This is a genomic window from Tenacibaculum sp. (assembly GCF_048269885.1).
GTDB lineage: Bacteria > Bacteroidota > Bacteroidia > Flavobacteriales > Flavobacteriaceae > Polaribacter.
This window is the reverse complement of sequence record NZ_JBLWTZ010000015.1, coordinates 34,317-91,987: the sequence shown is the minus strand read 5'-3', so window position 1 is coordinate 91,987 and position 57,671 is coordinate 34,317. Positions and strand designations below refer to the sequence as shown.

General features: G+C 31.9%; 54 protein-coding genes and 3 tRNA genes (1 of these 57 only partly in view). 39 read left to right on the top strand and 18 right to left on the bottom strand.

The features are described 5' to 3' along the window. Positions 1-761, top strand: the 3' portion of a protein-coding gene (locus ACN0WY_RS12350) for a hypothetical protein (RefSeq protein ID WP_417800542.1). 160 nt of this gene lie to the left of the window's left edge; only the last 761 of its 921 coding nucleotides appear in the window; its start codon lies beyond the left edge, outside the window; the stop codon is at positions 759-761. Between the two features lie 116 nt (positions 762-877). Next, complete coding sequence (locus ACN0WY_RS12345) at positions 878-1,489, top strand: aspartyl/asparaginyl beta-hydroxylase domain-containing protein (protein WP_417800541.1); 612 nt, start codon at positions 878-880, stop codon at positions 1,487-1,489. Between the two features lie 51 nt (positions 1,490-1,540). On the opposite strand, the gene trxB is transcribed toward ACN0WY_RS12345, so the two are convergent. Continuing rightward, complete coding sequence (gene trxB, locus ACN0WY_RS12340; protein ID WP_330488717.1) at positions 1,541-2,479, bottom strand: thioredoxin-disulfide reductase; 939 nt, start codon at positions 2,477-2,479, stop codon at positions 1,541-1,543. A 280-nt stretch (positions 2,480-2,759) separates the two neighbouring features. Between trxB and ACN0WY_RS12335 the strand changes: the two genes are divergently transcribed. The 4 genes from ACN0WY_RS12335 to ACN0WY_RS12320 all read left to right on the top strand — a co-directional run bounded on the left by ACN0WY_RS12335 (position 2,760) and on the right by ACN0WY_RS12320 (position 5,244). After that, positions 2,760-2,834: transfer RNA gene (locus ACN0WY_RS12335), tRNA-Pro, on the top strand. Between the two features lie 115 nt (positions 2,835-2,949). Next, a complete protein-coding gene (locus tag ACN0WY_RS12330) occupies positions 2,950-3,813 on the top strand; it encodes an AraC family transcriptional regulator (protein ID WP_417800540.1) in 864 nt (287 codons plus the stop codon). Between the two features lie 84 nt (positions 3,814-3,897). Then, positions 3,898-4,530: a class I SAM-dependent methyltransferase gene (locus tag ACN0WY_RS12325; protein ID WP_417800539.1), complete on the top strand. Its 633-nt coding sequence runs from the start codon at positions 3,898-3,900 to the stop codon at positions 4,528-4,530. 3 nt (positions 4,531-4,533) lie between these two features. Continuing rightward, positions 4,534-5,244 (top strand): DUF2490 domain-containing protein, encoded by a 711-nt coding sequence (locus ACN0WY_RS12320; protein ID WP_330488720.1) that lies wholly within the window; start codon positions 4,534-4,536, stop codon positions 5,242-5,244. Positions 5,245-5,332: 88 nt separating this feature from the next. On the opposite strand, the gene ACN0WY_RS12315 is transcribed toward ACN0WY_RS12320, so the two are convergent. From ACN0WY_RS12315 to ACN0WY_RS12290, 6 genes are all read right to left on the bottom strand, one after another. After that, the gene (locus ACN0WY_RS12315; protein WP_330488721.1) at positions 5,333-5,719 is read right to left on the bottom strand and encodes a hypothetical protein; all 387 of its coding nucleotides are present in this window, start codon (positions 5,717-5,719) and stop codon (positions 5,333-5,335) included. Between the two features lie 10 nt (positions 5,720-5,729). Further along, entirely contained in the window at positions 5,730-6,149 is a 420-nt protein-coding gene (locus ACN0WY_RS12310; RefSeq protein ID WP_417800538.1) for a GreA/GreB family elongation factor, read from the bottom strand. A gap of 12 nt (positions 6,150-6,161) precedes the next feature. Next, the gene (locus tag ACN0WY_RS12305) at positions 6,162-7,463 is read right to left on the bottom strand and encodes a Glu/Leu/Phe/Val family dehydrogenase (RefSeq protein WP_417800537.1); all 1,302 of its coding nucleotides are present in this window, start codon (positions 7,461-7,463) and stop codon (positions 6,162-6,164) included. 63 nt (positions 7,464-7,526) lie between these two features. Then, positions 7,527-7,694 carry a hypothetical protein gene (locus ACN0WY_RS12300; RefSeq protein WP_330488724.1) on the bottom strand — a complete coding sequence of 56 codons (168 nt, stop codon included), beginning with the start codon at positions 7,692-7,694 and terminating at the stop codon, positions 7,527-7,529. Positions 7,695-7,877: 183 nt separating this feature from the next. Then, positions 7,878-9,203, bottom strand: coding sequence for a sigma-54 dependent transcriptional regulator (locus ACN0WY_RS12295; protein ID WP_330488725.1), 1,326 nt, complete (start codon positions 9,201-9,203; stop codon positions 7,878-7,880). 5 nt (positions 9,204-9,208) lie between these two features. After that, on the bottom strand, positions 9,209-10,306 hold the full coding sequence (locus tag ACN0WY_RS12290; RefSeq protein ID WP_417800536.1) for a sensor histidine kinase: 1,098 nt from the start codon (positions 10,304-10,306) through the stop codon (positions 9,209-9,211). 135 nt (positions 10,307-10,441) lie between these two features. Between ACN0WY_RS12290 and ACN0WY_RS12285 the strand changes: the two genes are divergently transcribed. The 3 genes from ACN0WY_RS12285 to ACN0WY_RS12275 all read left to right on the top strand — a co-directional run bounded on the left by ACN0WY_RS12285 (position 10,442) and on the right by ACN0WY_RS12275 (position 12,219). Further along, on the top strand, positions 10,442-11,053 hold the full coding sequence (locus ACN0WY_RS12285; RefSeq protein WP_330488727.1) for a DUF4230 domain-containing protein: 612 nt from the start codon (positions 10,442-10,444) through the stop codon (positions 11,051-11,053). A 247-nt stretch (positions 11,054-11,300) separates the two neighbouring features. Continuing rightward, complete coding sequence (locus tag ACN0WY_RS12280; RefSeq protein WP_417800535.1) at positions 11,301-11,666, top strand: MmcQ/YjbR family DNA-binding protein; 366 nt, start codon at positions 11,301-11,303, stop codon at positions 11,664-11,666. Between the two features lie 4 nt (positions 11,667-11,670). Further along, complete coding sequence (locus tag ACN0WY_RS12275; protein ID WP_417800534.1) at positions 11,671-12,219, top strand: 5-formyltetrahydrofolate cyclo-ligase; 549 nt, start codon at positions 11,671-11,673, stop codon at positions 12,217-12,219. 47 nt (positions 12,220-12,266) lie between these two features. On the opposite strand, the gene rho is transcribed toward ACN0WY_RS12275, so the two are convergent. Continuing rightward, a complete protein-coding gene (gene rho / locus ACN0WY_RS12270; protein ID WP_417800533.1) occupies positions 12,267-13,880 on the bottom strand; it encodes a transcription termination factor Rho in 1,614 nt (537 codons plus the stop codon). Between the two features lie 199 nt (positions 13,881-14,079). On the opposite strand from rho, the gene ACN0WY_RS12265 reads away from it, so the two are divergent. The 4 genes from ACN0WY_RS12265 (at position 14,080) to ACN0WY_RS12250 (ending at position 18,161) form a co-directional block, all read left to right on the top strand. Continuing rightward, positions 14,080-14,514, top strand: coding sequence for a DUF4293 domain-containing protein (locus ACN0WY_RS12265; protein ID WP_417800532.1), 435 nt, complete (start codon positions 14,080-14,082; stop codon positions 14,512-14,514). A gap of 218 nt (positions 14,515-14,732) precedes the next feature. Beyond that, entirely contained in the window at positions 14,733-15,389 is a 657-nt protein-coding gene (locus tag ACN0WY_RS12260; RefSeq protein WP_125066889.1) for a response regulator transcription factor, read from the top strand. A gap of 271 nt (positions 15,390-15,660) precedes the next feature. Next, positions 15,661-16,326, top strand: coding sequence for a hypothetical protein (locus tag ACN0WY_RS12255; protein WP_417800531.1), 666 nt, complete (start codon positions 15,661-15,663; stop codon positions 16,324-16,326). After that, complete coding sequence (locus ACN0WY_RS12250) at positions 16,323-18,161, top strand: ATP-binding protein (protein WP_417800529.1); 1,839 nt, start codon at positions 16,323-16,325, stop codon at positions 18,159-18,161. Before ACN0WY_RS12255 ends, ACN0WY_RS12250 begins: the two co-directional genes overlap by 4 nt. On the opposite strand, the gene ACN0WY_RS12245 is transcribed toward ACN0WY_RS12250, so the two are convergent. Beyond that, on the bottom strand, positions 18,144-18,641 hold the full coding sequence (locus ACN0WY_RS12245) for a metallophosphoesterase family protein (protein WP_417800528.1): 498 nt from the start codon (positions 18,639-18,641) through the stop codon (positions 18,144-18,146). The genes ACN0WY_RS12250 and ACN0WY_RS12245 overlap by 18 nt on opposite strands. 249 nt (positions 18,642-18,890) lie before the next feature. Between ACN0WY_RS12245 and truA the strand changes: the two genes are divergently transcribed. The 3 genes from truA (at position 18,891) to ACN0WY_RS12230 (ending at position 21,917) form a co-directional block, all read left to right on the top strand. Beyond that, positions 18,891-19,625, top strand: a complete 735-nt coding sequence (gene truA / locus ACN0WY_RS12240) for a tRNA pseudouridine(38-40) synthase TruA (protein ID WP_417800527.1) — start codon at positions 18,891-18,893, stop codon at positions 19,623-19,625. Further along, positions 19,625-21,391 carry an ABC transporter ATP-binding protein gene (locus ACN0WY_RS12235; RefSeq protein ID WP_330488736.1) on the top strand — a complete coding sequence of 589 codons (1,767 nt, stop codon included), beginning with the start codon at positions 19,625-19,627 and terminating at the stop codon, positions 21,389-21,391. The genes truA and ACN0WY_RS12235 overlap by 1 nt, the downstream gene beginning before the upstream one ends. 70 nt (positions 21,392-21,461) lie before the next feature. Further along, complete coding sequence (locus ACN0WY_RS12230) at positions 21,462-21,917, top strand: hypothetical protein (protein WP_330488737.1); 456 nt, start codon at positions 21,462-21,464, stop codon at positions 21,915-21,917. 47 nt (positions 21,918-21,964) lie between these two features. On the opposite strand, the gene cdaA is transcribed toward ACN0WY_RS12230, so the two are convergent. Continuing rightward, positions 21,965-22,747, bottom strand: coding sequence for a diadenylate cyclase CdaA (cdaA, locus tag ACN0WY_RS12225; protein ID WP_417800526.1), 783 nt, complete (start codon positions 22,745-22,747; stop codon positions 21,965-21,967). Positions 22,748-22,827: 80 nt separating this feature from the next. After that, positions 22,828-23,646 carry a dihydropteroate synthase gene (folP, locus tag ACN0WY_RS12220; protein WP_330488739.1) on the bottom strand — a complete coding sequence of 273 codons (819 nt, stop codon included), beginning with the start codon at positions 23,644-23,646 and terminating at the stop codon, positions 22,828-22,830. 80 nt (positions 23,647-23,726) lie between these two features. On the opposite strand from folP, the gene ACN0WY_RS12215 reads away from it, so the two are divergent. The 4 genes from ACN0WY_RS12215 (at position 23,727) to ACN0WY_RS12200 (ending at position 26,554) form a co-directional block, all read left to right on the top strand. After that, entirely contained in the window at positions 23,727-24,272 is a 546-nt protein-coding gene (locus ACN0WY_RS12215) for a DUF1599 domain-containing protein (protein ID WP_417800525.1), read from the top strand. 16 nt (positions 24,273-24,288) lie between these two features. Continuing rightward, positions 24,289-25,260, top strand: a complete 972-nt coding sequence (locus tag ACN0WY_RS12210; RefSeq protein WP_417800524.1) for a BT_3928 family protein — start codon at positions 24,289-24,291, stop codon at positions 25,258-25,260. Between the two features lie 149 nt (positions 25,261-25,409). Then, positions 25,410-25,802: a fluoride efflux transporter CrcB gene (gene crcB / locus ACN0WY_RS12205; protein WP_417800523.1), complete on the top strand. Its 393-nt coding sequence runs from the start codon at positions 25,410-25,412 to the stop codon at positions 25,800-25,802. 47 nt (positions 25,803-25,849) lie between these two features. Beyond that, positions 25,850-26,554 carry a crotonase/enoyl-CoA hydratase family protein gene (locus ACN0WY_RS12200; RefSeq protein ID WP_417800522.1) on the top strand — a complete coding sequence of 235 codons (705 nt, stop codon included), beginning with the start codon at positions 25,850-25,852 and terminating at the stop codon, positions 26,552-26,554. 31 nt (positions 26,555-26,585) lie between these two features. Here ACN0WY_RS12200 and ACN0WY_RS12195 read toward each other — a convergent pair whose 3' ends face one another. Next, entirely contained in the window at positions 26,586-27,197 is a 612-nt protein-coding gene (locus ACN0WY_RS12195) for a DUF1684 domain-containing protein (protein WP_417800521.1), read from the bottom strand. 359 nt (positions 27,198-27,556) lie between these two features. Here ACN0WY_RS12195 and ACN0WY_RS12190 point away from each other — a divergent pair, with 359 nt between their 5' ends. The 13 genes from ACN0WY_RS12190 (at position 27,557) to ACN0WY_RS12130 (ending at position 42,533) form a co-directional block, all read left to right on the top strand. Continuing rightward, complete coding sequence (locus ACN0WY_RS12190) at positions 27,557-27,787, top strand: hypothetical protein (protein ID WP_115901993.1); 231 nt, start codon at positions 27,557-27,559, stop codon at positions 27,785-27,787. 146 nt (positions 27,788-27,933) lie between these two features. Next, positions 27,934-28,008, top strand: a tRNA-Pro gene (locus ACN0WY_RS12185). A gap of 164 nt (positions 28,009-28,172) precedes the next feature. After that, positions 28,173-28,246: transfer RNA gene (locus ACN0WY_RS12180), tRNA-Thr, on the top strand. A gap of 98 nt (positions 28,247-28,344) precedes the next feature. Beyond that, entirely contained in the window at positions 28,345-28,950 is a 606-nt protein-coding gene (gene udk / locus ACN0WY_RS12175) for a uridine kinase (RefSeq protein ID WP_330488798.1), read from the top strand. A 1-nt stretch (position 28,951) separates the two neighbouring features. Then, on the top strand, positions 28,952-29,269 hold the full coding sequence (locus ACN0WY_RS12170; RefSeq protein ID WP_417800520.1) for an FtsB family cell division protein: 318 nt from the start codon (positions 28,952-28,954) through the stop codon (positions 29,267-29,269). Next, positions 29,269-30,615, top strand: a complete 1,347-nt coding sequence (locus tag ACN0WY_RS12165) for a methylmalonyl-CoA mutase subunit beta (RefSeq protein WP_417800519.1) — start codon at positions 29,269-29,271, stop codon at positions 30,613-30,615. Before ACN0WY_RS12170 ends, ACN0WY_RS12165 begins: the two co-directional genes overlap by 1 nt. Next, positions 30,608-32,671 (top strand): methylmalonyl-CoA mutase, encoded by a 2,064-nt coding sequence (scpA, locus tag ACN0WY_RS12160; protein WP_417800518.1) that lies wholly within the window; start codon positions 30,608-30,610, stop codon positions 32,669-32,671. Before ACN0WY_RS12165 ends, scpA begins: the two co-directional genes overlap by 8 nt. A gap of 9 nt (positions 32,672-32,680) precedes the next feature. Beyond that, positions 32,681-33,559, top strand: coding sequence for an archaetidylserine decarboxylase (asd, locus tag ACN0WY_RS12155; protein ID WP_330488747.1), 879 nt, complete (start codon positions 32,681-32,683; stop codon positions 33,557-33,559). 105 nt (positions 33,560-33,664) lie between these two features. Next, positions 33,665-36,811: a cytochrome c biogenesis protein CcsA gene (gene ccsA, locus ACN0WY_RS12150; protein ID WP_417800517.1), complete on the top strand. Its 3,147-nt coding sequence runs from the start codon at positions 33,665-33,667 to the stop codon at positions 36,809-36,811. Positions 36,812-36,872: 61 nt separating this feature from the next. Next, positions 36,873-37,388 (top strand): DUF2892 domain-containing protein, encoded by a 516-nt coding sequence (locus ACN0WY_RS12145; RefSeq protein ID WP_417800516.1) that lies wholly within the window; start codon positions 36,873-36,875, stop codon positions 37,386-37,388. Between the two features lie 58 nt (positions 37,389-37,446). After that, positions 37,447-39,354 (top strand): nucleoside-diphosphate sugar epimerase/dehydratase, encoded by a 1,908-nt coding sequence (locus ACN0WY_RS12140; protein ID WP_330488750.1) that lies wholly within the window; start codon positions 37,447-37,449, stop codon positions 39,352-39,354. A 28-nt stretch (positions 39,355-39,382) separates the two neighbouring features. Further along, a complete protein-coding gene (locus ACN0WY_RS12135; protein ID WP_330488751.1) occupies positions 39,383-40,150 on the top strand; it encodes a polysaccharide biosynthesis/export family protein in 768 nt (255 codons plus the stop codon). 7 nt (positions 40,151-40,157) lie between these two features. After that, entirely contained in the window at positions 40,158-42,533 is a 2,376-nt protein-coding gene (locus ACN0WY_RS12130; RefSeq protein ID WP_417800515.1) for a GumC family protein, read from the top strand. A gap of 57 nt (positions 42,534-42,590) precedes the next feature. On the opposite strand, the gene ACN0WY_RS12125 is transcribed toward ACN0WY_RS12130, so the two are convergent. Continuing rightward, positions 42,591-43,328 carry a tyrosine-protein phosphatase gene (locus ACN0WY_RS12125; RefSeq protein ID WP_330488753.1) on the bottom strand — a complete coding sequence of 246 codons (738 nt, stop codon included), beginning with the start codon at positions 43,326-43,328 and terminating at the stop codon, positions 42,591-42,593. Between the two features lie 143 nt (positions 43,329-43,471). On the opposite strand from ACN0WY_RS12125, the gene ACN0WY_RS12120 reads away from it, so the two are divergent. Next, positions 43,472-44,329, top strand: coding sequence for an N-acetylglucosamine kinase (locus ACN0WY_RS12120; protein ID WP_417800514.1), 858 nt, complete (start codon positions 43,472-43,474; stop codon positions 44,327-44,329). On the opposite strand, the gene ACN0WY_RS12115 is transcribed toward ACN0WY_RS12120, so the two are convergent. Both ACN0WY_RS12115 and gldJ read right to left on the bottom strand, forming a co-directional pair. Further along, positions 44,321-45,574 (bottom strand): UDP-N-acetylmuramoyl-tripeptide--D-alanyl-D-alanine ligase, encoded by a 1,254-nt coding sequence (locus tag ACN0WY_RS12115; RefSeq protein ID WP_417800513.1) that lies wholly within the window; start codon positions 45,572-45,574, stop codon positions 44,321-44,323. The genes ACN0WY_RS12120 and ACN0WY_RS12115 overlap by 9 nt on opposite strands. Positions 45,575-45,638: 64 nt before the next feature. Continuing rightward, the gene (gene gldJ, locus ACN0WY_RS12110) at positions 45,639-47,339 is read right to left on the bottom strand and encodes a gliding motility lipoprotein GldJ (protein ID WP_330488756.1); all 1,701 of its coding nucleotides are present in this window, start codon (positions 47,337-47,339) and stop codon (positions 45,639-45,641) included. A gap of 369 nt (positions 47,340-47,708) precedes the next feature. On the opposite strand from gldJ, the gene porV reads away from it, so the two are divergent. From porV to ACN0WY_RS12085, 5 genes are all read left to right on the top strand, one after another. After that, positions 47,709-48,803 (top strand): type IX secretion system outer membrane channel protein PorV, encoded by a 1,095-nt coding sequence (gene porV / locus ACN0WY_RS12105; RefSeq protein ID WP_330488757.1) that lies wholly within the window; start codon positions 47,709-47,711, stop codon positions 48,801-48,803. A gap of 82 nt (positions 48,804-48,885) precedes the next feature. Continuing rightward, entirely contained in the window at positions 48,886-49,368 is a 483-nt protein-coding gene (cdd, locus tag ACN0WY_RS12100; protein ID WP_330488758.1) for a cytidine deaminase, read from the top strand. A 171-nt stretch (positions 49,369-49,539) separates the two neighbouring features. Beyond that, positions 49,540-50,604, top strand: coding sequence for a 3-oxoacyl-ACP synthase III family protein (locus tag ACN0WY_RS12095; RefSeq protein WP_417800512.1), 1,065 nt, complete (start codon positions 49,540-49,542; stop codon positions 50,602-50,604). 69 nt (positions 50,605-50,673) lie between these two features. After that, positions 50,674-52,209: a glutamine-hydrolyzing GMP synthase gene (guaA, locus tag ACN0WY_RS12090; RefSeq protein WP_417800511.1), complete on the top strand. Its 1,536-nt coding sequence runs from the start codon at positions 50,674-50,676 to the stop codon at positions 52,207-52,209. A 31-nt stretch (positions 52,210-52,240) separates the two neighbouring features. Further along, on the top strand, positions 52,241-54,079 hold the full coding sequence (locus ACN0WY_RS12085; RefSeq protein ID WP_417800510.1) for a PBP1 and LysM peptidoglycan-binding domain-containing protein: 1,839 nt from the start codon (positions 52,241-52,243) through the stop codon (positions 54,077-54,079). Between the two features lie 371 nt (positions 54,080-54,450). Here ACN0WY_RS12085 and rfbB read toward each other — a convergent pair whose 3' ends face one another. From rfbB to rfbA, 3 genes are read right to left on the bottom strand one after another with little or no spacing between them, the layout of a single operon-like run. Then, positions 54,451-55,497: a dTDP-glucose 4,6-dehydratase gene (gene rfbB / locus ACN0WY_RS12080; protein ID WP_417800509.1), complete on the bottom strand. Its 1,047-nt coding sequence runs from the start codon at positions 55,495-55,497 to the stop codon at positions 54,451-54,453. A gap of 28 nt (positions 55,498-55,525) precedes the next feature. After that, a complete protein-coding gene (gene rfbC / locus ACN0WY_RS12075) occupies positions 55,526-56,080 on the bottom strand; it encodes a dTDP-4-dehydrorhamnose 3,5-epimerase (protein WP_417800508.1) in 555 nt (184 codons plus the stop codon). Continuing rightward, entirely contained in the window at positions 56,080-56,958 is an 879-nt protein-coding gene (gene rfbA / locus ACN0WY_RS12070; RefSeq protein ID WP_417800507.1) for a glucose-1-phosphate thymidylyltransferase RfbA, read from the bottom strand. Before rfbA ends, rfbC begins: the two co-directional genes overlap by 1 nt. Between the last annotated feature and the right edge of the window lie 713 nt (positions 56,959-57,671).

Below are 57,671 nucleotides of genomic sequence, written 5' to 3'. Positions count from 1 at the left end.
AAAAGTTAGATAGTGATGGCAGTATTAACCAAAAAATATCGAAAGAAGATGCGCAAAAAATTACTCGCTTAAATTTAAACTTAGACAGTAGTTTTGGAGAAACCAGTGATGTAACAGGAATGGAAGCTTTTACGAACCTAACATACTTGTCTGCTGCTGGACAAAAAATTGAAACTATCAACCTAAGTTCTAACACAAAATTAGATACCTTATATTTAAACGCAAACTACTTAACTAGTATTGACATTAGTAACAATCCTAATCTTCTTTTAGCAGATATTCATGCTAACGACCTTACCACTATTACAGGTTTAGAAAAGGCGAGTAAGTTGAAAACCTTACACTTATCTTTTAACAAGTTAACTCATTTAAATATATCTAATAATTCTTTAGAAGAGTTAACTATAACTAACAATTTGCTAACTTCATTTAAAACAGAAGGCACATCAAAATTGAAAAGTGCAGTATTAACAAGTAATAAAATTACTTCTATACATATAGATGATACTACCCCTTTAGAAACGCTTTTGGTTTCAGACAACCAAATAACTACTATTAACATTCATTCATTTACGAACTTAAAACACCTGTACATTACTAGTAATTTACTTGCTAATTTAGAGGTTAGTTACAATTTAAAACTTGAAGATTTAAGAGTAGACAGAAATCCTGATTTAACTTGTATTAAAATTAATCCTGACCAAACAATACCTACTGTTTATAAATCTGATCGTCAAAAATTAAGTGATACTTGCTTTTAAATTATAAAAAGTCAGAATAAAAGAGGTAACTTTATCAAAATGTAACACTTGTGAAGAAAATGTAACTTTTTGTAGTTTTACAATATACTAACCTAACCTTTTATAAACTTACGTCTATGGAAACAGTGACTACTAAAACAAGGAATACTTTCAGTGATCGTATTAAATTGCCCTTTAATTTTGAGGTACCTAAAATGCTTGAAGAAGCTAAAGCTTTACATTTAGATAATTTTGAATATTATGATGTAATTGCTTTACGATCGCCTGCACACCTAGTGGATACCTCGTTACCTTTTCCCCCTCCTGCTGAAGATTATGCTGATGGTTCGTGGACAGATTGGTTAGATACCAATGCTTTAAAAAAGTCTCCATACTTAACTAGTGTTATTGATTTTTTTAAAGAGAATACTACCGTAAACTTAGTTAGGTTGCTTCGACTGGCTCCACATTCAACAGTTAAAGAACACACAGATCCTACCTTAGGCTTGGAAGTTGAAAAATCAGTAATTCGGCTTACCATTCCTATCTTAAACAAAGAAAATGTAACTTTTTATTTAAATAACACTCCTGTATTAATGAAACCTGGAGAATGTTGGTACATGCGACTTACCGATCCGCATAAAGTAATAAATAATGGAGAAGAAGAACGTATAAACCTTACTATAGATATGATTCCTAACGATTGGATTCGACAACTTATTAATGAGAGTCAAGAAAATTCTAATTAAAACAAAAAGGGTACGCTAGCGTACCCTTTATAATTTTATATAGCCGTTGTTTTATTCTAACGCACCCAAGTAACGTTCAGCATCTAAAGCTGCCATACATCCTGTACCTGCTGCTGTTACAGCTTGACGATACTCTTTATCTTGCACATCACCTGCAGCAAAAACTCCTGGTAAATTAGTTTTAGTAGATTTTCCTTTCGTAATTAAATACCCCGTTTCGTCCATGTCTAAAACACCTTTAAACAATTCAGTGTTTGGCTTGTGTCCTATCGCAATAAATACTCCTGTTACAGGAACTTCAGTTTTCTCTCCTGTTTGATTGTTAACCGCACGAACTCCTTCCACTACATTTTCACCCAATACCTCATCTATTTCAGTATTGTACAACACCGTTATGTTTTCTGTTTTGTTTACACGATGTTGCATTGCTTTAGAAGCACGCATGTAATCTTTACGGACTAACATCGTTACTTTACTACAAATATTAGCTAAATAGGTTGCTTCCTCTGCAGCTGTATCTCCTGCTCCAACAACTACAACATCTTGTCCTTTGTAAAAGAATCCATCACAAGTAGCACAGGCTGATACTCCACCACCTATTAAGCGCTGTTCACTTTCTAAACCTAAATATTTAGCCGTTGCTCCTGTAGAAATAATAACAGTTTGTGCTTCAATTTCAGTTGATTCATCTACAGTTACCTTGTGAATTCCTCCTTCTTTATCAGCAAACTCCACTTTCGTAACCATTCCAAAACGCACATCTGTTCCGAAACGCTCTGCTTGATTTTTTAAATCTTCCATCATTGCTGTACCATCAGTACCTTTAGGATACCCAGGGAAATTATCTACCTCTGTTGTGGTAGTTAATTGTCCTCCCATTTGCATTCCTGTATACATAACTGGTTTCATGTCTGCTCTCGCTGCATATATTGCTGCGGTGTAACCTGCTGGACCAGACCCAATAATCAAACATTTAATTTTTTCTGCCATTATCTTGAATTTTTGAAGTTACAAATGTAATTTTTTTTTATTTCTAGTTATCGGCTTTTAAATATATTTTAACTATTGTCTTATAAAGTCAAATTATTTAATAATTATTTCATTTTTTTATTTGTCGTTTACTTTTTTTTTCTACATTTGCAGTCCCAATTATTCGGGGTGTAGCCTCTCATTTTATTCGAGATAAACTACACTACGAATTTTTACACTTTTCGGGGTGTAGCCTCTCGTTTTACTCGAGATAAACTACACTACGAATTTTTACACTTTTCGGTGTGTAGCGTAGCCCGGTCATCGCGCCTGCTTTGGGAGCAGGAGGTCGCAGGTTCGAATCCTGCCACCCCGACTAAAGAGTCCTAAAAATCATCTGATTTATAGGACTTTTTTATTTTTTAAAATTACTTATTATTGCCCTACTCTTTTTCTAGTTACATTTGTATTACTTTTTTGATTCTAACCTCATGAAGACCATCCCTGTAAGACATTTAAACACTTCTCAAAAAGAACCTAACCTTTCTGGTGATTTTATGATTAAAAATCTTCAGGAACTTCTTAATGGGAAAGATATGGTTCATGAACTTCACAGACACGATTTCTACTTCTTTTTAGCATTAAAAAAAGGCACTGGAAATCACGAAATAGATTTTGTTAATTATCATGTTACAGGTCATACTATTTTTATAATCCGACCTGGTCAAGTACACGAATTAGAATTAAAAAGTAATAGTGAAGGTTTTATGATTCAGTTTAATACTGATTTTTACTATCCTATTGATAAAGGGATGAATCTTTTATTACAAAAAGTGAGTACTTCAAATTATTATCAATTAGAGGAAAACCTTTTTTCAAGAATTACCCCTTTATTGACCTCTATTTTTTCAGAATACAAAGAAAAAGCTGAAGCATATAAAGAAGTTATAAAATCTAATCTTCATATTCTTTTTATAGAATTACTAAGGTTAAAAAGCACCAACAATAAAGATTCTAACACTAAGGATCTATATATTCAAGAATCTCTTGAGAAATTTCTACATTTATTAGAAACAAACATTACTAGTATAAAACAAGTTTCAAAATATGCTAGTATGTTAAATCTATCTAACTATCAGTTAAACGCCATAACAAAACAGACTTTAGGTAAAACAGCATCCGAACTTATTAACGAACAAATCATACTAGAGTCTAAAAGGTACCTTTTAGCATCTTCCAACCAAATAAATCAAATAGCATATTATTTAGGCTACGAAGATGTTTCTTATTTTATACGTTTTTTTAAAAAACATACTGGCTACTCTCCAGAAGCTTTCAGAAAAAAACAAACATAAGTACCATACTACTTTACAATAATCCTATCGTAGTGACTTAGCCCCTATTTACTTTTACATCGTATAAATAAAATAAAAAATACGATGAAAAAAAGCGATTTAAAGTATATAGATTTTTGGAATGAAAGGTATCAAAACCTCAACTTTGCTTATGGCAAAGAACCCAACTTATTTTTTAAAGAAGAGCTTCAAAAATTAAAAACAGGAACTCTCTTATTACCTGCTGATGGTGAAGGTAGAAATGGTGTATATGCTTCCAAATTAGGCTGGAATGTTACTGCTACCGATTTAAGTACTGAAGGAAAAAATAAAGCCTTAAAATTAGCCAAAGAGTTTGATGTTAACTTAAAGTATATTGTAGGCGACATACAAGATCTTGAATTTCCAAAAGAATCTTTTGATGTGATTGGTTTAATCTATGCACATTTTACAGCCTGGAAAATTTCTGCAATTCATCAAAAGTTAATTACACTTCTTAAACCTAATGGCTATGTAATTTTTGAAGCATTTAGTAAGAATCATCTGAATTATCAAAAGAATAATCCCAAAATAGGTGGTCCAAAAGATATAGACATGCTTTTTTCTATAGAACAAATACAACAAGATTTTACTGGTTTTGAAATTCAAGTTTTAGAAGAAGAGGAAGTCTTTTTGAATGAGGGAAATTGCCATAATGGTAAAGGAAGTGTGCTTCGTTTTATAGGCAAAAAACGCTAAGCAATGATAAAGAAATTGCTGGCTGTCGTATTTCTATTTATAGTTTTTAAGAGTAATGCCCAAAAAGCTGACCAGTTGAATTCATGGTGGTATTATTCTGGCAAGTATCAATTAACTGAAAAGTTCAATATTGAAACCTTATACTCTTGGAGCAGACATAATTTTGTCAAGGATTGGCAACAGTCAAAATTAAGGCTTGGTACAAGTTACGACCACTTAAAGAATATAAGTTTTGGTGCCGGGTATGAATGGGTAGTTCTATTTCCGTATGGAGCACATCCTGTCCCTAAAAAAAGAATAGAGCATCGTATTTATGAGTACTTTACTATAAAAAATAAAATTAAAAAAGTTTCCGTTAATTATGGAATGCTGTTAGAACAGCGTATCATGAAAGACAAAACAAGACACCGTTTACGGTTAGTATTTGGTGCAAAAATACCAATCATACGATCTAAAGAAGGTGAGACAAAACTAAGTATCTCATTTTTTAATCAAGTGTTTTTAGATATCGATAAATATACAAATAATAAAAACTTTAGTCAAAACAGGGCTTATGGAGCTTTTGACATTCCTTTAAATAATGCTTTGACCTTAAGTACAGGCTATATGAATCAATACATAATTATAAAAGAAAACCGTATTGAAAACAACCATACTTTCATGGTAAAACTATCTCACAAAATTGATTTTAGAACTAAAAAGAAGTCTCTTTAGTTTACGATTCAAAAAAACCTTGGAACTACATGATTCCAAGGTTTTACAACTAACTCTACAAATCTAACATACTTGCTTTACAAGAATGTTATTCTTTTAATAAAGCTTCCTCAAAAAACCTATCTTTCAGTTTTTGATAAGCTTCCAAATTTTTGTGATAACTCTCACGTAACCTATCGTACTCTCCTAAATAGGCCATATCGCATTGTATATCGTCACACTCTGCTACGTTAGCATACGTATTTGAATATGATAAGACCGTTTTATAAAGCTCATTGTTTACTTTTTTTCTTTCGGAAAAAAGTTTCAATGTTTCTTTAGAAATAGTTTTATTAACTATGGAGTACTCATATAAATTTAAAAGATTTTCAATCTCCTTATTGATATACCATAATTGATCTACCCATCCTTTTAGTTCTACATGATTATATTTATGTACGACATCTATATCGCTACCGTGATTATTATGTGTCATTTTTTTGTCTTTAAATTAAGGTACTAAAACTCTCTTCCCCTTCTTTTTGAGTAACTTTTAAAATTTTAACTTCTTTCCTTCCTCCTGGTAAATCCCAGTGAACTACATCGTTTAAAGCATAACCAAATAAAGCTATACCTATTGGTGTTAAAATAGAAACCTTGTTCTGTTTCAAATCCTTTTCAGTTGGTTTTACAAGCTGAATAGTTTTTTCCCAAACATCTCCAGAAGCTATAGTTACAACAGTATTTAAGCGTATAACATCATCAAGCATTTGTTCTTCATCTAAAATTTTAGCCGATTTTAATTCTTCAGCAAACTTATCTAGTGATGTTTGTACTTTACCTTCTTCAGTATGCTCTGAAACATTTAGCAAACTCTTAATGTACACATACTCTTTTTTCTCTAAAACTAAACTTCCGTGTTTCATTTTACTTCTTTTTTATGGAAAAATACCTCGTTGAACATAAGCCTTTTCAATACGCTGTATCGCTATACAATAAGCTGCTTTTCGCATGTCTACGCCTTCCAACTTTGCATAGTCTGAAACCCTGGTATAGGAGTCTTTTAGTTTCTTATCTAAGCGCACAATAACCTCATCCATATTCCATAACTCACCATTACGGTTTTGAAGCCATTCAAAATAACTTGTAATTACCCCTCCTGAATTACACAATATGTCTGGAATGATTGTTATTCCTTTTTCTAAGAGTATTTTTTCCCCTTCGACGTTTATAGGACCATTTGCTCCTTCAGCTATTAAATTAGCTTTAATTAAATGTGCATTCTCTTCAGTTATTTGGTTACCCAAAGCTGCTGGTATACAAATATCACATTCAGTAGCAAAGAAATCTTCTTTTTCTATTTCCATTGATTCTGGATACCCAACTAAACTTCCATTATTAGCTTTTGTATAATTAAAAAGGTCTTTTACTTTGATTCCTTTTATATTATAAATACTTCCGTAAGCATCTTGAACTCCTATCATTTTAGCCCCTTCTTGCTCTAAGAAATAAGCTGCCCAGTATCCTACGTTTCCAAACCCTTGAACTATAAAGGTTTTATTTTGTAAAGTCTCGTTTTTTTCTTCAATCCAAAACTTAATGGTTAAGAAAACTCCGTAACCTGTAGCTCTATCACGTCCTTCTAACCCTCCACTTCCTATAGGCTTACCAGTTACTACGTGTTGATTCATAGAACGCTCTGCTGGTGCTTTTGTACTCATATAGGTATCAGCCATCCACGCCATTGTTTGAGCATTTGTATTAACATCTGGAGCAGGAATATCATGCTCTGGTCCGATGTTATCTCCTAATGCAAACGTAAAACGTCTAGTAATACGCTCTAATTCACCTTTTGAATATTTTGCAGGATCTATTTGAATTCCTCCTTTACCTCCACCGTATGGTAAACCTGCCAAAGATGTTTTCCATGTCATCCACATAGCCAAAGCTCTTGCAGCATCTATATCTACTGTTGGATGGTAACGTAAACCTCCTTTATATGGCCCTAATGCATTGTTGTGTTGTACACGATACCCTTGGAAAATTTCAACCTCTCCATTATCCATCTTTACAGGAAAATTAACAATAATTTCGTTATTCGTAATACTTAATATTTTACGGATATTAGGGTGTAAACCAATTTGATCAGACGCACTATTAAATTGTTCTAATACATTATCAACCATTCCTCTAGCATTTTTTCGCTTCACTGGTTTTTTTAATTCTTTGGTTAAAGTCATCTCACTTATGTTTGAATTTATTTTGCTTTCTTAAATTTCTCTTCTGTTGTATTTTCTCTATTTTCACACAACTTGCATTTCTTTTTCCATAGCGACTACCTGTACTTCTTCTTTTTTTACATCTGCCTCATTATACTCACTACACGACCATACCTTTTCTTTAGATTCAGTCAACACACATATATTTACCTCTGTGCATGATGGGCAAATATTAAAAGGGTTAGCATTCATAAATTATATCTATTTTATTCTTTCTTTTAAAGGCAAATGATATGCCGTTAAAGATGCCAGAAAGCAGAAAAACTCCCAAGCCTTTGTAAACAAAGGACTATGGAAGTTTTTATAAATTTTTATTAAAAATTAAAACGGGTAATTTCTCCCCAGGTGGAGAAAAAACACTCAGAAAAAATGTGATTATTCTTTTAGCTTTTCTCGCAAGGTTTTGCGGTCTATTTGAAGAATTTTTGCTGCTTTCGTCTTATTGTTATTAGTTGCATTTAACACATATTGAATATGACGCTTTTCCATTTCTTTTAAGGAGATTAATCTTTCCTCAGAAAAATCAACATTATATTTGAGTGCATCAGGTAAATGCTCTACTTCTACTATACGATCAGACATAATCACCGCACGCTGTATTATATTTTCTAATTCTCTAATGTTTCCAGGCCAATTATATCTTTGTAGTATTGCTAAAGCTTTAGGACTTATTTTTACAAACCTGTCTTTATATTCCACTCCATATTTAAACAGAAACTTCTCTACTAACATAGAAATATCTTCTTTTCTTTCTCTCAAAGGAGGCACCTCAATTTCAACAACTGTCAACCTATAAAACAGGTCTTCTCGAAAGGTTCCTTTTTGAATCATCTCTTTTAAATTATTGTTGGTGGCAGCAATAATTCTAACATCTATTTTTTCTGCTTTTTGAGCTCCAACCTTCACTACTTCTTTTTCTTGTAAAGCTCTTAATAACTTTGATTGTACATTTAATGAAGCATTGCCTATTTCATCTAAAAAAATAGTTCCTCCATTAGCCGCTTGAAAAAAACCATTCCTATTACTATCTGCTCCTGTAAAAGCGCCTTTTATATAACCAAACAACTCAGATTCTAATAAATTCTCAGGAATTGCTCCACAGTTTACCGCTATGTATGGACCTTTAGCAAATTTCCCTTCATAATGTATTGCACGTGCTACTAACTCTTTACCTGTTCCACTTTCTCCTTTAATAGAAACTGTAGCTTTATTATTTTTTACTCGATCTATTATTTGAAAAATTTCATTAATCTTTTCTGAAGCGCCTATCATATCTCCATAAAAGTTTTTTTTCTCTTTCTCTTGAGTCGTTTTTTTCTGGCTTATTGCTGCTTTTTTTAAAGCATCATCCAGTGCCGTTTTCAACTCTTCTTTTGTAAATGGCTTCGTTAAATATGCTACTACTCCTGACTTAATGGCTTCCAGTGAATCTTGAACTGATGGATAGCCAGTTACTATAAGTTTAGGTAGCTTTGGATAGTGTTCTGAAACAAACTTCACAAGTTCAAAACCATCCACTTCTGGCATTTTTAAATCGGTTATTAACAAATCAATTGAAGTATCTCTTAAAATTGCAACCGCTTCTTTAACTGATATCGCCTTGTAGGTATGATAATTCCAAGATTGTAAATGTCGATGCAACAATTCTAAGATATGAACGTCATCATCTACTATTAATATATTTTCTTTTTTTAATGGCATTTCTTTTATTTTGGTAACCTTACCTCAAAGATAGCACCTTTTTCAATGCCATTTTTAGCTGTTATTGTTCCTTTATGACTTGACACAATACCGTGTACAACACTCAGTCCTAAGCCTGTTCCTTCTCCTGTTGGTTTCGTTGTAAAAAAGGGTTGAAATACTTTTTCAAGAGCTTCATCACTTAACCCTATCCCTTCATCAGAAATTCTTAACACCACTTCTTTACCCGTTTGAAATGTTTCAATAGTAACCAATCCATCTTTAGGTGAAAAGTAAATAGCATTAATAATAAGATTAAAAATAATTTGAGTGAGCTGAACCGTATCTGCTCGTAACCACAATTCAGATTCTTCTACTTTAACTAAGTATTTTACAGACTGTCTTCTAAAAGTAGCATCCAGTAAGTTTATAGCATCCTTTATACTTGGAATTATGTTTACTTTTTTCATTTCTTGCGGCATTTCACAAGCAAAATACATGAGTTTTTTTACTACTTCTCTTGAAAAAATAGCACTTTGAATAATTTTATCTACATCTGCCAACCCCTTTGCATTACTAGACATATCTGCTTTCAATAGTTCTGAATAACCTAATATGTTAGCTAGAGGAGTATTTAACTCATGGGCAATTCCTGCCGTTAGTTCTCCTAAGATTGATAAGCGGTCGGCGTGTTCCATCTTACGCTTCATCGACAACTCATTGTTCTTTATTTCAATACGCTCTAAAAGCCCTCCTATTTTTATTGCCACAGTGTCAAACAGTACTTTTTCTTCTTTGAGATATAAATTTTCTTTGAGTTCTTTATCTTTTATAAAAGCTGATATTTTTCCTTTCGGAATATTAAATACTGGAATAGTACTTGAAATTATGCATAATTCTTCTGCCGTATTTGTTTCCTCTTCAGAATATTCCTCTATATCGATAAACACTCTAGTATTTTTTGGAAACTGCAATGCTCTTTTTAAACTTTTGGCAATTGCTTTTAAAGTTACATCAACTTGATCAAGATTTGCATTTATTATTAAAGATGTTACTTCATATAAACAAGTTAACTCTTTTATACGTTCTTTTAATTCTTTTTCTGTTGTGCTTGCTGACCTCATTAAGTAGTTTTTAAACTCATTTACTTTCTGAGAATAAAAATACAAAATAACTCTCCTTCACTTACTTCATTTATAAAAACTACTACATTATATATTCTCTTTTATGCTTTAGCTATTTTATGTAAATTCGTAATTATGGAATTACTTTTTATAGGTTTGGCAGGAGGTGCCATTACATCCTATTACATTTTTAAAAAATTCACCTCAGTAAAAAGAAAAAATTTGACCGAAAAACAATCGGTAGTTTTGTTAGATAAAATTAAAAAAGTATCTAAATTAATTACTGTTGAAGGAGAGTTTGCCGAGATATATCATCATGAAAACACCAAAGAAAAATTTTTAGGACTTGTTACCAGTAAGAAAAAAGCCATTATTCTAATTAATGCTAAAGTGCATATCGGTTTTGATTTTAGAAAAATAAAAATGCATACCGACACGAAGAAAAAGGTATTGATTTTATCTGAATTCCCACAACCAGAAGTGTTTTCAATAGAACCTAATTTACGTTTCTACGATATTCAAAACGGATTACTGAACAAATTTAGTTCTGAAGATTTAACTGAAGTAAACAAAGAAGCTAAAGAACATATTCTTCAAAAAATACCTGAAAGTAACTTAATGCAAACAGCCAATAAAGAAGCTTTAGAAGCTGTTACTTTAATGCAAAATTTAGTGGAAACTATTGGCTGGAAGTTGGATTATTCAGCTTTGAAAATTCCTGAATCAACCCAAAATCTAATTGAATAATCAACAATAATGAAGAAGCTTAATAAAACATGTAGTTTATTACTTATTTCTACATTTTCTTTCTTCTTATATTATTATGTAGACAACCATGATGGTTTAATATCACTTCAAGAAAAAGCTGACAAATATTACATACATAGAGGTTTTGAATTTTTTATACTCATAAATACTGTTAAATACTTTTTCTTATTACTTAGTTTTATGTCCATTATTTTTCTAGTTGTTACATCTTATAAAAATAAAAAAAATGAATATTGAAGAATTTCGCAACTATTGCATTACCAAAAAAGGAGTTACTGAACATTTTCCTTTTGATGATAATGTTTTAGTTTTTAAAGTAATGAATAAAATGTTTGCATTATCGGGTTTAGATAGCTGGGAGCAACATGAACCTAAAGTTAATTTAAAATGTGAACCTGAACGTGCTTTAGAGTTACGATCGGAGTACGAAAGCATCAATCCGGGATTTCACATGAGTAAAAAACACTGGAACACAATTACTTTGAACAATGATGTTTCTGATGCTTTTGCTTTTGAATTAATTGACCATTCATACGAACTTATAGTGAATGGATTAACAAAAAAACTTCAAGAAGAATTAAAATCGTTGTAACCCAATGCTTAAATCTGACCTTAGAAAACTATACAAGCAAAAGAGAAACTCTCTTACTCAAACAGAAAAAGAAAAATTACAAGAGAGCATTTATCAACAAGTATTCGAGCTAAAAACTGGTGATATTCATACTGTGCATTTGTTTTTATCCATGCGAAAGTTTAATGAAATAGACACCCAGCCTATCATCAATTTTTTTAGAAATAAAGGAAAAAGAATTATTGTTAGTCGTTGTAATTTCGAAGACGATACTCTTTCACATTTCTATTTTGAAAAAGACACCAAACTGGAACTCAACAAATTTGGAGTTCCAGAACCTATAAATGCAGAAGAAGCAAATGTAAAAGACATCGATTTGGTTTTTGTTCCTATGTTAATTTCTGACGAACAAAACTATAGAGTTGGTTACGGAAAAGGCTTTTATGATCGGTTTTTATCAGAATGTAGAGAAGGCACTCAAACTATCGGACTCAACTTCTTTACTCCTATTAAAAAAATAGAAAACACTCATGAATTTGATGTTCCACTGGACTTTGTGATATACCCAAAATAAAAAAATCCTGCAAAGAGCAGGATTTTTTTATTTAATATAACTAACGACTATCCGTTCATTGAAATCAAGAACTCCTCGTTATTTAATGATCTTTTAATTCTGTCTTGAATAAACTCCATCGCTTCTATAGGGTTCATATCAGCTAAATACTTACGCAATACCCACATACGTTGTACTGTCTTTTCATCTAATAATAAATCATCACGACGTGTACTTGACTTAATTAAATCAATAGCAGGATAAATTCTACGATTGGCAATATTACGCTCTAATTGTAACTCCATGTTACCTGTTCCTTTGAATTCCTCAAAGATAACCTCATCCATTTTCGAACCAGTTTCGGTAAGTGCAGTAGCGATAATAGTTAACGAACCACCATTTTCAATGTTACGAGCTGCTCCAAAGAAACGTTTTGGTTTATGCAATGCATTGGCATCAATACCCCCTGATAAAATCTTACCAGATGCAGGTGCTACCGTATTGTAAGCCCTTGCTAAACGCGTAATAGAGTCTAACAAAATAACGACATCATGCCCACATTCTACTAAACGCTTTGCTTTTTCTAACACGATATTGGCAACACGTACATGTTTGTCAGCTGGTTCATCAAAAGTAGAAGCAACTACTTCACCACGTACACTACGTTGCATATCGGTAACCTCTTCTGGACGTTCATCAATTAATAAAACAATTTGATATACTTCAGGATGATTTGCGGCAATTGCTTTTGCTACATCTTTTAGCAATACTGTTTTACCTGTTTTAGGTTGTGCTACTATCATACCACGTTGCCCTTTCCCTATCGGAGAAAACAAATCGATAATTCTGGTAGATAATGAACTTCCTTTTTCTGCTAAATTAAATTTTTCATCAGCAAATAATGGAGTTAAGTGCTCGAAAGAAACACGGTCACGTACTATATTTGGATTTAATCCATTAATTTTTGAAACTCTAATTAACGGGAAGTACTTCTCACCTTCTTTTGGAGGACGTACATTACCTCTAACTGTATCACCCGTTTTTAATCCAAATAATTTTATTTGAGATTGTGATACATAAATATCATCTGGTGATGATAAATAGTTATAATCAGAAGAACGCAAGAAACCATAGCCATCAGGCATCATTTCTAATACACCTTCGCTTTCAATAATTCCATCAAACTCAAAGTCTGGATCACGATACTTGTTCCCACTTTTATGATGTTGTTTATTTGTGTTCTGATTTTTATTATGCTTACTCCCTCTGTTGTGATTTTTATTATGCTGTTGTTTTTGTTGTTGAGGTTGTTGAGGTTGTTGCTTTTTATTATCATCAGAAGCTTGAGCTTGCTTCTTCTCTTCTGATCTTTTTGGCTTATTAACAACTTCTTTTTTTTCTGGGGCTTTTTTGGCTTCAGTTTCTTTAACAACAGTATTATCTGTCTTTTCAGCAGTAGTCGCTTTAGCTTCAGTTTTAGTTATTCTTTTCCTTTTTGGCTTCTCTGTCTTAGGTGCAGGTTTAGGTTTAGCCTCATTAGCACTTGCTTCAGCTTGCGCATCTAAAATTTTGTATACCAAGTCTAACTTTTTTAGTTGACTAATCTTGGTTAATCCTATTGATTTGGCAATAACTTGTAAATCAGCTAATTTTTTAGTTTTTAATTCCGAAATATCGAACATTCGTTAAATAATTAAGTTACTAAAATTCCTTATGTATAAAGAATTGTTTTGTATTAAGTTTTGTTTTGAGTGCTAATTATATAGGGGCTATATAATAATTTTGTGCGGTTACATACAAGGCAAATATATACAAATATTTTAACTTCTAATATTTCTTTTTAAAAAAAGAAGTATTACATTTGCTACCCGATAAAAAATTATGGTACAAAGAATACAATCTATATACTTATTAGTAGCAGGAATTATCTCTGGAGGATTGACTTTTTTAGTTAGTCTTTGGAGTAATTCTCAAACCGACGTTATTTATGTTGTAGATTTATTTTCTGGAAACTCTATTTTAGAAAAAAGCATACCTGTCTTATTTTTTATTTCCGCTTTAGTAGCTCTTGTAACAATATTTTTATTTAAAAACCGCCAGTTGCAATTTGTACTAAACCGCTTAAACATTTTGATAAACCTTTTTTTATTAGGACTATTGATTTATTTATCACAAACATTATCTGGAGAAGCTTCGGTTTCTGAGAAAGGTATTGGGATGTTCTTTCCTATCATTGTTATTTTGCTGTTAGTTTTAGCAAATAGAGCCATTAAAAAGGATGAAGATCTTGTAAAATCTGTAGATAGATTACGATAAGCCTAACATCTTAGTATATTTAGTGCGAAAAAAACCGAGATTTAAATCTCGGTTTTTTATTTTTGTTTCCTAGGCTATTCAAGGCTTACAACCTTAAATGTTAAATAAATGTTAAAAAAATCTCAGGGTTTTCCCTGAGTCGTTGATGAAACAATTAGGGATACTGTGTATTGTGTACACTCTTTTAACCTCATAAATTTGTAACTGTAATAACAACCATGAATTACAACAAGATAAAAGTTCACATAGCAGATGACCATAAAATTTTAATAGACGGAGTCATTGCTTTATTAAATACTGAAGACGACATTGAAGTTGAAGGTTTTTCTTTAACTGGCAGACAAGTAATAAACTGGTCTTCCAAAAATACAGCAGATGTATTAGTTTTAGATATAAATATGCCTGAAATGGATGGTATTGAAGTTTTAAAAACGTTTAAGAAACGTAACACAAATATTAAAACGATAATACTATCAAGTTTAAGCGACCCCAAACTAGTTCAAGAAATGATAGCACTAGGCGCTAATGGTTTTGTTGATAAAAGTCGAGCTAATGAGCAAATAATTGATGCTATAAAAGTTGTTCACAACGGTATACAATACATTAGTGAAGATATTAAAGTAAAATTATTAGACTTATACGCGTCAGATGCAAAAGACGAAGATGAACCAGAATTTTTGCACGGAGATTTAACTGAGAGGGAAATTGCTGTATTAAAGCTTATTGCTAAAGAGAAAAGCTCTAATGAAATTGCAGAAAAACTCAATGTCAGTATAAAAACAGTAGAAACATATAGAAGTAATTTATATAAAAAATTAAAAGTAAAAAATGTAGTAGGTTTAGCGATGTATGCAGTGAGAAACAAAATAGTGTAAAGACATAATCAACCCTTCAAATTTTCTTTAGTCCCCCAGATTAAGAAGAAGCCCCCCGAGTCTATACACTATGTGCATCGCTAATCGACTACTACAAACAATAAAAACCCAATAGCGATGTACGCGTTATTTAACATAGTATAGAAAACCCCTTCATTTTGTTTTCTTTTATCCCCTAAGAGATATCGTCCCCCGTCTCTTAACATCTATCCTAAGTACATCGCTATTTTTTTTAAAAAAAATCTAAATCTCAATAAACACCAATTAAGTCATGAAAAAATTTACTCCTTATTTCCTAGCTTTAAGTCTTAGTGTTATTTTCGCTTCTTGTTCTTCTAACGAAGCGGAAGCTATAGAGAATAATCCTGAAAACTTATTACAATCATATACACTAAAAAGAGATGCCACTGGTGCTTATTCTATTGATTTTAATACAACAGATAACACAGATGTCACAACAGTTACTAATGTAGACAACTCTAAAGAAATAATTTTAGCTGAAACTCCACAAAAAACGGCCTCTAAACACTCTAGTGATTTTTCTATTGAAAACAATCATTTAAAAATTGGTTTCTTGGAAACTAATAAAGGTAAGCAGACAAAAATATCTGTAAAAGATGAAAACATTACTTTTGCTAAAGGAATTACAGAGTTTTTAAACTCGTATAGCATTACAGCTAATGAAAATGGAACCTATTTATTAAACTTTACAGTCAACAGTAATGTTGCTACAGATTTTGTTTACAATAAAGAACTTGAAATCTATGAGGTTCACTTATCTAGCGGTGAAGCTACAGAATATACATTTTCAAGGGAACTAGAAACAGGTTCAGACAATATAATAAGATTAAATTTCGTTAATCACAAGTATTCTGGAAAATTATTAGAAGAAGTAGTTGCTACTGTAACAAAACCTGAAGTAATAATTCAATCGTGAATTTAAAGCTAAAAATATATATATTCTTTTTATCCTTTTTTACCTCTTATACTCTACTGGGGCAAGAAAAAGGTATAGATTTTAAGGAGGGAAAACTTAACGATTCTATTGCTTTTAATAAAATAGACAGTTTATATCTAAATCAAAATTATACTGAAGCTTTAGACAAGGCTTTATTATTATTGAAAAAAAGCAAATCTCAAAAAACACACCTCCTTTCTTCTAAGATTAATAACTTAATAGGTAATATTTATTTTGAAAACCATTCATACTTAAAAGCCATAGAATTCTACACTACTAGCAATGATCTTGTAAAAAAACATAAACAACTGTACATTTCTGAAAGAAAAAAAAATTTGAACTTTTCAAACTCTAGTAATCATGATCTTGAAATAACAAACCTTCAGAAAATAGGAAGCGCATATCATGTTTTAAAAGAAAGTGACTCAATAAACTCAGAAATATACAAAGATAGCGCAATGCTTTATTATGAAAAAGCTATCAATGGTGCTTTTAAAACACAAAAAGCCAAAATAATTAAGGCTAAAATAAACAATAATCTTTCAACCATATACCTAAGAGACTCTTTATATGATAAAGCTGAATTCTACATTAATGAATCTATAAAGTTATACGAGAGTATGAATAATAAAGTTGGTAAGGCTGGAGCTCTAGGCAATCTTGCCAACATCTATCTAGAAAAAAAGGAACTAGAAAAATCTAAAGACACCTACTTTAAAGCTTTAAAACTAATTAATGGTGTAGACGATATTTCATCTACTAAAACTAAGTCTAGCCTGTACTTTAATTTAGCTTGGACCCTTTACCTTTTAAAAGACTATACAGCTTACGACTATCAAGAGAAATCATACAATATTAAAGATGATTTAAGAGACAAGGAAATAAGAAGAATGATAGAAGAAATTTATGCTCAACAAGAAGTAAATTTAGAAAAAGAAAAAACAGCCTTAGTCGAAGAACAACGAAAACTAGAAGAAGCCCAAGAAGCTAAAACTTCTATGCTCTTTGGTGCTTTAAGTTTTTTAGTACTAATTGTTTCAGGAGTAATCATATATAACTATAAACTTCGTCAGAAAAATCTAAGTCTTAAACTTTCTGAAAGTAAACTTATACAGCAACAAAACCTTGAGAAAGTACGATCAGAAGCACAAGTTAAAATCCTTAACGCTACAATTGACGGAAAAGAAACTGAACGAAAACTCATCGCAGAAATATTACACGATAATGTTAGTGCTTTACTTTCATCTGCTAACATGCATTTAACAGCTACAAAAAAACAATTTAACGGTGATATGCCTCAAGAAATAGAAAAAACACAAGCTATTATTTCTGAAGCCTCACAAAAAGTAAGAGACTTATCTCATAACCTTGTTTCTTCAATTTTATTGAAATTTGGACTTGAGTATGCTATTAAAGATGTCGTTAAAAAGTATTCTAACAGCCAGTTAAAACTTGAAGTTTCAGCAAAAAACATCAACAGATACAATCAAGAGTTTGAAATCAAAATATTTAATGTGATTCAAGAATTAATCAACAATATCTTGAAACATAGTAAAGCCAAACATGCACAAATAGATTTAAAAGAAGAGAGAAATCAACTAACCGTTCTCGTTAAGGATGATGGGGTAGGATTTTCTACCTCGTCTTCTTCTTTTTCTGACGGTATTGGCCTTAACCAAGTTGAAGCTAGAATTCACATGATGGACGGTAAGCTAACTATAAAGTCTGAAGTAAATGTAGGCACCTCTATACATATCATGGTTCCTATACTAAAGAAAGAAAAAAACCTTAGCAAACTAACCTCTGTTAGCTAGTTCGATAACTTCCATATTTTTTACATTGCCTTTATCTATTTCAAAACGCAGCATGGTTCTGACTTTATGAAACCCATGATTTCCTGCTGCTCCTGGATTCAAATGTAATAAGTTTAATTTTTTATCGTATTGAACTTTTAAAATATGCGAATGCCCACAAATAAATAATTGTGGTGTATTCATTCTCAGCTCTTCTCTAACTCTTTGGTTATATTTATTCGGATAGCCCCCTATGTGAGTTATCCACACAGAAACACCTTCAACTGTAAATTTATTATCTAGCGGAAATTCTGCTCTAGCATCTTTATCATCAATGTTTCCATACACAGCTCTAAGTGGCTTCAGTTTCTTTATTGTATCAGTTACATTTAAATTACCTATATCACCTGCATGCCAAACCTCATCAGCTTGCTTTACAAACTTTAAAATTTGTTCATCAATAAAACTATGCGTATCAGAAAGGAGTAAGATTTTCTTCATTAAAGCAAAACTAGTAAATTATAAAATAAAAAATCCACGATACTACATCATGGATTTCTTTATACTTAGGGGATATTAATGAAAGGGGAATTCACTATCTTATTCTAAATTGAGGTTGCGAAAATAATACAAATACTCAGTTAATCTGTTAACATATGTTAATAATATACAAAAACATTATTTTACTTCACTCGCTAGCTCTTTTCAAATTAGAATTTTATAATTTAGCTCTTTAAAATTTTACACTTCTTGAGGTATTTTATTGAATTAGCATACAACGGAAAAAATTATCATGGATGGCAAATACAGCCACATGCAATTTCAGTTCAAGAAAAAATAAATAAGGCAATTAGCACTATTTTAAGGGAAGAAATAAACATTGTAGGAGCAGGAAGAACAGACGCGGGTGTGCATGCAGCGCAAATGTTTGCTCATTTTGATGTAGCAGTTCCTTTAAATGACAATTTTACCTACAAGTTAAATGCTATTTTACCTGACGATATTGTCATATTCAAAACACACTTGGTGCCTAACGATGCTCATGCCCGTTTCGATGCATTTAGTAGAAGTTACGAATACAAAATTTGGCTAGGTAGAAATCCTTTTTTATTAGATACCTCTTGGCAATTGCACCGTCAGCAATTAAATATAGAATTGATGAATAAAGCCGCAGCAATTTTGTACGATTACGAAGATTTTGAATGTTTTTCAAAAGTAAAAACTGATGTACTTACATTTAACTGTACAGTAACTAATGCTGAATGGATTAAAAACGGGAGTGAATTAACGTTTCATATCAGTGCCAATCGTTTTCTAAGAAACATGGTTCGTGCTATTGTAGGAACTTTAATCGATGTTGGCTTAGAAAAAATAACTGTAGAGGATTTTAAAAAAATCATAGAAAGTAAAAATCGAAGTAAAGCAGGTGTCTCAGTTCCTGCAAAAGGTTTATTTTTAACAAAAGTAATATACGACTATATATAGTGAGTAAAACAACAGGAAAAGCATTCGACATTAAAATTTTTGCAAGACTAATGAGTTTTGCAAAAAAATACCGTGTACGGTTTATCGTTGCAGCATTATCTACCATTTTATTAGCAGGATTTGCTGTGCTAACACCTGTCATTTTAATGACAGCTATAGACGATTTTATTGCAAACAAAGATTTTTCTAGGCTATTGTATTTCACAATTGCCATGATAGTAGTACTACTTATCCAAGTTTTTTTCCAGTTTAGTTTTATTTATTACGCAAACTGGGTAGGACAACATATTATTAGAGACATAAGAGCTAAAACTTTTAGAAAAATACTTCAATTTAAAATGGGGTATTTTGATAATTCTTCAGTAGGAAAATTGGTAACTCGTGTTGTTTCAGATATAGAAACTATCGCCAATTTTTTCACGCAAGGAGTTTTTATGATTGTAAGTGACGTTTTAAAAATGATTGTAGTAATCATTGTAATGTTCTTCACAAACTGGAAATTAGCATTAATTGCACTTGCAACCTTGCCTGTATTAATTTACGCTACTAAACTATTTCAAATAGCTATAAAGTCTACCTTTCAAGATGTACGTAATCAAGTAGCAAACCTAAATAGTTTTGTACAAGAAAGAGTGACAGGAATGAAAATCGTTCAGCTCTTTAATAGAGAACGAATTGAGTACAAAAACTTCATTGAAATTAATAATAAACATAAAAAAGCACATGTTAAAACCGTTTGGTATTACTCTATCTTCTTCCCAATTGCCGAAATACTCTCTTCTATAGCAATTGGTTTAATTGTATGGTACGGAGGGTTACAAGTTGTAGAAGACAAGGCTGTTAGTGTTGGTGCTATTATTGGTTTTATAAAAATGGCTCAAATGCTTTTCAGACCGTTGCGACAAATAGCTGACAAATTTAATCAACTACAAATGGGAATTGTTGCCGGTGAACGTGTATTCAACATAATAGATACTGAAAGCTCTATAGACAAAAGCGGTACAATTCATGCAGCCAATATACAAGGAACAATTAATTTTAAAGATGTACGATTTAGCTATATAAAAGGGGAAGAGATTTTAAAAGGAATTAACTTAGAGGTTGCAAAAGGACAAACCGTTGCCATTGTTGGAGCCACTGGAGCGGGTAAATCAACCATTATTAATTTGATCAGTCGTTTTTATGAAATAGATAGTGGTGAGATTTCTATCGACAACATCCCTGTTCAAGACTACCAAATAACCTCTTTACGCCAAAAAATAGCCGTAGTGCTACAGGATGTATTTCTATTTTCAGATAGTATTTTAAATAACATCACTCTTAACAACCAAGATATTTCTCTTGAAGAAGTTAAAATTGCTGCTAAACAAATTGGAATACATAATTTTATAATGAGCCTTCCTAACAATTATCATTATAATGTAAAAGAACGCGGAGGTATGTTGTCTTCAGGCCAACGTCAATTAATTGCCTTCTTACGCGCCTATGTTAGTAAACCTAGTATTTTAATTTTAGATGAAGCTACCTCATCAGTTGACGCACATTCTGAACAAATGATTCAATACGCCACTGATGAAATCACAAAAAATAGGACTTCTATTGTAATTGCTCATCGTTTAGCAACTATTAAAAAGGCTGATATAATTATAGTTATGGACAAAGGACGTATAGTTGAACAAGGAAATCATACAGAATTATTAAAAAAACATGAGGGCTATTATAAGAATTTGTACGAAAAACAGTTTAATAGTGAAACGGTGATGTAAATAAATTTGTTTACATCAATCAAAATAGTACATTTGTTATTCAATCTTAAAAACTAAAAATCAATTAACGATGAAAAAAGTAATTTTATCAGTATTTGTTGTTGGTGCTTTATTAGCAACATCATGTAAAAACACTAAAGAAGAAGCTAAAGACGCTGCCAAAGATGCTGTTGAAACTGTAGAAAAAGCTACTGAAGAAGCTAAAGAAGCTGCTGCTGAGGCTACTGAAGAAGCTAAAGAGGCTACTGAAGAAGCTGTTGAAGCTGTACAATCTGCAATCGAAGGTATCGAAATTCCAGAATTTGAAGACCCTAAAGTAGGAGAATACTTACAGTCTTATTCTCAATATGCTAAAGATTATATCGAAGCTAAAGGAGATGTAGTTAAAAACTCTGAATTAGCTAAAAAAGGTGTTGAGTTAGCTGAACAAGCTAAAGAAATCGTTGCTAACTTAGACGAAGAAGCTACTAAAAAATTCAATAGCGTGATGACTGCTATTCAATCTAAAATGGCTCCTGCTCAATAATCTTTTTTGAACAGAAAACAAAAAAGCTCGCAAATTGCGAGCTTTTTTTATGCCATTACATCTTTTTCTAATTTCCTATGAAGTTCTTCGAGTGATTTGTACAACACAAACTCTCCATCTTTTATATATGAAATTTCTCCCGTTTCTTCTGAAACCAATAAACAAAGTGCGTCTGTTTTCTCACTAACACCAATAGCAGCTCTATGACGCAACCCAAACCTAGAAGGTATTTTAGCACTATTAGAAACTGGTAAAATTACTCGAGTTGCCACAATATAGTTATCTCTAATAACTGTTGCTCCATCATGTAACGGACTATTTTTATAAAAAATACTCTCAATAATCGCTTCATTAACCAACGCATTCATTTTATCACCAGTATTAATTAAAAAATCGAGATTATTTGTTTTTTCTATCACCAATAATGCTCCAGTTTTTGTTTTTGATAAGTTAGCACACGCCATTAAAATAGTTTCAATATCTGTTTCAGAATGAATTTCAGTCTTTAAAAACTTTAACTGATTTAAAAAACTTTTTTTGGTTGAAAAATTAGTAGTTCCTATCATTAATAAAAACTTTCTAATTTCTTGTTGAAACACAATAATTAACGCAATAACTCCTCCAGACAGCAAGTACCCCAAAATACCACTTAGCATTTCCATTTTTAAAGTCTGTGTAACCTTCCAAATTAAAAATATGAAAGCTATTCCTATAACAATATTAATCGCTACTGTTCCCTTTAACAACTTATAAATATAGAAAAGCAGCACTGCTACTAAAAAAATATCCAATACATCAAGAAACGAAAAATCGATAAAATCTAAATTCATTAATTTTTTGAAGTTTTTTAACTTTAAAAACAAGTTTTTAGGCATTATAAATTGCCTAATAAGTAAATGTAAGAATTTTATTACAACTGCCCCACAATTTTAACCGCCTCAACTGCCTCCTTTACATCATGCACCCTTAAAATATGCGTACCATTTAACAAAGCAGCTGTATTAGCTACGGTAGTAGCATTTAAAGCTTCTTTCGGTGTAACACCTAACAACTTATACAACATTGATTTTCTTGAAACACCAGTTAAAATGGGAACATCTAAACTTTTGAATAGTGACAAGTTTTTAAGTAACTCATAGTTTTGATCGAGCGTTTTACCAAAACCAAAACCAACATCAATAATTACATCATTCACCTTTAGTTCACGCAATTTAAAAAGCTGCTCTGCAAAAAAGGAAATCACTTCAGTAACCACGTTTTCATATTGTGGGTTTTGTTGCATGTTTTGTGGCGTTCCTTGCATGTGCATCATAATATATGGAACTTGAAGTTTTGCGACCGTTTCAAACATTTGTTCGTCCATCTTTCCTCCAGAAATATCATTTATTAGTGCAGCTCCAGCATGTATCGATTGCTCCGCTACCCTACTTCTAAATGAGTCTACCGAAATCATAATTTCAGGAAAGTTTTTAACCAACAACTCCACTACAGGGAGCATTCTTTGTAACTCTTCTTCTTCTGAAATATGTTTTGCTCCAGGTCTTGAAGAATACGCACCTACATCAATAAATACAGCTCCTTCTTTCAACATTTTCTCAACTTGAACAAGGACTTCATTTTCATTTTTATACCTTCCACCATCAAAAAAAGAATCTGGAGTTACATTTAAAATCCCCATAACCTTAGGCTTGGTTAAATCTACTAAGGTTCCTTTACAATTAATTGTCATCTTGCTAAATTTCCAAGTAAAAATAAACGAAAAGCTTGTAATATTTACTATTTTTGGTCGAATACTTTTAAATAAGAAAGATGCAGAACACCTCTAAACAGTATGATGCTGTAGTTGAAGAATGTAGAAATTTGTTTACAAAAAAGATGAGCGATTACGGTAGTGCTTGGAGAATTTTAAGGCTCCCTTCATTAACTGACCAAATATTTATAAAAGCTCAACGCATACGACAATTACAAGAAAATACTGAACGAAAAGTTGATGAAGGAGAGAAATCAGAATTTATTGGCATTATCAATTACTCTACAATGGCATTGATTCAAATTGAATTAGGCATTGTTGAACAACCTGATTTAACTACCGAAGAGGCTACAAACCTATACAACAAACACATAAAGATTACTAAAGAGTTAATGGAAAATAAAAACCATGATTATGGTGAAGCATGGAGAGACATGAGAGTTTCTTCATTAACCGATTTAATTCTGCAAAAACTACTTCGTGTAAAACAAATAGAAAACAATCAAGGCAAAACTTTAGTTTCTGAAGGAATTGATGCTAATTATCAAGATATGATTAATTATGCTATTTTTGCCATGATTCACCTTTCTGAATCAGATAATTAACCTAAAAAACACCCCTATGATTTTAAAAATGCTAACTCATATTTCAAGAGTACTTGTAGGACTTCTTTTTATTTACTCTGGATTTGTAAAATTGGTAGACCCTATCGGATCTCAATATAAATTTGAAGAATATTTTGGCGCCGATGTATTAAATTTAGAATTCTTAATTCCTTTCGCTCTACCTTTTTCTATTCTTTTAATTGTTACCGAATTGGTTTTAGGCATTATGCTTTTAGTAGGTTACAAACCTAAACTTACTGTTTGGAGCTTATTTGTTTTAAACCTAGTTTTCTTATTTTTAACTTGGTACTCTTACACCTACAACAAAGTTACAGATTGTGGTTGTTTTGGTGACGCTTTAAAACTTACTCCTAAAGAAACATTTTACAAAAATGTTGTTTTCATGATCTTTATTGTAATTCTTATTTTAGGTGTTAAACACATTAAGCCTTTAATTTCAAATAAGTTTTCTTCTTTAACAACCTTTAGCGCTGTTTTTTTAGCACTAATTGTAACTTATTACGTTTTACAACATTTACCAATTATTGATTTTAGAGCTTATTCTATAGGAACAGATATTGCCAAAGGAATGGAATACCCAGAAGATAGCGATGAGCTTCCTCCTATACACGATTTCATGATTGAAACAGATGAAGGAGATAAGTTAGAAGAAATGCTTGCTAAAGAAAAAGCTATGCTTATTATCATGTCTAACTTCAAGAAAACAGAAAAAGAAGGTATTACTGGAATTTCTGAAGTAGCTAAACAAGCTAGTGAACAAGGTTATGAAATTTATGTACTAACTGCTTCTTATATTGAAGACTTAGCTGCAACTCAAAAAGAATATGGACTTCCTTATACTTTTGGGTTTTGTGATGAAACTGCTTTAAAAACAGTAATTAGAGCTAATCCTGGTATTGTTACCGTAAAAAAAGGAATCATTGTTGGGAAGTGGAATTGGACCGATGCTGATGATGTAGAACTATAAACAGTTATACTATTTATATATAAAGAAAACCTCACAAATTTGTGAGGTTTTCTTATTTTCGCAAGTATATGAAAAGCTCTTGTAGAGATTCTTACAACATCTCTTTCAATAAGAGAGTAAAAACAAGCTATTAATTTAGAAGTATTTTTGTGAAACAATTATTATTAGTTTTTATAGGCGGTGGAACTGGAAGCGTATTGCGATATATTATTGGAAAAGCTTTAAATAGTCCTCAAACAGGAATTCCGTACGGAACTTTTGCAGCCAACATTCTTGGTAGTTTGCTTATTGGAATTATTTTAGGGTTTGCTGCTAAAAACGAAACCATCACACAAAACCACACCTTATTATTAGCTACTGGTTTCTGTGGTGGATTTACCACTTTCTCAACCTTTGCTTACGAAAATCATATCTTTCTAAAATCTGGAAATTTCACCTCTTTTGCACTATATACTGTTGCTAGCTTTAGCATTGGTTTTTTAGCTGTTTTTGCAGGAATTTACTTAGTAAATTATTTTTGGACAAACACACCAACCATGTAAACAATACTTAAAACAAACCTCACTTTGTGAGTAAATGAATACAATAAATGAGTGAACTTATACAATACAAATCAGAAGACAATTACGTAATTATTACTATTACTAACGGAAAAGCTAACGCTATTTCTCATGAAGTGATTGATGCTTTAAACTCCTCTTTTGACAAAGCTGAAAAAGAAGAAAAACCAATAATACTAACAGGACAACCAGGAATATTCTCTGCTGGTTACGACTTAAAAAGCATGACACAATCTCCTGAATCAGCTTTAGAACTGGTTACCAAAGGATCAAATTTATCACATAGAATGCTCTCTTTTCCTTTCCCAATAATTGCAGCTTGCTCTGGGCATGCTGTGGCCAAAGGAGCTTTCTTACTTCTATCTGTTGATTATAGGCTGGGAGTTGAAGGTGATTTTAAAATTGGACTAAATGAAGTTTTAATAGGTATGACCATGCACAATGCTGGTATTGAAATAGCTAAAGCACGTTTAACTCCTGTTTATTTTGAAAGAAGTGTTAATTGCTCAGAAATTTACACCCCTGAAGACGCTATCACTGCCGGCTTTTTAGATAAAGTTGTTCCTCAAGAGCACTTACTACCAACAGCTGTAAAGGTTGCTGAAATGTTTTCTAAACTAAATAAGAAAGCACATAAGGAAACTAAACTAAAACTGAGAAAACCATATTTAGATTCGTTAATAAAAGCAATTAAACAAGACAGAGAAGAAGGTTTAACACCTCCTTCCAAATAAAAAAAGTCCTGCAAATTGCAGGACTTTTTATTTATTTAGGTTTCTTATACGCCATTACCCCTGCTTTAATTTCTGTATCTAAATAATTATCGCTTGGTGTAATTGGACAAGAATATCTATCACTATAAGCACAATATGGATTGTAAGCTTTATTAAAATCAATCTCCACAGTCCCATCATCCTTTATATCGGTCGTATAAATATCTATAAAACGACCACCTTTATAAGACGTTTTACCATTCGTATTATCTAAAAAAGGTAAAAATAAATGATTTGCATACTCAGGCGCAGGATGTACATCTTGATAAATAACTAGTTTAAAATCCTCTCCGTCAATAGAAAAAGATAAAACCCCATATTTTTTATACATCGCCACCCTATCGGTCGTCGTTGGAAAATCAAAAATAGGCGCATCTGGTGTTTTTACTAATTCTGCATTTACAGCATACTTTTTATCAATAGGAAAAAAATCTAATCCTTTAAACTTCTTTAATCCTTTTTTGGTAAGTGGCGACCTAGAAGCATCTTTAAACTTAGTATTCATTTCCTTTTGAAAATCAGACATTCCTAAAATAGCTCTTTTTTCTTGGCTGTTACAAGAAAGTATGGAAACAGCAAAAATTAATAATAGTAGTTTTTTCATATCAGTATTTAGATTTCTATAGACACAAAAATACTGTATTACAACCAAAACACCACTATTCCTTAAAAAATCGCTAAATAAAGAGGTGAAAACTGTTAATTTTCTATTAATAATTTGAAATAACAAAATAAAATCGTTACATTTATATTTATAGATAATACTTATGACTGATATAAGATAGTGTAGAAAGATTTTTTTATCTTATAAGAAAAACTTATTAACTAATAAAACAAATTGATGAGCTTGTTTCTTTGCAAACAGAAAGTTTCCCATATATTTGCCGCCCCAGTTATTTTAGGCATGTATCTTTTATCAGACAAAACCTAATAAAGAAATTTTAAATTAAATTGGTAAATTTTATGAATTCAGAATTAATCAATAAGGCAGAAGAATTTGAAAACAGAAAATTCAAATTTATTACTACTAGTGATAGAATACTAGCCTCTAGAGAAGCAAAAGCTCTGATTCTAGAGATTAATGAGGTATATAAACAAACAAAAGACAGCACGTTAATGGACTTAATGAAGCGTTTAACAGCTGTAAAACAACGCATTGAAAAACGTTTAAAAGGAAAACCTTTAACAGCTTAAACAATAAACAACCTTTAAGCTCGTTTATAGTTTATACATAAGAATAGTAGTTTCATCAACTACCACTCTCATTATAATATTTATTCTTGATAAAGTTCTAAGTAAATTTACTTAGAACTTTTCTTTTTTAAATATATTTGCAACATCGGGATGTAGCTTAATCCGGTTAAAGTGCTGGTCTGGGGGACCAGAGATCGGTGGTTCGAATCCACTCATCCCGACTTTTTTTATTTTTGTACTCTTCACTAAAAAACCAAAACAAACTCTATTTCAACAACTTAAAAAGTTCACTAAACGATTACAAAAAACAAGCATTAAAAATTTTTAAAAAAAGTTTTTTCAGTTTCAAAAAACATTATATATTTGCCACGCTTTTAAAGCAAACGCCGATGTAGCTCAGCTGGCTAGAGCAGCTGATTTGTAATCAGCAGGTCGTGGGTTCGAGTCCCTCCATCGGCTCAAAACTAAAAGCGCTAACAAAAAGTTAGCGCTTTTTTTATGCGCTTATTTTGCTAAATTTGTCATAACTCTATTTTTACAAAAACTTAATGAAAAATATATTTGTTATTGGTATTGCTGGAGGTACAGGAAGTGGAAAAACCACGGTAGTAAACCAAATTATCAACGAACTTCCTGCTGATGAAGTTTGCGTTATTTCTCAAGATTCTTACTACAAACAAACAGACAACCTAACTTACGAAGAACGTACTAAGATAAATTTTGACCATCCTAGAGCAATCGATTTTGACTTAATGGTTGAACATTTAACTAAATTAAAAAATGGATGCATTATAGAACAACCTATATATTCATTCGTTGCTCACAATAGAACCAAAGACACCATAAAAACACACCCTAGAAAAGTTATTATAATTGAAGGTATTTTGATTTTTAATAGCAAAGAACTTCGTAACTTGTGTGACATAAAAGTCTTTGTTCATGCAGATGCCGACGAACGCCTAATTAGACGTGTAAGAAGAGATATTAAAGAGCGAGGGAGAAATGTTGATGAAGTTTTAAACCGCTATCAAAGCACCTTAAAACCCATGCACCAACAATTTATTGAACCTACAAAAAATTACGCGGATATCATTATACCTAACGACAGGTATAATACTGTAGCTATTGACATTGTAAGAACTGTAATTAACGACCGTTTATAACATGAGTTTTAAATCAATAAAAAACAAACCTTCTTTTAAAATAGCCACTAATATTTACGTGATTATACTCACTGTATTTGTGGTTTGGATGCTTTTTTTTGATGAAAATTCTTACCTTACCCATAAAGAGTTTAATAAAGAAATTAATGAGTTAAAGAGCTGGATTGATTACCATGAAAAAAAAATCAAGAAAGACAAAAAAACCATTCAACAACTACAAGACTCTCTTCAACTAGAACGCTATGCTAGAGAAAAATACCAAATGAAGAAAGAAGATGAAGACATTTATATTATTGAATTTGATACCATAAAAAAGTAATGAGTAACTATTTATTTGACGAATTTCAAGGTGTTACCCCTGCAGAATGGAAACAAAAAATACAAGTAGACCTTAAAGGTGCCGATTACAACGACACTCTTTTGTGGAAAACTGAAGAAGGTATTACTGTAAAACCTTTTTATACTAAAGAAGATAGAACCAATATTAAAGTTAACACTCCCTGTAAAGGTTTCGCTATTTGTCAATCCATTAACATTGAGAATGAAGAAGAAGCAAATGCATTTGCAATCGACTCAATTCAAAGAGGAGCAAATGCCGTCCTGTTCAACGCAAAAAAAGAGTTTGATTACAACATCTTACTAAAGGGAATTGATACTCAAAAAACGTTACTTTACTTTACTTTCAATTTTTTATCCTCAGAATTTGTTAACAAACTAGCTAATTTTATAAACTCAGAAAGCTGCTACTTCAACATAGACATTATAGGAAACTTGGCTAGTTCTGGAAATTGGTATTCAAATCTTAAAAACGACCATACACAATTAGAAGAAATAGCAAAAACTACCCCAAACGCTCTTTGCGTTAATACCTCTATTTACCAAAATGCAGGAGCAACCATTATTCAACAATTAGCATATGCACTTGCTCAGGCAAATGAATACCTAAACCACTTCGGTAGTTCAGCTGCAAAAAACATTCATTTTAATTTTTCTGTAGGAAGTAATTACTTTTTTGAAATTGCCAAACTACGAGCTTTTAGAATTTTATGGAAAGCTCTTTTAAAAGAATACAACACAGAAGCAACTGCTCATATTTTTACACAACCAAGTTTGCGTAACAAAACCATATACGACTACAATGTAAACATGCTACGCACCACCTCTGAGTGTATGAGCGCTATTTTAGGAGGAACCAACACTATAGCTAATAGCTCTTATGACAAGGTTTTTCATCAACCGAACGAGTTTGGAGAACGTATATCAAGAAATCAACTATTAATTTTACAACAAGAAAGCGAACTAGCAGAAGCCCAAAACATTGCTGAGGGTGCATACTACATTGAAACAATTACTCAACAACTTACCCAAAAAGCGCTAGAGGTTTTTAAATTAATAGAAAACGGTGGCGGTTTCTTAAAACAACTAAAAGAAGGAGTCATCCAACGAAAAATAAAAGAGTCGGCAGCTAAAGAGCAACAATTATTTGATTCAGGAGAATTAGTGTTACTTGGAACAAACAAAATTCAAAACGAAAATGACAAGATGAAAAACGATTTAGAAGTTTCACCTTTCTTAAAAATTCGTAATGAAAAAACACTAATTCAACCTATTATTCAAAAACGATTAGCAGAAAAGCTAGAACAAGAACGCTTAGGAAATGAGTAGAAAAAATATATCAAACATACAAATAAACAAAAGCCAAGAACAACACAACAACAACTTTAAACACGAAGATTTTGTTGCGGGTATTGCACCCAATTTACGTGGACCTTACTCTACCATGTATGTTCGCAGGCCATGGACAATCCGTCAATATGCAGGTTTTTCTACCGCCGAAGAAAGCAATGCCTTTTACCGTAGAAATTTAGCAGCTGGTCAAAAAGGGCTATCAGTTGCTTTCGATTTAGCTACACACCGTGGTTACGATTCAGACCATGAGCGTGTACAAGGGGATGTTGGAAAAGCAGGTGTTGCTATAGATTCTGTGGAAGACATGAAAGTTCTGTTCAATCAAATTCCACTTGATAAGATGTCTGTTTCTATGACCATGAATGGAGCCGTTTTACCTATTTTGGCATTTTATATTGTAGCAGCCGAAGAACAAGGTGTAGCTCCTGAATTATTATCAGGAACTATTCAAAACGATATCTTAAAAGAGTTTATGGTGCGTAACACTTACATTTACCCACCTACTCCATCAATGAAAATTATTGCTGATATTTTTAGATATACTTCTGAAAATATGCCTCGGTTTAATTCAATTTCTATTTCGGGTTACCATATGCAAGAAGCTGGTGCTACAGCAGAAATTGAATTAGCTTATACTTTAGCTGACGGATTAGAATACATCAAAAAAGGATTGGAAGCAGGAATGGATATTGACACCTTTGCTCCTCGCTTATCTTTCTTCTGGGCTATTGGAATGAATCATTTTATGGAAATTGCCAAAATGCGTGCAGGAAGAATGTTATGGGCAAAACTAGTAAAACAATTCAACCCAAAAAACCCAAAGTCGTTAGCATTAAGAACTCACTGTCAAACCAGCGGTTGGAGTTTAACCGAACAAGATCCTTTTAACAATGTAGCACGTACCGCAATTGAAGCTATGGCTGCTGCCTTTGGAGGCACACAAAGTTTACACACCAACGCTTTAGACGAAGCAATTGCCTTACCTACCGACTTTTCAGCACGTATTGCTCGTAACACACAAATATACTTACAACAAGAAACCCATATTACAAAAACTGTAGATCCTTGGGCGGGTAGTTATCATGTAGAAAAACTTACGGAAGAAATTGCCAATAAAGCATGGGAGCTAATTCAAGAAGTTGAAGAATTAGGTGGAATGACCAAGGCTATTGAAAAAGGAATTCCTAAAATGCGTATTGAAGAAGCAGCGGCTAAAAAACAAGCAAAAATTGATAGCGGTCAAGATATTATTGTTGGTGTTAACAAATACCAATTAGAACAAGAAGACCCTTTACATATTTTAGAGGTAGATAACGAAGCTGTTCGTCAATCTCAAATCGATAGACTAAACGATTTAAAATCGAAAAGAAATCAAGCTGAAGTTGACAAAACATTGAGTGATTTAACTGAATCTGCTAAAACGGGTAAAGGAAATTTATTAGATTTAGCAGTAAAAGCCGCAAGAAACAGAGCTACATTAGGTGAAATTTCTGACGCCCTTGAAACTATTTTCGGACGTCATAAAGCAGTACATAAAACCATATCTGGCGTGTATAGTAAAGAAATAAAAGATGACGAGCTATTTAAAAAGGCTACTGAACTAGCTGATAAATTTGCTGAGTTAGAAGGACGTCGTCCTCGTATTATGATTGCTAAACTAGGACAAGACGGTCACGATCGTGGAGCTAAAGTTGTTGCTACCGGTTATGCTGATTTAGGTTTTGATGTCGATATTGGTCCTTTATTCCAAACTCCTCAAGAAGCCACCAAACAAGCTATAGAAAACGACGTGCACATTTTAGGAATTTCCTCATTAGCTGCAGGACACAAAACCTTAGTTCCTCAAGTTATTGCTGAGCTTAAAAAATATGGTCGTGAAGATATTATGGTGATTGTTGGTGGTGTAATTCCTGCACAAGATTACCAATTCTTGTTTGATGCTGGTGCCGTAGGTGTTTTTGGTCCAGGAACTAAAATTGCACAAGCTGCTATTGACATGTTAACCATTTTAATTGATAGTATCGAAGAATAACTAACGGTTATGAAAATAAAATTCATTGATAGAAAAACAGGTGAAATAATTACCGAAACCCCTCCAGGAGAAGGATACTTAAAATTGCTATACAACAATCCGTTTGGTAAAATGGCTTTATTGCCATTAGTTAAGCGTAAATTTTTATCATCATGGTATGGTAAACTCATGAACAAACCCAACTCTATTAACAAAATAAACAGTTTTGTTAGAGAACTTCAAATTGACATGAGTGAGGCAGAAAGACCTTCTGAAGACTATATTTCTTTCAATGATTTTTTCTATCGAAAGTTAAAATCTGACGCCCGTCCAATTGAAAATGGTTTTGTTTCTCCTGGTGACGGAAAAATGTTAGCCTTTAAAAATATTTCTGATATTCATAACTTCTTTATCAAAGGAAGAAAATTCACCTTAGAGGAATTTTTAGGCAATAAAGAACTCGCAACAAAACACAAAGACGATTCTTTAATTATACTTCGATTAGCTCCTAACGATTATCATCGTTATCACTTTCCATACGACGGAATTCCTTCCGAAGTAACAAAAATTAAAGGACGTTATTTTTCAGTATCACCTCATGCCCTAGCTGCTAACTTCACAAGAGTGTTCTGTGAAAACAAAAGAGAATTCTGCACTTTAAAAACACACGACAAAGGAGATGTTATCATTGCCCCAGTAGGTGCTACTATGGTTGGAAGTATTATTGAAACTTACCTTCCAAACACTGAAGTAAAAAAAGGCGATGAAATGGGCTACTTTGCTTTTGGAGGTTCAACTATTGTATTGTTAATTAATAGTTCTAAAATCACTATTGATGAAGATCTTTTAATCAACACCAAAAACAAGATGGAAACCTTTGTTAAAATGGGAGAGCGAATTGGAAATTAACCTTCATAAATTTAACATTTTACCTTTTAAAAATGATTGATTTCATAAGGTGATTAGAGCTTTAATCCGTAAATTTGCGTCGTTTTATACTTAGCAGATTTACTGATGAAAAAAATCTTAGATACCCTCTACTCTACCCGTTTAATGGCTGTTTTATTTTTTGCTTTTGCCATTGCCATGGGAGTTGCCACTTTTATTGAAAACGATTACGGAACACAAACTTCTAAAGCACTAGTCTACAACACTTGGTGGTTTGAATTAATAATGGTGTTTTTTGTTATCAATTTTTTCGGAAATATTTTTAGGTATAGATTGTATAAAAAAGAAAAATGGTCTGTGTTATTATTTCACGTATCTTTCCTTTTAATCTTAATTGGTGCGGGTATTACTCGTTACATTAGCTATGAAGGGTTAATGGTTATTGACGAAGGAGAAACAACCAATCAATTCTACTCAGAACATACTTATTTAAATGTAATTATTGATAATAGTGAATTTCAAAAAACCACTGCTAACAAATTACTTTTATCTGCTTGGGGCGACAATTCGGTAAATTTTAAAGAAAACTTCCAACCTGAAAAAGGAGGTAAAAACCATGAAGTTACTTTTAATTTAGTAGACTATATTCCTTGGTCTGAAACAAAAATGGTTTTAGACGAAAACGGAACAGAACACTTGTTTTTTGTAGAAAGTTCTGACGGAAGTAGACATGAACACTACATTAAAAAAGGAACTATAGAGAACATTCATAACATTTTAGTAGGTTTTGAAGCTCCTAATAAAGAAGCGGCTTCAATTAACTTCTTTTATGAAGATGGTAGTTTAAAAATGATTTCTAAAAATGATGGTGATTGGTTTAGAATGGCTGATCAAAAGAAAGGCTTAATAGTTAAAGATAGCGCCCAACATTTTCAACTGTTAACACTTCATAACGTAAACGGATTACAATTTGTAGTTCCAAAATCTCCAGAAAAAGGAGAAATAAAAACTGTACGAGGTAAAAAGGATAATCAAAAATATGACACTGTAATTTTTGACGTTACTACAAACGGAGAAACTAAACGTGTTGAGTTTTACGGTGGAAAATTTAACGTTGATAACCAGCAACAATTTAGTATTGGAGATCTAAACTTTAGAGCTTGGTACGGTTCTAAATTGTTACAAACTCCTTTTAGTATAAAACTAAATGACTTTCAATTAGAAAAATACCCTGGTTCGGAAAGCGCTGCTGCTTACGCAAGTGAAATTACTGTAATAGCACCTGATGAAACTTTTGACTATAGGATTTTTATGAATCATATTTTAGATTACGGAGGATATAAGTTTTTCCAATCAAGCTATAAAATTGAAGGTGAACACGAACAAACTCATTTATCTGTAAACCATGATTTTTGGGGAACTTGGATAACCTATATTGGTTACTTTTTATTATTTTTTGGTTTAACCGCTGCTTTATTTGTAAAAGGCACTCGTTTTTATGATCTGAAACAATCATTAGTTAAAATTCGAAATAAAAAAGCCAAATTATCAGTAATCGCTTTATTTATTTCTTTGGCTGGTTTTAGTCAACATAAACAGCACGAACCTAAACAAATTACTGAAGCTCAAATTGACTCTATTTTAATCGCTAACAAAGTAGACAATAAACACGCTGATTTGTTCAGTTCTTTAGTTATTCAAGATGTTGGCGGACGTATGAAACCTGCTCATACCTTTGCTTCGGAATTAGTGAGGAAAGTAGCGCATGTTGATAAATTTAAAGACATGGATCCTAGCCAAATTTTACTTTCTATTACAGAAAACCCAATGCTTTGGCTTAATGTTCCTTTTGTTTATCTAGAGGATGGAAATACACAGGTTAGAGAAATTTTAGGAGTTTCTGAAGATGCTGAATATGCTCGCTTTATCGATTTTTACAATAAAGATGGTTCTTCTAAAATCAGCAAATTAGTTATTGAAGCTGAAAAGAAAAAAATTCAAAACAAATTTGAAAAAGACATTATAAAAATTGAACGCAGAGTTTGGCTATTATCTCAAGCATTAGGAGGTGGTATGTTACGTATTTATCCTATTCCAAATGATGAAAACAACAAATGGGTATCACAACCTGAAACACTACAAGCTAATTTTAAAGGAACTGACTCTGTATTTGTACGTCAATCACTACCTGTATATTTGCAATTGTTACAAGCTTCAAAGAAATCAGGAAATTATACAGAAACCAATAAAGTTTTAGATGGAATTAAGAAGTTTCAACGAAAATTTGGAGCAGAAGTTATTCCTGCAAAAGACAAAATTGCTTTAGAAATAGCTTACAATAAACTAAACATTTTTGTCAAACTTTCTAAATACTACGGTTATGTAAGCTTACTTTTAATTGTTTTTGTTTTCTTACAAATTTTTAATAACAAGCCGTGGGTTAATAATACTGTAAAAACATTAATAGGAATTGTAATTTTCTTGTTTATCTTCCACGTATTGGGACTAGCTGCACGTTGGTATATTAGTGGAAATGCTCCATGGAGTAATGCTTATGAGTCTATTATTTTTGTTGGCTTAGCTACCATGCTATTTGGGTTAATTCTTGGAAAAAAATCCTCTTTAACTATTGCCGCAACAACATTTTTAGTTGCCGTTATATTAATGTTTGCTCACCAAAACTGGTTAGACCCTGAAATTGCTAACCTTCAACCGGTTTTAAATTCTTGGTGGTTATATGTTCATGTATCTGTAATTGTTGCTAGTTATGGTCCGTTTGCAATGGGAATGATTTTAGGTATTTTCTCTTTGTTCTTAATCATTTTTACCAATGAAAAGAATAAAAAGAAAATGGACTTACATCTTAAAGAGTTAACTGTTATTAATGAAATGGCTTTAACCGTTGGTTTGGTAATGCTTACCATTGGTAACTTTTTAGGTGGTATGTGGGCAAATGAAAGCTGGGGACGTTATTGGGGATGGGATCCTAAAGAAACTTGGGCTTTAATATCAATCATGGTATATGCTTTTGTATTACACATGCGTTTGATTCCAGGTTTAAGAGGACGTTTTACGTTTAATTTATGGTCAATTATTGCTTTTGCTTCCATAATGATGACATATTTCGGAGTAAATTTTTACTTATCTGGTCTACACTCTTATGCAAGTGGTGATAAAGTAATTACCCCTACTTCAGTATATTATTCTGTAGCTTTTGTTACTATCCTAGGAGTTCTAGCATGGTTACAAAATAAAAAACATTACAAAAAGTAAGTTGATAGGTTTTCTGTTAAAAAAATGTACTTTTGCAAACCGATAAAAAGAAAAGACAATTATGTTCAATAAAAATATAAAATTAGTTTTAGCAGCTCTAATAACAGTATGGTCTGTGTATGAATTTACACAAGGACACATTATGAATGGTATATCAATATTATTACTTGCAGGACTATTTGTTTTATTTTATTTTAAAAATGAGTTTATTCTTTTAGCCTTTTTACAATTACGTAAACAAAACTTTGCAGGAGCTCAAAAGTGGTTGGGATATATTAAAAACCCTGCTGCTGCATTAACTCAAAAACAAGAGGGCTACTATAACTACTTACACGGAATTATGTTATCGCAAACAAACATAACTCAAGCTGAGAAATATTTAAAAAAGGCGGTAAAATTAGGGTTGGCTATGGATCATGATTTGGCTATGGCTAAATTACAATTAGCTGGAATTGCGATGACCAAACGTAGAAAAAGAGAAGCAACAAATTTAATGGCAGAAGCTAAAAAACTAGATAAACACGGAATGTTGAAAGAGCAGATGCAAATGATGAAGCAACAAATGAAGAAGATTTAACACTTCTTTAAGTTTTTTACTTTATATTTTGTAATTTTATCCGCTAACGAAAACATTGATGATTCGAAGTTTATTTTTAAGGGCTTTTGACAAGTACGCTTCACGGTGGATTGTTCTAATTATTGATATAGCTTTAGTTTGTATCTCTTTTATTTTAGCTTACGCAGTGCGTTTTAATGCTAGTTTAAATTTTGATCTTAACAACCTATATTATCAACTTCCTTTTATCGCAACCATCAGTCTTACTAGTTTTTTAATTGTTGGTTCGTACAAAGGAATCATAAGACACACAGGTACAAGAGATGCTTTTAATGTGTTTATTGGTGTAACACTGCTTTCTTCTATAACTGCTTGCATCATACTTTTCAATAATGCGTTGCGTATATTTCCGCACTTTACTATACCAAAATCAATAATAATTATTCATTATTTGATTTCTGTACTTATTTTGGTTGTTAGCCGCTTTGTTTTTAAAGCTTTTTATGAAATTGTTTCTACAGAATTGAAATCTATTACTAATGTTTTAATATATGGTGCTGGAGATTCTGGTTTAATAACCTATGGAGCTTTAAACAGAGATACAAAAAACAAGTATGAAGTTTTAGGTTTTATTGATGATGATCCTAAGAAAGTTGGAAAAAAATTAGACCGAATTAAAATTTACAACGGAAAAAATATTGATAAGAACTTCATTAAAGAAAAACAAATTGATGAAATCATAATTTCTATTCAAAATATTAAATCAGAAAAACTTTTATACCTTACTGATAACTTATTAGCCTTAGGCGTTCAAGTAAAAATTGTTCCTCCTTTATCTAAATGGATTGATGGCGATTTAGAAGCGAACCAAATTCAACAAGTTAGAATTGAAGATTTGCTAGACAGAAAACCTATTTCAATAGACAACCCTATTGTAAAAAGAGAAGTAAATAATAAAGTAATTTTAGTTACTGGAGCAGCAGGTTCTATTGGTTCAGAGATTTCTCGTCAATTAAGTGTTTATAATCACAAACATTTGATTTTGGTAGACCAAGCTGAGTCACCATTGTATGATCTTCAACAAGAATTAATTCAAAAAGAACGAACAAACTTCACCTCAATTGTCGCAGATGTTAGAGATTATAAGAGAATGGACGAAGTTTTTGAAAAATTTAAACCTCAAAAAGTGTTTCATGCTGCTGCTTATAAACATGTTCCTCTTATGGAAATGAGTCCTTACGAAGCTGTAAAAATAAATATTGGAGGGACAAAGAATGTTGCAGATTTATCTATAAAACATAACGTTGATCGTTTTGTAATGGTATCAACTGATAAGGCAGTAAACCCTACCAATGTAATGGGAGCCACAAAACGAGTTGCAGAAATGTATATAAGCTGTTTGAGTAACTCTAATAATAAGCATGCAACAAAATTTACAACGACTCGTTTTGGTAATGTATTAGGTTCCAATGGGTCTGTCATCCCTCTTTTCAAACGTCAAATAGAAAATGGTGGTCCCTTAACCGTTACCCATAAAGATATTACTCGTTATTTTATGACCATACCTGAAGCGTGTAGGTTAGTTTTGGAAGCAGGAACAATGGGGAATGGAGGAGAGATTTATATCTTTGATATGGGAAAATCTGTAAAGATATATGACATCGCAAAAAGAATGATTCATTTATCAGGCTTACAATTTCCTGATGATATTGATATAAAAATAACTGGTTTACGTCCAGGAGAAAAGTTATACGAAGAACTTTTAGCTGATGGAGAGAATACTACTCCAACCTATCATGAAAAAATTATGATTGCTAAAAATCAAAAAATAGATTATGATTTTATCATCAATAAGATTAAAGATTTATGCATTTCTAACCAACAACATGACAATCATAAAACTGTACAACTTATAAAGGAGATAGTTCCTGAATACATATCAAACAATTCTATTTACGAAAAATTAGATACTACTGTCAAAAATTAAATTAGTACTTTCGCAAAAAAATTCAACAATGCAAAGATTCTCAAAAATTGTTTTAACTATTCTAATCCTATCTTTAGCTTCATGTGCCTCTAGAAAAGACATTGTGTATTTTCAGAAAGATGAAGTTGATCCAGCAAAAACAAATACAACATACAAAACTATTTTTAAAGCTGACGATTTACTCCAAATCACTATTTCAGCTTTAGACTTAGAAGCTGTAAAACCATTTAATTTACCTGCTGTAACTTTTGCTACTACAACAGATAGAGCTGTAGGGACTCCACAACAACAAGCTTATTTAATTGATAATAATGGTTTTATAGACTTTCCTGTTCTAGGAAAATTAAAATTAGCAGGACTATCTAGAACTGAAGCTATTGATTTGCTAAAGAGTAAGCTTTCACCTGATTATATTAAAAATCCGACTGTTAATATTAAAATAATTAATTTTTCTATTACAGTATTGGGCGATGTGAAAATGCCTGGGAGGTTTACTATTCCTAATGAACGTATTTCTGTTTTAGAGGCAGTAGGGCTAGCGGGAGACTTAAACATGTCTGGTATTAGAACTATTGAAGTTAAAAGAGAAGAAGGTAATCAAATAAAAAGTTATAAGTTAGATTTACGTTCTAATAAAATTTTCAATTCTCCTGCTTATTATTTACAACAAAATGACGTAGTTTATGTAGAGCCAAATAAATCTTCATCTCAAGATGCGGCTTATAATAAGAATACAGGCTTATTTATATCACTAGGTTCTGTTATCATTTCATTAATTTCAATTCTTACAAGATAGTATAGCTATGAGTAACGAACAATATTCTCCACAGTTAGAAAAAAACGATACTATTAACATTAGAGCAGAATTAGAAAAATACTTAATTCACTGGAAATGGTTTATTTTAGGGATAATCCTAACTTTAATAGGGGCTTTTTTATATTTAAGATACAGTACATCTAAATATGATGCATCCACTACCATTTTAATAAAGAACGACAAACAAGGGGGTATCTCAGAAGAACTCGCAGCCTTTGAAGACTTAGGAATTGTAGGAGGGTCTAGTAAAAACATTGATAATGAAATAGAGATTATTAAATCTAGAAAACTTATTAAAAATGTTATAGAAACCTTAAATTTAAATATATCTTATATAACTGAGGGACGAATTAAAGAATCTGAAGTTTATAAAAATGCTCCCATTCAATTTACTGCGATTGATTCTACCTCTGAAATTTTAAATAAAATCGATACCGTGTTTAATGTAGAGATTTTATCTGCTGATAAATTTCGTTTAAAAGACTCTGAGAATAACGTAGTTTCTGAAAATAATTTTGATCAACCTATAATCGACAAGAAGCTTGGTGAATTTAAAATTGAGCAATCTTCCGTATTTGATTTAAATAATATTGGTGATAACATAAAGATTTCAGTTCGTTCAATTACAAAAGTAATAGATAGTTATCAAAATAGAATTAACATATCTCCTGTAAGTAAAAAGTCTAGTGTTTTAAGACTATCATTACAATCTTCCATAAAAGAAAAAGCCGAAGATGTATTGGATGAATTAGTAAAACAATATAACCTTGATGCAATAAACGACAAAAAGGAAGTTTCTGAGAAAACTAGTGGTTTCATTTCAGAACGATTAAATAATGTTGCAATAGAGTTAGGAAGGCTTGATGATAATGTCAAAACTTTTAAAGATAAAAACAACATTACTGATATTGAATCTGAAGCTCAACTAGTTTTACAAACTAATACAGAGAATCGCAAAAAATTAATAGAGGCATCTACAGAATTAAGCTTGGCTAAATCTTTAAATAAAGAATTAGACAAGAATGATTATTTACCAGCTAATTTAGGCTTGTCAGATGCTAATATTGGTAACTCGATTAACGAGTACAATCAGTTAATGGCACAATTAAAACGTTTAGAAAAAAGTGCGGGATCTAAAAACACTGTCCTTATAGACGTACAAGAAAACCTTACTAGCTTAAGAAGTTCTCTAAAAAGAAGCCTAGAAAATACTGTAAACTCTTTGCAAATTAAAGTAAATAGTTTACAGCGAGAAGCCAATCGATTTAACACCAAAATTTCTTCTATTCCATCTAAAGAAAGAGAGTTTTTAGATATTGCAAGACAAAAAGAAATTATAGCAGGTTTGTATTCTTACTTATTAAAAAAGAAAGAAGAAACTGCTATTTCTCTTACAGCAACCGCTGTTCCTAATGCAAAAATTATTGATAAAGCCTATGCTTCTAACATTCCCGTTAGTCCAAAGAAAAAAATTATCTACCTAGCAGCATTGCTTCTCGGATTAATAATTCCTTTTATTATAATTTATTTAAGAGATTTATTAGACACTAAAGTACACACGAGAAAAGATATTACAGAGTTAACTTCTATACCTTTCTTAGGTGATATCCCTCATTCTGAAACTAAAGAAAAAATAGTGATTAATGAAGGGGCACGTTCAAGTACTGCTGAAGCTTTTAGGCTCATAAGAACGAACTTGGATTTCATGATGCCAAATAAAGATAAAGATGAAAAAGGGCAAACCATTTTTATCACGTCAACTACTAGTGGAGAAGGAAAATCTTTTGCTTCTATTAATTTAGCTGCATCCTTATCTTTATCAGGTAAGAAAGTTATTTTAGTAGGTATGGATTTAAGAGCTCCTAAAATCACTGAATACTTAGAGCTTCCTGATAGAAAAGGAATTACCAATTATCTTACTAGTAATATAGAATTAGATTCATTGAAGTTTTCAATAGAAGAAATTCCTGATTTAGACATAATCTCTTCAGGAACGATTCCGCCCAACCCTGCTGAATTACTGATGAATAATAAAATAGAATTGTTATTCAAGACCTTAGAAGCTAAATATGATTACGTTATAATAGACACCGCTCCTGTAAGTTTAGTAACCGATACTTTACTGATTGCAAAGTACTCAGATATTGTACTATATGTTAGTAGAGCAAACTACTTGGATAAACGCATGCTAATAATTCCTGAAACTCTTTACAGAGATAAAAAGCTTAAAAATTTAGCTATTATTTTAAATGACACCGACTTAAAACGCGGCTATGGGTATGGCTATGGGTATGGCTATGGGTATGGCTATGGAGTAGGTCAAGGAGGCAACAGACCTTGGTATAAAAGGATATTTAGTTAGCACTAATTAAACATTAATTTACGACATAAAAAAAGGAAGCTTAAAAGCTTCCTTTTTTTATGCAAACATTTTATTGTTATCTAATAATTTTTCAATTTGTTTTTTTGTTTTAACCGTTCCGATTTTCTGTAATAGGTTTAAATGATTATGGTGATGCGTGTCTGTACCAACAAAATCATACATTCCTTCATTTAATAATTTTTGCGCAGTCTTTTGTACTCCTTTCCCATATTGTTCCGTTAAGGATAAAAGATTTAACTGGAAAACACAGCCAGATTTCTTTAATTTATAAAAGTTTTGAAAATCATTATGGTAAAAATTATACCTTTCAGGATGTGCTAAAACAGGCTTATATCCTTTCAATTGTATTTCAAATAGTATATCATATAAATTATAGGGTGCGTTGAAATATGACATTTCTACGAGTATGTAATTATCTTTAAGAACTAAAATATCATCAGCTTTGAGTCTTTCTACAAAACGTTCATCCATCATATATTCTGCCGCAGCTCTTATTGAAACATCGTCAAATTTCTTCTCTTTTAAAGCTCTTTTTACTTCTTCTAACTTATTTTTTATAATTTCAGTTGAGTTAGGATAAACATCTCCTAAAACATGCGGGGTTGTGACAAAATTCTTAATTCCATAGGAATGCATTTTTGATATTAATGAAATAGTATGTGCTATATCCTTGGCTCCATCATCAATTCCTGGTAGTAAATGTGAATGAATATCTACAAACCCATCAGGAAAAACATCTTTTAAAGGAATTTCTTTTTTTTTGAAAAAAAACATAGTAAGGTGAAATATTTATATTCTACAAATTTAAACTAATAAACTTACTATACGATAACAAACTTTATTCCTTTTTGTTTAAAACAATTAAACAATTGTCATTTAATTTTGATAATATATATTTGACTCATAAAAAACACTGTATGATTTTAATTGCCGATGGTGGCTCTACCAAAGCTGATTGGATTGCTCTCGATAGTGCTAAAGAAGAACTTTTTAGAACTACTACACTTGGTTTAAACCCTTCTGTACTCACAGAACAAGAAATGCTTAGCACCATTAATAATGCTGATGATTTATTAAAAGTACAAAACGATGCCTTAGAAGTTCATTTTTACGGAGCTGGTTGTGGAAGTCCTACAGCAGCAAAAAGTTTACAACACATTTTAAAATTAATATTTACAAAAGCCACTGTTTTTGTTTCTGAAGATACTTTAGCAGCTGTTTATGCAAGTGCTGGTAATACCCCTGGTATTGTCTGTATCTTAGGAACAGGCTCTAACAGTTGTTTTTATGATGGTAAAAGTATCATTACAACAGCTCCTTCGTTGGGCTATACTATTATGGATGAAGCAAGTGGTAATTATTTTGGCAAAACACTATTACGTGATTTTTACTATAATAAAATGCCTGAAAAAATGGCTTCAGCATTCAAGAATTCTTTTGATCTTGATCCTGATGTTGTGAAAATGAATTTGTACAAAAACCCTTATCCAAATATGTACTTAGCTTCTTTCGCTAAATTTATGCTAAAATACAAGCACGAAAAATATGTTAGAAAAATAATCAAAAAAGGAATTCAAGAGTTTTTTAAGTATCGTATTCTTCCTTTTAAAAAGGATAAGCAAACTCCTATTTATTTTATTGGATCAATTGCTTATTATTTTCAAGACATTTTAGACAATGTTGCCTCAAAAAACAACTTATCTATTGCTAAAGTAATTAAACGCCCTATTGATAATTTAGTAGACTTCCACCGAAACAGTTCTTTTTTAAAATAATGCTACAACTCTTTCTAGAGCCATTCCTCTAGAACCTTTTACTAAAATTGTACTATTATTTATTGGATTGTTTTTTATGTATGCTTCAAATTCATAAAAATTCTTAAACTTTTTATGTTCCGTAAGTGTATTGTAAAAGTTTTCTCCGATAAAGAAAGCCTGTTCTAAGCCCAATTTCTCTGTCAGGTTAACGATGTTCTGATGCTCTTTTGAGCTGTATTCTCCTAACTCAAACATATCTCCTAGAATTATTGTTTTATTGTTAGTTTGTAGTTTACTGAAACTCTCCAAAGCAGCTTCCATACTTGTTGGATTAGCATTGTAAGCATCTAAAATTATTTTATTAGCATCGGTGTGTATTACTTGAGATCTGTTATTGGACGGAACATAACTTTCAATTGCCTTCTTTATTCGTTCTAAGGGTACTTTAAAGTAATTACCAATGGTGATAGCTGCTGAGATATTCGAAAAATTATACGCTCCAATTAAACTACTTAATATCATTGTTTTTTTATACGAAAGCTTTACAAAGGGATTTGCTTCTGTAAAGTTTATACTTTCTTCAAAAGAAATTGTTTCTATCCCTATTGTTTTTGCTACTTGCTTTGCATCTTTAGGATTTACAAAAACTTTTTTACCGTGTGCTCTTAAAAAATCATATAATTCTGATTTGGCTTTAACGACTCCTTCAAGAGAACCAAAACCTTCTAAATGGGCACTTCCGAAATTTGTTATGTATCCATAATCTGGATTTGCTATTTTTGATAAAAGCTCAATCTCTTTTGCATGATTTGCTCCCATCTCAATTATTCCTATCTCTGTTGTGTTATTCATTGACAGTAAAGTCAATGGTACTCCAATATGATTATTTAGGTTTCCTTTAGTAGCAGTTGTATTATACGTTGTTGAAAGAACAGCATTTATTAATTCTTTTGTAGTTGTTTTACCGTTACTTCCTGTTAAAGCAATTATAGGAACCTGCAATTGATTCCTGTGATAATTTGCTAGTTCTTGAAGTGTTTCTAAAACATTTTTAACTAGAATCTGCTTTTTTGAAGTTTTATACTCAGCTTCATCAATTACTGCATAGCTGGCTCCTTTATTGATAGCTTCATCAGCAAACTTATTCCCATTAAATTGTTCACCTTTTAAAGCAAAAAAAAGTGTATTCTTTCTAATATTTCTAGTATCTGTATCTACTAAACCATGAGTGATATACAGTTCATATAAATCTTCTATCTTCATATTGTAAAAATAAAAAACCTCATTGAGATACAATGAGGTTCTAATATAATTTTAAGTTCAATTATTATTTCACTTTATCTGGTATAGCGGTTTTTCTTTTGTTTAAAACCATTGGTCCCATTTTATCAGTAGCACATCTAAATCCAATGTAGTTTGTTGCCATATATTCTGGAAAATACCTTCTCTGTGCTGGGTCTAACCAGTACTCTCTATCTGCCCAAGAACCACCTTTGTATACTCTAGACTTATCACTAATTAACGTTGTTCTTCTCTTATCATCGTATTTATAGTTATTAATAACATTTCCTAAAGTATCTATCTCTGCTTCTGGTTTTTGAGGAGAATTATACATTCTTGTCGAACGATCTAATTGATCTTTATCCAATCCATAAAACTTAGAAGAAGCTTGATCTCCATCACCTAAACTCGAATTGTTCGCTAAGTTATAGTTTCTTCTCATATAAGTATCTTCTTTTGTAATAGGAATATACTTAACACTTCCTGGTAAATCTTTAGGTACTATTCGACCATTTTCTAAAGTATCGTACTGAACTTCTCCATCACCTACTATAACAACTTTACCATCTTCATTAATTAGCTTTTTAGTAAAGATATTACCTCTAAAGTAGTTAAAGTCATTTGCTTCTGAATCTATAATTGGTCGATAAACATCTTGCACCCATTCTGAAACATTACCAGACATATCATATAGTCCAAATGCATTAGGAGGGTAACTTCTTACCGCATTTGGGATATCCGATCCATCACTACTCCATCCTGCAATACCACTATAATCCCCTTTTCCTTGTTTAAAGTTGGCTAACTGATCTCCTCTTCTTCTCTTATCTCGATCACGAGTATATTTTCCACTCCAAGCATATTTCTTTCTACCTCTAATGTTGTTATATTCACGATTTTCAAAAATGGCTTTTGCAGCATATTCCCACTCAACCTCTGTTGGCAGTCTAAATTTTTGAGATAAAATACCATCTGAAGAGGTAACTTGTCTACCTGTAAAAGTTCCTTTAGCTGGTTTTGGTTCTCCTTTTACTCTTGGTACAGGAATTCCTTTTTTATAGATTGTTGAATCTCCATCGAAAATAGCGTATGGATCTGTTAAATAAGTGTCCGTATCAAAATTGTTTTCGCCTTTAAAGCTTACAGAATCTTCTTTAAATATATTTTTGATAACTCCTTTGTCCATTAAAATTTTTAAGTTCACAGCATTTGTACGCCATTTACAATACTTGTTTGCCTGTATCCAACTAACACCTACCACAGGATATTCTGCATAAGATGGATGTCTTAAATAACTTTCTGACAACAAATTAGTATTCCCCAATCCTTTTCTCCAAACTAATGTATCTGGTAAAATAGATGGATAAATATTTTTAAACTGAGGATCTTCTGGAGAGAATACATCTTTGGTGTATTGCATGAATAGTCCGTATTCAGCATTAGTTACCTCTGTTTCGTCCATGTAAAAAGTACGAACGTGCATTTTTTGAGGGGTTGTGTTCCAATCAAACATAACATCATCTTGTACCAATCCCATAGTAAAGGTACCTCCTTCAATATGTACCATTCCCGGAGGAACATTTTTTCCTTCTTTGTACTCTCCCTTCAAATAACCTCCATAATTAGGATCATTAAAGTTCCAACCAGTTAATGAAGATTTACTCGACCCACCTCCATTACTCTTACAAGAAGTAATTAATAAACCAGTGATCGCTAATAAACTAAATAATTTCAACGTACTTTTCATGTATTTTTAACTGTTTTTTAAGGGTGTCGCAATTTACAATATTTCTAATTCCTTACAACTAATTTATCTATAAATTCGTATTTAGTTACCTTGTCTATGCAAGATTACAAACGACAGTTTTTATACTTTAGTATTACGAATCTAAGAAAAAGATTAAAATGTTGACTATTAAATTTTAATATTTAACGGTAAAAATAATTTCTTTTTAATTCTAACAATGCCGTATAATATTATCTCCGTAATATCGTTACCTTATTAAACTAATAGATAAACTTTTAGATTTTGTATTACCAAAAGTTTAAAAAAAGCTATTAATTACTAACTCCCCCAAAAAATTATATATTTGCTAAACAATTAATCAAATTTTACATGAAAAAATTATCTATCGTATTATTTTTTGTGTGCTTTACCCTTCAAAATAAAGCGCAAGCCCAAACATCAATAAATACCACGGCAATGCCCTTTTTATTGATTACACCTGATGCTCGTGCTGGTGGTATGGGAGATATTGGAGTTGCTACATCGTCAGATGCCTTTTCCATCTTTCACAACCCTGCAAAAACTGCATTTAATCAAAACAGAATAAGCATAGGACTTAACTATACGCCTTGGCTTAGAAACTTAACGGACGATATTTTTGTTGGTGGAGGTTCGTATGTTAATAGATATAGTGAAAAATCAGCTTGGGGAGTTGATTTAAAGTATTTTTCTCTTGGAGAAGTGAATTTAACAACTACAGATGGTGATCCTAACGGAACAGAAAACCCTAATGAATTGGCTATTACTGGTATATATTCATTAAAGTTGAGTGAAACTTTTTCTATGGGAATTGGCTTAAAGTACATTCATTCTAATTACAAAATAAGAAGCAATGATTCTAATCTTGAAGCCGTGAATTCTTTTGCTGTTGACGTTTCTGGTTATTACCAATCTAAAGAAGAAAACTTTGGAAGCTTTAACGGACGTTACCGATTAGGTTTTAACATCGCCAATATTGGTCCGAAAGTTGAATACAGTCCTGGAGTTCCAAACTTTATCCCGACTAATGCTAAAATCGGTGGTGGTTTTGACTTCATATTTGATGATAGAAATATTTTGGGGCTTAACTTAGAGTTCACAAAACTATTGGTTCCTTCTAGTCCTAATTCTGAAAGAGGTTGGTTCGAAGGAATGTTTACTTCTTTAGGAGATAGAAGTTTTAGTGAGGAATTACAAGAAACAACTTGGGCCTTAGGTGCTGAATACTTATACAACAATGCCTTTGCTGTAAGAGCTGGTTATTTTCATGAAAGTGAAGAAAAAGGACAACGTCAGTATTTTACTTTAGGTACAGGATTTACTGCAAGAGCTTTTACTTTAGATTTATCTTATCTAATAAATACAGCAGCTGTTAACAACCCGTTAGAAAATACATTGCGTTTTTCTTTATCCTTTGATTTAGGAGAACTATATGAAGTATATTAAAAAATAGTATTTTTTTTATAAATTCGTATTCAGAATACAAAAGCAGTCTTACCGGCTGCTTTTTTTGACTAATTTATTTACGATGAAGAAAATAGATATTACCACTACAGCCACTTTATACAATAATGTTTCACAGTTGTCAACTGAGGATGCTCTTTTAATGGAAAAAGCTGTTGAAGCAAGGCAAAAAGCTTATGCTCCCTACTCTAAATTTAATGTGGGTGCAGCAGTGCTACTTGATAACGGAAAAATTATTTTAGGAAATAATCAAGAAAGTGCTGCCTACCCTTCTGGTATGTGCGCTGAGCGTGTTGCTATTTGGAAAGCAGCTTCTGAATTTCCAAACATGAGAGTACAAAAAATAGCCATAACAGCAGCATCTGAAAACGCAACAGTAAACAAACCTGTTGGTCCTTGTGGTGCATGCCGCCAAACATTATCAGAATATGAAATAAATCAACAGCACTCTATTGAGATAATTTTTATGGGAGAAGTTGGTCAAATTATAAAAACCGAATCACTACTTTCTTTATTACCATTTTCCTTTGACAGTTCCTATTTATAACCCCCAAGCATAAGAATCATAAAAAAAGCTCACTTGTGTTTATAAAAAAACAAAAGCTCCTTTATTTTTTAAGAATATCGTAATTCTAAAAAAATGACTGTAAATAAAGAGGTTATCGGTAATAAAAATGTTTTATTTGTAATTACTCAACCTTAAAAATTAGTATTTCTAATGAAACTATCGGTAATTACAGGAACAGGTTCCTTCATTCCATCAATAAAAAAAGAAAACAATCAATTTAATGATAACTTATTTTTAAATGCTGATGGATCGTCCTTTAATAATTCAAATCCTGTAATTATTGAAAAATTCAAGTCCATAACAGGTATTGAAGAGCGTCGTTATGCCAAACCAGTATACAAAGCCTCAGATCTTGGCTTTTTTGCTGCTAAAAAAGCAATTGAAGATGCTAATATTGATCCAGAGGAATTAGATTACATCATTTTTGCTCATAATTTTGGAGATGTTAAAAAAGATGCTATTCAAAGCGATATTCTTCCAAGTTTGGCTACTCGTGTAAAACATTTATTACAAATAGAAAACCCAAATTGTGTTGCCTACGATATTTTATTTGGTTGCCCTGGTTGGGTTGAAGGTGTTATTCAAGCACAGGCATTTATAAAAGCGGGGATTGCTAAAAAATGTTTGGTTATTGGTGGAGAAACTTTATCGAGAGTTGTTGATGTAAACGATCGCGACTCTATGATTTATAGCGATGGCGCTGGTGCTTGTATCGTTGAAGCTACGGATAAAGGCGATAGTGGAATTTTAAGTCATGCTTCACAAACTTTTACTAAAGAAGAAGCTTATTACCTATTCTTCGGAAATTCTAATGATAAAAATAAGGATAACGATGTGCGTTATATAAAAATGCATGGGCGAAAAATTTATGAATTTGCTTTGACCAATGTTCCAAAAGCAATGCAAACTGCTTTAGATAAAAGCGGAAAATCGATCGATGATGTAAAAAAAGTGTTCATTCATCAGGCTAATGAAAAAATGGATGAAGCTATTATTAAGCGTTTTTATCGTTTGTACAAAAAACCAATACCTGAAGGAATAATGCCTATGAGCATTCATAAATTAGGTAATAGTTCGGTAGCGACAGTCCCAACCCTACTCGATTTAGTTTTGAAAGGCGCTATTGAAAATCAAGAAGTAAAAAAAGGGGATGTTATTATACTTGCTTCGGTAGGTGCTGGTATGAACATCAATGCAATTGTGTACAAGTATTAAAGTTTATTAGTGGTACAATTTCTTACTAAATATTCTCGCAAATCTAAAATGTAAGTACTATTTTTGCGCATGCAACAACACAACGTACTTATATTAGATTTCGGATCGCAATACACACAGTTAATTGCGCGCCGCGTAAGGGAATTAAACATCTATTGTGAAATTCATCCTTACAACAAAATACCACAAAACTTAAACGATTTTAAAGCTGTAATCCTTTCTGGAAGTCCATCATCAGTTCGTTCCGAAGAAGCTCCTCATCCAGACTTATCTGAAATTAGAGGTAAAAAACCATTATTAGCAGTGTGCTATGGAGCACAATATCTAGCACATTTTTCTGGTGGTTTAGTTGCTCCTTCTAATACTCGTGAATATGGTAGAGCAAATTTATCTTTTATTAAAGAAGGTGAAGAGTTCTTTAATAATATTTCAGAAGGGAGTCAAGTTTGGATGAGCCATTCCGACACAATTAAGGAGTTACCAACAGACGGAACTTTGTTAGCAAGTACTCATGATGTAGAAAATGCTGCATACAAAATTGAAGGAGAGACTACCTATGCTATTCAATTTCATCCAGAAGTATATCATTCTACTGATGGAAAACAATTATTACAAAACTTTTTAGTTAATATAGCAGGAGTAGCCCAAACTTGGACACCAGATTCATTCGTTGACGAAACGGTTGCTGAGCTAAAAGCAAAAATAGGTAATGATAAAGTTGTTTTAGGATTATCAGGAGGTGTAGATTCTACCGTAGCAGCAGTTTTACTACACAAAGCTATAGGAAGTAATTTACACTGTATTTTTGTTAACAACGGATTGTTACGAAAAAATGAGTTTACTGACGTATTAAAGCAATACGAAGGTATGGGATTAAACGTTAAAGGAGTAGATGCTTCGGCACGTTTTTTGGAAGAACTTGCGGGATTAAGTGACCCAGAAGCAAAGCGTAAAGCTATTGGTAAAGTTTTTATTGATGTTTTTGATGATGAAGCACATCAAATAGAAGATGCTAAATGGCTAGCTCAAGGAACGATTTATCCAGATGTGATTGAATCAGTTTCTGTAAACGGTGGGCCTTCGGCAACAATTAAAAGTCATCACAACGTAGGTGGTTTACCTGATTTTATGAAATTGAAAATAGTAGAGCCTCTACGCATGATTTTTAAAGATGAAGTACGTCGTGTAGGTGCTTCTATGGGAATCGACAAAGAGTTATTAGGTCGTCATCCTTTTCCTGGCCCTGGTTTGGCTATTAGAATTTTAGGTGATATTACCGCAGAAAAAGTTCGTATTTTACAAGAAGTTGATGCTGTATTCATCAATGGTTTAAAAGAAAGTGGATTATACGATAAAGTATGGCAAGCAGGTGCTATTTTATTACCTATAAACTCTGTTGGGGTTATGGGAGATGAAAGAACCTATGAAAAAGTAGTTGCCTTAAGAGCTGTAGAAAGTACAGATGGTATGACAGCAGATTGGGTTAATTTACCTTATGAATTTTTACAAAAAACATCAAATAAAATAATAAATAATGTAAAAGGTGTAAATAGAGTTGTATATGATATTAGCTCTAAACCACCAGCAACAATTGAATGGGAATAAAAATCCATTATTAATTTCAAAAAAAGAGTAGATGAAGAAATTACAGTTTTTACTATTAGTTTGTATTTTAACTTTTACCGTTTCTTGTGGTCAGCAAAAACGTTACGTTTCGTACAAAATCCAAGAAGGAGAAACGATGCGAGACATTGCGAATCGTTTGGACATGAAAACAAAAGATTTATTACGCTTAAATCCCGATGTTGGAAGACGTCCAGAAGCAAATACAGTAATTGTAATTCCAAATCCTAAAATTAAAAAAAGTACTTCTTCATCTACTACTTCTTCTCCTGAAGAAGAAACTATTAGTACAGACACCTCTAACGAAGAAACTATTTCTAAAGATGGTTATGAAATAGCTAAAGATACTATCTTTCAACAAACCATTGTGGAATATGAAACGCATATAGTACAAAAAGGTGAAACAGTATATCGTATTACTAAACAATATGACATTACTAAAGATGACTTAATCAAATTCAATCCGGAGTATACTAATATTCAAAGTAATAACCTTAGTATCGGTCAGGTTTTAAAGGTCAAGGAAATAAAGAAAACAATTACTATTAATAAAAAAGAGGTTTTAGAAAAGTTCTTAACGCATACTGTAAAGAGCAAAGAAACTATATACAGTTTAACTCGTTTTTATAATGTTTCTAAAGAGGATTTAATACAGTTGAATCCTGAATATCCCGATTTAGCCGACAACAAATTATCTATAGGACAGTTATTAAAAATTAAACCTATTGAAGAGGTTAATGAAGCTGAAAATTATTCTTTTTACAAAGATTATATTCAAGAAGACGCTTCAATAAACCTTGCTATTTTACTACCTTTTAAAGCAAGTGAATATAAAGAAAAATCTAGTAACGATATTTTTGAAAACAATCAATTAGCTAATATGGTTACTGATTTTTATTTAGGAGCAGAAATTGCCATTGACTCTATTCAAAAACAAGGAGTAAACGTATATGTTGATGTTTTTGATACTGGAAATAGAGGAAAAAATATTGCAACTATACTAAATGATAACAAACTTGAAAATACAGATGTTGTTATAGGTCCTTTTTATTCAGATAAAGCTGAAATTGTTGCAGCTGGCGTAAGGGCTCCTGTAATTTTCCCTCATTACTCAAGCAAACAAGATAAATTTTCATCCTCAAAATTGGTTAAAACCTCTCCTGAAAAAAGTAGGTATGCAGCGTACTTAACTTCTTTTCTGAAAGATAGCTACCAAGATCAAGAGATTTTTGTAGTAAGCGATGATCAAAACAGTACTAATAATTTAGTTTCCAAAATTGTATCTGAATTAAAAAAACATGATAGTATCAGTGAAGTACACATCTTAAAACCTAAAGATGGGTATATTAAAAGAGATCGTTTTACCAGTAAAATGACCACAAAAAGACACAATTGGGTCATATTTGCTTCTGAAGATAATGTAGTTGTTGCAGACGCTCTAAATAGTATGATAAGCTTACCAGACAATATAAAAGTACAAGTATTTACAACAGGTAAAGGAAGTGCTTATGATAGGATAGACAATAACAAACTTGCTGGTATTAATTTTACCTTTGTTTCAAATACTTATACTGATGAAGATGCTATAGAAACGAAGGCTTTTAATAAAAAATATTTAGAAAAGAACAATACCATTCCTTCTGATTATGCTGTCAAAGGTTTTGATATTACCTATGACATTTTAATGCGTTTAGCTTCGGGTGAAGACCTTACAAGCACCTTTAAAAAAGGGGTTTCTTTACGTGTAGAGAATAAATTCGACTACCATAAAAAAACATTTGGAAGTAGCACCAATGAAGGTTTATTTATCGTAAAATACAATAGAGACTTAAGTTTAAGTAGGTTAAGATAAATAATACTTAGAATACACATAAATAAAAAACCGAAACTACATAAATTAGTTTCGGTTTTTTATTTATACTATTCACAGATTGCTTCTCCCGAAGTATCGGGTTCGCAATGACGGATATTTATTTTTTTATTCCATTCTTTTTTTGCTTGTCCAAAAAACGAATCAAAAAAGCACACTTTTTAATAGGAATTTCTGCTGCGCAGAACCGTACACAAAATTTCACGGCGTTTCTCACCTGAATCTGGAAACTTCTGAGTACTATTCTTATGAAAAAGAGAGTTTCTCTCTTAAAATTATATCACGACTAATAAACTTCGACAGGCTCGGTTTAACAAAAAGTGTTTTTTATATTTTTTGTAATAGTTTGCTTTCTACTCATACATTTGTTGATAGTATTTTTGATACGCTCCGCTGGTTACATGTTGAACCCAATCTTCATTTTCCAAATACCATTTGACTGTTTTTTTGAGTCCTTCTTCAAACTGTAAAGACGGTTCCCATCCTAATTCATTCTTCAATTTTGAAGAATCTATAGCATAACGAAAATCATGGCCCGCTCTATCGGCTACATAGTTAATTAACTTTTCTGAAGTACCTTCTTCTCTTCCAAGGAGCTTATCTACTGTTTTTATCAATACTTTGATCAAATCAATATTTTTCCATTCATTAAAGCCTCCTATATTGTAGGTATCACCCAATTTTCCTTTATGAAAAATAACATCAATTGCCTTAGCATGATCTTCTACATATAACCAATCTCTAACATTATCTCCTTTTCCATATACAGGCAAGGATTTATTATTACAAATATTATTGATGAATAACGGAATTAGTTTTTCAGGAAATTGGTGTGAGCCATAATTATTAGAACAATTTGAAATTATAATGGGTAATCCGTAAGTATTATGATATGCTCTTACAAAATGATCTGAAGATGCTTTGGATGCTGAATATGGAGAATGCGGATCATACGCTGTTGTTTCTAAAAAGAAGCCTTCTTTTCCTAAAGAACCATATACCTCATCTGTAGAAATATGATAAAATAATTTTCCTTCAAAATTGTCTTTCCAACTATTTTTAGCTGCTTCTAATAAACTCAACGTTCCATAAACATTTGTTTTAACAAACGATAAAGGGTCTGTTATAGAACGATCTACATGCGACTCTGCTGCTAGATGAATAACTCCATCAATTGAATAGGTAGAAAACAATTCTTTCACCAAACCTTCATCGCAAATATCTCCTTTTATAAAGGTGTAGTTTGATTGATGTTCAATGTCTTTTAAGTTCTCTAGATTTCCTGCGTAGGTTAACGCATCTAAATTTATTATGTGATCGTTTGGATAGTTATTTACAAACAATCGCACCACATGAGAGCCTATAAAGCCGGCTCCTCCTGTAATTAATATATTCCTCATGAAAGTTTAGTATATAAACTCAAAGTTACTAATAAATAAACGGAGTTTTTAACTCTATAAAAGTAGAAAGTTGTCGGTCTTTTGAAGAAAGTATTACGTCTTCAGTATCAATTTTCCAATCAATATTCAACGTAGCATCGTTCCATATAATTCCAGCATCGTATTCAGGAGCATACCAATTATCTACTTTGTATGCAAAAACAGCTTCTTTGGATAAAGTTACAAACCCGTGCGCAAAACCTCTTGGAATAAATACTTGTTTTTTATTTTCTTCAGATAACTCTACCGCTATATGTTTACCATAGGTAGGGGAGTTTTTTTGAACATCAACCACTACATCCAATACTTTTCCTTGGATACAACGAACTAGCTTCGCTTGTGCAAAAGGTGGTTGTTGAAAATGTAATCCCCGTAAAACTCCATAAGTCGATTTTGACTCATTATCTTGCACAAAATTTATGTCCCCAATATTATTTTCAAATTCTTTTTGATTGAACGATTCAAAGAAATACCCTCTTTGATCTCCAAAAACTTTTGGTTCAATAACAACTACTTCAGGAATTTCAGTCTTCGTAAAAATCATTATTTCTCTTTTGCTAAGTTTAATAAGTATTGTCCGTAGCTATTTTTTTTCAAAGGTTCTGCTAAATTTCTGACTTGTTCTTTATTGATATACCCCATATAGAGCGCTATTTCTTCTATACAAGCTACTTTTAAACCTTGACGCTTTTCAATAGTTTCAATAAATTGACTTGCTTCTAACAAAGAATCATGTGTTCCTGTATCTAACCAAGCAAAACCACGCCCCATTAATTCTACTTTTAGTTGTTCATTTTCTAAATAATACTGGTTTACAGAAGTGATTTCTAACTCTCCTCTGTTTGATGGTTTTACATTTTTCGCTACTTGAATCACATCATTTGGATAAAAATACAATCCAACCACCGCATAATTAGATTTCGGGTTTTCAGGTTTTTCGATAATCGAAATGGCATTTCCACTAGTATCAAAATCTACCACTCCATAACGTTCAGGATCTTTTACATTATACCCAAAAATGGTGGCTTTCTTTTCTTTTTCTACATTATATATTGCGGATTGTAGCATTTCAGGCAATCCATGGCCATAAAAAATATTATCTCCCAAAATAAGACAAACATCATCACCTCCAATGAATTCTTCACCAATGATGAATGCTTGCGCCAATCCGTCTGGAGAAGGTTGTTCTGCATAATTTAAGCGTATTCCTAACTCGCTTCCATCGCCTAATAACTTTTTAAAACTTGAAAGATCATCAGGAGTAGAAATAATCAGAATCTCTCGAATACCAGCCAACATCAATACTGATAGAGGATAATAAATCATCGGTTTATCATATACTGGAAGCAACTGTTTAGATACTCCTTTAGTAATAGGATATAACCTCGTTCCTGACCCGCCTGCTAGTATAATGCCTTTCATGTAGTACAATTTTGATTTATGAATTACGAATTTTGAATTGTTCGTTTATTCTAAAACAACTTAATCCTTAGTGTATTTTGAGATAATTTTATCAATCTGATCAAATTTTTCCCGTAAAATGTTCTCGATACTATTCCGATTTATTATCGGAATCACTCGAACTGACATGTATTCTTGTCAAATAAACCAATATAAAAATGGGTTAAATTATATATACCTCTTTATGGTATTGCTAAAGTATAGAAAAAATAAACTATTGGGGGGATGAAGTTCTCAATTTTTAGTTTTTAGTGAGGAATTTAGAGTTCTTAATCATTGATTATGCATTATCCATCCTTTCAGTTTAACTACGCTGAATCAAAAGGTTTTTCTTTACAGAAATGACAAACAAAACGTCATTTCGAACTGAGTGATAACGAATGTGAGAAATCTTATCAAATAGAATCACTTATAACTTTAAGATTTAGCTACGTTGAACCTAAAGATTTCTACCTTTGGTCGAAATGACATATCCTTTTCTTTTCCCCTTTGTTATTAAGAAGAACGATACTACTGAAGTAATCTGTTTATCTCAAACTATTAATATAAAGATTGCTTTTCCCGATGTGTCGGAATCGCAATAACGAGCTTTTATTTTTACTCCCCATTCATTTTTTGCTTGTCCAAAAAACGAATCAAAAAAGGACACTTTTTCAATAGCAATTTCTTCTGTG

Coding starts and splice junctions, on each gene's coding strand:
- cdd (WP_330488758.1), top strand. CDS start 48,886: ATGAAGAAAATAGATATTACCACTACAGCCACTTTATACAATAATGTT.
- scpA (WP_417800518.1), top strand. CDS start 30,608: ATGAGTAGAAAAAATATATCAAACATACAAATAAACAAAAGCCAAGAA.
- ACN0WY_RS12085 (WP_417800510.1), top strand. CDS start 52,241: ATGAAGAAATTACAGTTTTTACTATTAGTTTGTATTTTAACTTTTACC.
- ACN0WY_RS12135 (WP_330488751.1), top strand. CDS start 39,383: ATGCAAAGATTCTCAAAAATTGTTTTAACTATTCTAATCCTATCTTTA.
- rho (WP_417800533.1), bottom strand. CDS start 13,880: ATGTTCGATATTTCGGAATTAAAAACTAAAAAATTAGCTGATTTACAA.
- ACN0WY_RS12255 (WP_417800531.1), top strand. CDS start 15,661: ATGAAAAAATTTACTCCTTATTTCCTAGCTTTAAGTCTTAGTGTTATT.
- rfbB (WP_417800509.1), bottom strand. CDS start 55,497: ATGAGGAATATATTAATTACAGGAGGAGCCGGCTTTATAGGCTCTCAT.
- ACN0WY_RS12330 (WP_417800540.1), top strand. CDS start 2,950: ATGAAGACCATCCCTGTAAGACATTTAAACACTTCTCAAAAAGAACCT.
- ACN0WY_RS12230 (WP_330488737.1), top strand. CDS start 21,462: ATGAAAAAAGTAATTTTATCAGTATTTGTTGTTGGTGCTTTATTAGCA.
- ACN0WY_RS12290 (WP_417800536.1), bottom strand. CDS start 10,306: ATGAGGTCAGCAAGCACAACAGAAAAAGAATTAAAAGAACGTATAAAA.
- ACN0WY_RS12165 (WP_417800519.1), top strand. CDS start 29,269: ATGAGTAACTATTTATTTGACGAATTTCAAGGTGTTACCCCTGCAGAA.
- ACN0WY_RS12345 (WP_417800541.1), top strand. CDS start 878: ATGGAAACAGTGACTACTAAAACAAGGAATACTTTCAGTGATCGTATT.
- ACN0WY_RS12195 (WP_417800521.1), bottom strand. CDS start 27,197: ATGAAAAAACTACTATTATTAATTTTTGCTGTTTCCATACTTTCTTGT.
- ACN0WY_RS12245 (WP_417800528.1), bottom strand. CDS start 18,641: ATGAAGAAAATCTTACTCCTTTCTGATACGCATAGTTTTATTGATGAA.
- folP (WP_330488739.1), bottom strand. CDS start 23,646: ATGACAATTAATTGTAAAGGAACCTTAGTAGATTTAACCAAGCCTAAG.
- ACN0WY_RS12305 (WP_417800537.1), bottom strand. CDS start 7,463: ATGACTTTAACCAAAGAATTAAAAAAACCAGTGAAGCGAAAAAATGCT.
- rfbA (WP_417800507.1), bottom strand. CDS start 56,958: ATGAAAGGCATTATACTAGCAGGCGGGTCAGGAACGAGGTTATATCCT.
- trxB (WP_330488717.1), bottom strand. CDS start 2,479: ATGGCAGAAAAAATTAAATGTTTGATTATTGGGTCTGGTCCAGCAGGT.
- ccsA (WP_417800517.1), top strand. CDS start 33,665: ATGAAAAAAATCTTAGATACCCTCTACTCTACCCGTTTAATGGCTGTT.
- ACN0WY_RS12120 (WP_417800514.1), top strand. CDS start 43,472: ATGATTTTAATTGCCGATGGTGGCTCTACCAAAGCTGATTGGATTGCT.
- ACN0WY_RS12190 (WP_115901993.1), top strand. CDS start 27,557: ATGAATTCAGAATTAATCAATAAGGCAGAAGAATTTGAAAACAGAAAA.
- ACN0WY_RS12210 (WP_417800524.1), top strand. CDS start 24,289: ATGATTTTAAAAATGCTAACTCATATTTCAAGAGTACTTGTAGGACTT.
- cdaA (WP_417800526.1), bottom strand. CDS start 22,747: ATGAATTTAGATTTTATCGATTTTTCGTTTCTTGATGTATTGGATATT.
- ACN0WY_RS12280 (WP_417800535.1), top strand. CDS start 11,301: ATGAATATTGAAGAATTTCGCAACTATTGCATTACCAAAAAAGGAGTT.
- ACN0WY_RS12265 (WP_417800532.1), top strand. CDS start 14,080: ATGGTACAAAGAATACAATCTATATACTTATTAGTAGCAGGAATTATC.
- porV (WP_330488757.1), top strand. CDS start 47,709: ATGAAAAAATTATCTATCGTATTATTTTTTGTGTGCTTTACCCTTCAA.
- ACN0WY_RS12260 (WP_125066889.1), top strand. CDS start 14,733: ATGAATTACAACAAGATAAAAGTTCACATAGCAGATGACCATAAAATT.
- ACN0WY_RS12140 (WP_330488750.1), top strand. CDS start 37,447: ATGATTCGAAGTTTATTTTTAAGGGCTTTTGACAAGTACGCTTCACGG.
- ACN0WY_RS12325 (WP_417800539.1), top strand. CDS start 3,898: ATGAAAAAAAGCGATTTAAAGTATATAGATTTTTGGAATGAAAGGTAT.
- ACN0WY_RS12095 (WP_417800512.1), top strand. CDS start 49,540: ATGAAACTATCGGTAATTACAGGAACAGGTTCCTTCATTCCATCAATA.
- gldJ (WP_330488756.1), bottom strand. CDS start 47,339: ATGAAAAGTACGTTGAAATTATTTAGTTTATTAGCGATCACTGGTTTA.
- ACN0WY_RS12295 (WP_330488725.1), bottom strand. CDS start 9,203: ATGCCATTAAAAAAAGAAAATATATTAATAGTAGATGATGACGTTCAT.
- ACN0WY_RS12200 (WP_417800522.1), top strand. CDS start 25,850: ATGAGTGAACTTATACAATACAAATCAGAAGACAATTACGTAATTATT.
- asd (WP_330488747.1), top strand. CDS start 32,681: ATGAAAATAAAATTCATTGATAGAAAAACAGGTGAAATAATTACCGAA.
- ACN0WY_RS12170 (WP_417800520.1), top strand. CDS start 28,952: ATGAGTTTTAAATCAATAAAAAACAAACCTTCTTTTAAAATAGCCACT.
- ACN0WY_RS12310 (WP_417800538.1), bottom strand. CDS start 6,149: ATGAAACACGGAAGTTTAGTTTTAGAGAAAAAAGAGTATGTGTACATT.
- ACN0WY_RS12145 (WP_417800516.1), top strand. CDS start 36,873: ATGTTCAATAAAAATATAAAATTAGTTTTAGCAGCTCTAATAACAGTA.
- rfbC (WP_417800508.1), bottom strand. CDS start 56,080: ATGATTTTTACGAAGACTGAAATTCCTGAAGTAGTTGTTATTGAACCA.
- ACN0WY_RS12320 (WP_330488720.1), top strand. CDS start 4,534: ATGATAAAGAAATTGCTGGCTGTCGTATTTCTATTTATAGTTTTTAAG.
- ACN0WY_RS12275 (WP_417800534.1), top strand. CDS start 11,671: ATGCTTAAATCTGACCTTAGAAAACTATACAAGCAAAAGAGAAACTCT.
- ACN0WY_RS12215 (WP_417800525.1), top strand. CDS start 23,727: ATGCAGAACACCTCTAAACAGTATGATGCTGTAGTTGAAGAATGTAGA.
- ACN0WY_RS12285 (WP_330488727.1), top strand. CDS start 10,442: ATGGAATTACTTTTTATAGGTTTGGCAGGAGGTGCCATTACATCCTAT.
- ACN0WY_RS12125 (WP_330488753.1), bottom strand. CDS start 43,328: ATGTTTTTTTTCAAAAAAAAAGAAATTCCTTTAAAAGATGTTTTTCCT.
- ACN0WY_RS12115 (WP_417800513.1), bottom strand. CDS start 45,574: ATGAAGATAGAAGATTTATATGAACTGTATATCACTCATGGTTTAGTA.
- guaA (WP_417800511.1), top strand. CDS start 50,674: ATGCAACAACACAACGTACTTATATTAGATTTCGGATCGCAATACACA.
- ACN0WY_RS12300 (WP_330488724.1), bottom strand. CDS start 7,694: ATGAATGCTAACCCTTTTAATATTTGCCCATCATGCACAGAGGTAAAT.
- ACN0WY_RS12130 (WP_417800515.1), top strand. CDS start 40,158: ATGAGTAACGAACAATATTCTCCACAGTTAGAAAAAAACGATACTATT.
- ACN0WY_RS12315 (WP_330488721.1), bottom strand. CDS start 5,719: ATGACACATAATAATCACGGTAGCGATATAGATGTCGTACATAAATAT.